The organism is Flagellimonas olearia, from assembly GCF_004150225.1.
Taxonomy (GTDB): domain Bacteria; phylum Bacteroidota; class Bacteroidia; order Flavobacteriales; family Flavobacteriaceae; genus Flagellimonas; species Flagellimonas olearia.
The window spans coordinates 519,043-576,713 of record NZ_ML142907.1; the positions used below are offsets into that span (position 1 = coordinate 519,043).

Below are 57,671 nucleotides of genomic sequence, written 5' to 3' on the forward strand. Positions count from 1 at the left end.
AGAAGTGCACAAGGTTTGGATAACTTTAACTTGCCATCCACAGGAACCTATGGGTTTAACCTAAAACTAACTTTCTAAAAAATACAGTATGAAAAAGTTTTTATATCTATTAACTCTGGTAGCGGCTGTTAGTTCATGTACCGACAATTTCGAGGACCTGAACACCAACCCTTACCAGATATCCAATGAGTCATTGCAACAGGATTTTAACCACGTCGGTGCTTATTATCCTTCAATGCTCGCCCAGATTTTTGGTAATCAGGTTGACCACAACTTGACCAATGCTTCATATGCCCAGCACTTGGCGCAACCCACTGTGTTTGTACAGAATGTGAACAATACCACTTACTACATTACGTGGAACGGGTATTGGAACCGTCAGTACAATAACATCATGGCTCCGGCCAAACAGGTGATTGATATTGCCGAAGCAGATGGCTACACCATGTTCGCAGAATGGGCCAACTTGATCAGGATTATCTCTATGTCAAGGGCAACAACCTTTTACGGGCCTGTAATCTATACGCAATATGGCAACGAAGGTCCTGGAGTCTATGACAGTGAGCCTACATTGTACGCTGCATTTTTCAGCGATTTGGATAGGATCATTGCCGAGTTCAGTGCCAATACGGACTATACTGGTCTTAGTGCCTTTGATGCTACGTATGGTGGTGACGTGTCCCAGTGGGCCAAGTTTGCCAACTCATTACGTTTGCGTTTGGCCATGCGTATCTCCAAAGTAGATCCTGCCTTGGCCAAGACCCAAGGAGAAAAAGCTTTGGCCGATCCAGTAGGATTGATTGAGACTAACGGGGATAACATGAATATTTTCTTGTATGGAAACAAGTTCCACCCTGCACAGATTTGCTTCGAGTGGAATGATACCCGTATGAGTGCCACTATGGAATCCATTTTGGTAGGATATCAAGATCCCAGGATCCATGCGTTCTTCGATCCAGTATCAGATTTATCTTTGGTGGCCGATCACCCAGACTGGCCATACAAAGGTATCCGTAATGGAGCCTTTCTTGTTGCCAAGGATGACCATACTCCATTCTCCACTATCGACATTGACTTTAACGATCCCGCTAAAGTTACCTCGCGTAAATTGTTGAGTGCTGATGAAGTACATTTCATAAAGGCTGAAGCCGCATTGCGTGGTTGGGCCGGTGCCGGTGACGCACAGACCAACTACGAGAATGGAGTGAAAGCCTCCTTTGAGCTTTGGGGTGCCGGTGGTGTAGACGCTTATCTTGCTGATAACGCCAGTTTGCCCATTGATTATGATGATCCAGTTGAGACTGGTGACGTCAACGATTTTGTCAACCAGATCACCAACACCATTGCGTGGGATGAGGCTGCTAGCGATGAAATCAAGTTGGAGAAAATCATTACCCAAAAATGGATTGCTTCTTACACCAATGAAATGGAAGCTTGGGTAGATTTCAGAAGAACTGGATATCCTAAACTGCCACCAGTATACCAAAACAGTAGTAATGCTGACTGGGGTGTTGTTCCTACAGGAGAATTCATCAAAAGGATGCCTTTTATAAACGGTGAACGTCAGAACAACCCCTCAGGTGTTGCGGACGCAACCGCCAAACTTGGTGGTCCGGATGAGATCAATACCCGCCTATGGTGGGATACCGGAGGTCCCAACTTCTAAATAAATGGGAAAACCCAAAAAAAACCTGTGGGATTCCCCACAGGTTTTTTCTTTTTGATACAACCTAATTTCAATTTCAATCCCTCAAAAAATGCGCTTTACGTATATCATTGGTGTGATAGGTGCCCTGGCACTTACCTCATGCCTAAAGGATAACTCTGCCCAATTGTTTTCTAAAATGTCTTCTTCCGATACAGGTATCAAGTTTAAAAACCTGGTCAAGGAAACCGATGATCTCAATATCCTCACCTATGGCTATATCTATAATGGTGGTGGCGTGGCTGTAGGCGATATTAACAACGACGGATTGATGGACCTCTACTTCACCGGAAGTATGGTGGGTAGTAGATTATATCTGAACAAAGGCAACTTTGAGTTCGAGGAAATCGCCGAAAAAGCAGGCGTTTTTGCCGAAGGGCTCTGGAACACCGGAACATCCATGGCCGATGTGAACGGTGACGGATTGGTGGACATTTATGTATGCCGCTCTGCAGCAAAAGATGCTCCAAAAAGAAAAAACCTATTGTTCATCAACAACGGAGACCTCACTTTTACCGAAAAGGCCGCTGATTACGGCTTGGACGACATGGGATACTCCACAGAAGCCAATTTCTTTGACTACGACAAAGATGGCGACCTTGATGTGTTTGTACTCAACCATTCCGTACAACCCTATTCAAGTTTTAGAAACACTTCCAAAGAATTGCGGTCCGAATACATTCCTGAATACGCAGACCGTTTATACCGGAACGACAACGGCAAATTCACCGACATCAGTTCCGAAGCTGGAATCATTTCCAGCGTGCTGGGATTTGGTTTGAGCGTGTCCATAGGCGACATCAACAATGATGATTGGCCAGACATGTACATCTCCAATGACTTTCATGAACACGACTTTTTATATCTAAACAATGGCGACGGTACTTTTACCGAAAGCCTAAAAAAATATATGGGCCATACCTCCTATTTCTCTATGGGTTCAGATGTGGCCGACATCAACGGGGATGGTAAACTGGACATTGTGACCCTTGATATGCTGCCCGAAGGGAACTTTAGGCAAAAAATGGTCTCCGGACCGGACAACTATGACAAATACGAGTTTCTGGTAAAATCCGATTTTCACCACCAGTATATGCGCAATATGTTGCATATAAACAATGGCAACTCGTTCTCCGAAGTAGGACAGCTTTCCGGAATCCATGCCACAGATTGGAGCTGGGCACCCCTACTCACCGACTTTGACAATGATGGCCTTACCGACCTTTTTGTCACCAATGGTCTTAAACGGGACTATACCAATATGGACTTCATGAACTTTGCCGTTCAAAAACGTCTGGAAGAAATGGATTCTGGCGTGGATATGGCCATAAAGGACCTGCTCCAAGAAATACCATCCTCCATTGAGGAAAATTATGCCTACAAGAACCTTGGACATCTCCAATTTGAAAAAGAGACCACAGCCTGGGGCTTGGGAGGAAAATCACTCTCCAGTGGGGCCGCCTATGTTGATTTGGACAATGATGGGGATTACGATCTTGTGGTAAACAATATGGATGAAGAAGCCTTTATCTACCGTAACAATGCGGAAAAAGTCACACAAAACAACCATCTCAAGGTACAATTAAAAGGAAAAGGGAAAAACACCTTGGCCATTGGCTCCAAAGTGATCCTTAAAGCGGACACCTTAAATCTTCAACATGAGCTGTATACCTCAAGAGGGTTCCAATCCTCTGTGGACCCCTCCATAATTTTCGGACTTGGAACCATAGATACCATTGCTGAGCTTAAGGTTATCTGGCCCGATGGTAGCATCACCCAAAAAAATAATCTTGCCGTAAACCAAACGCTGCATTTAGACCAAAATGAGGCAACGGTACAGGAAAATACCGTGGAAGAAATACCAACGCTATTCACAGATATCACACAAGACAGCCTGGTTGCCTTCAACCACAAGGAAAATAAATACATTGACTTTGAAAGGGAAGTACTCCTCCCCCATATGCTCTCCACCCAAGGCCCTAAATTGGCCGTTCAGGACGTCAATGGCGACGGTTTGGAGGACATTTACATTGGTGGCGCAAAAGACCAGGCCGGTGCATTGTTCATTCAGACACCCAACGGCAGCTACCTTTCCAAAAATGAAGCAGTTTTTGAAGGTGACAGCAAGTTTGAGGACATTGGGGCCGTTTTCTTCGATGCCAATGGTGATTCGCTACCCGATCTCTATGTGGTAAGCGGCGGAAATGAATACGATACCCTCCCGGGAAATTATACAGATAGACTTTACATCAATCTAGGCAATGGCCGATTTGAAAACCAAAGCACACTTCTTCCCAAATTGAGCTTTAGTGGCTCATGTGCCGTTGTGGGCGATGTGGATGGAGATGGGGACCAAGACCTCTTTATTGGTGGTCGCTTGGAACCCGGACGATATCCATTGGCGCCCAAAAGTCAGATTCTTTTGAACGATGGAAAAGGAAACTTCTCCGATGGCACCGATGCCATTCTTGGTGAAAATTCCAATTTGGGAATGATCAACGATGCTGTGTTCACGGATTTCAATGCAGATGGCAATTTGGACCTTATTGCAGTTGGGGAGTTCACCCCGGTAATCTTCCTAGCCAACAAAAATGGAAAACTTGTACCGGAAACCCCTGAAGGGCTGCAAAACTCTGATGGCTGGTGGAACAGCATCACTCCCATTGACATCGACAATGATGGCGATATGGACTATGCACTGGGCAATTTTGGTCAAAATTCCCAATTGAAAGCCAGTGATACGGAGCCTGTTACCCTTTATGCGGATGATTTTGACGACAACGGCTCTTTGGACCCCATTCTTTGCTGTTATCTGGGTGGAAAGAACCACCCTGTTTATTCCAAGGACGATATTGGCTCCCAATTGGCCTACCTGAAGAGCAAATATGTCAATTTTGCCGACTATGCCTCCCAGACCGTTTCCGAGGTTTTGGGCGAGGACAACTTGGCCCGGGCACAAAAATTTGAGGCCCACACCTTTAAAACATCCATTTTAAGGAACAATGGCAATGGCTTCAGTTTGGAACCACTGCCCATTGAAGCACAGTTCGCTCCAATTTATGCCATAGTCCCTTTTGATGTGGAAGGTGATGGTGATACCGACCTGATGCTATTTGGTAATTTCTTTGAAACCAGGGTCAAATTCGGCAGGTATGATGCCAACCATGGACTTGTACTCATCAATGACGGGAGCGGTCATTTCACCACAGTGGAACAGTCCAAGACCGGTATGAATATCTCTGGACAGGTGCGGGATGCCAAACTTCTAAATGGTTCAACTCTTCTTGTGGCCCAAAACAATGGCCCGCTATTGCTATATAAAAACAACTCGACAAACTAAAAATGAAACTTTTTCTTTACTCAGGCCTCCTACTCTTTTTTATAAACGGATATTCCCAGGCTACCATTACCGAGGAAACCATGGTACTGGACACCTATGGGTTTGACACGCCAAACCCGGCCCCAATTCTTACGGAAAACCCAAAAATTTACCCCTATTTCAAGTATGAGGGCTATTCCCACACATCCACAAAGAAAAACTGGAATGTGGTGAAGTTGGAAAACGAGTATATCGAAGTTTACATACTGCCCGAGATTGGTGGAAAAGTTTGGGGCGCTGTGGAAAAGAGCACAGGAAACGAGTTTTTATACAAAAATGAAGTGGTAAAATTCAGGAACATTGCCATGCGAGGACCTTGGACCTCGGGCGGTATTGAATTTAACTTCGGTATCATTGGACACCATCCCGCAACAGCCACTCCTGTGGATTACATGACCCGAACCAATAGCGATGGCAGTGTAAGCTGCGTGGTGGGAAATTTAGATCTTCCTTCAAGAACCTATTGGCAGGTAGAGATCAAACTGGAAAAAGACAAGGCCTATTTTGAAACCAATGCATCATGGTACAATGGAACGCCATTAGATCAGTCCTACTACAATTGGATGACCGGTGCAGCCGTAGCCACAAATGACCTAGAGTTCTTTATTCCCGGAAATGGATATTTGGAACACAACGGTACTTGGGAGAAATGGCCCATTGATGATCAGGGAAGAAACCTGGCCCTCTACAAAAACAACGATTTTGGACCTGCAAAATCCTATCATATTGTAGGTGACTACCAAAACTATTTTGGAGGATACTACCACGACAGAAACGTAGGTTTTGGCCATTTGGCTCCTTATGAGCAAATGCCCGGTCAGAAACTATGGCTATGGGCGCTATCGCGTTCCGGAGGCATTTGGGAGGACCTGTTGACTGATTCTGACGGACAATATATCGAATTTCAGGCAGGGCGTTTGTTCAACCAGTACTCTCCCGGGGCTGAAAATCCTATAACACAGGCCAATTTTGACCCGTATGTCATGGATTCTTGGAGCGAACAATGGTTCCCCATCAAACAAATCGGTGGTATGGAAGCCGCTTCAAAATATGGGGTGCTCAACGTGGAACGCAACGGGAATTCGGCCTATTTGGGAATCAATGCGCTTCAAGCCTTTGATGAGCCCTTACAGATCTTGGTAAACGGAAAAGAAGTGTCCGTTGAAAACCTTCGATTACAACCCATGCAGGTTTTTGAAAAGACCATTGCCTGCAAGGATACCGATATCTTGGAAGTCAATCTCGGGAAAGGGAAGCTGTACTACACGTCAAAGAGTAAAACCTTGCTTAAAAGAAGCTTTGAGCAAGATGCCGACCTGAAGATTTCAGAAGTGGAAAAACTATACCATGAAGCTTCGGAAGCCATTAAGTTCAGGGAATATGCCGCAGCCGAAGAACAATTGAAAGCGCTTTTGGCCTTGGACCCCTCCCATCCTGGAGGATTGGCCCTCAGTTCCATTTCGGAATACCGAAAAACCAATTATAGCAAGGCCTTGGACTATGCAAACAAGGGCCTACAGCTGGATATCTATAACCCAACCGCCAATTATTTATCCGGAATAGCCTATTGGGCCCAAAATGATGCCCTAAACGCTTTGGAAGCTTTTGGATGGTCCGCAAGATCCATACAATACCGTTCTGTTTCGTATGCGCAGATGGCGGAAATCCATTTGCACGAAGGCAATCTGCAAACTGCCGAGGACTATGCCAAAAAAGCCTTGGATTACAATCAACATAATCTCAATGCAAGACAAGTTCTCTTGGTTGTACATAGGAAGATGGCCAACACCAACGCCTTCAATCAACAAATCCAAGAAATTTCCAAAATCAGCCCCATCAACCATTTTGCGGCCTTTGAGCAAATACTTCTATCGCAAAAAGACCCAAGCAACGTGCTGGAGGGCATTCAAAACGAATTTCCCAACGAGACGCTGTTGGAACTTGCCCTCTCCTATATCAATTTAGGTCAGCAAGAAGCCGCCACCCAAGTGTTGGGCATAACAAAAGATCTCAAGTCCAAACTTCTCATGGCGTACTTGGACCGAAACAGTACAACCGGCAAGAGTGCCGAACTTTTGGATGGACTTTCCAAACAGTCCCCGAATTTTGTATTTCCGTACAGAAGGGAAACGCTACCCGTTCTGGAATGGGCTGCTTCAGCCAACCCAAATTGGAAGTTCAAATATTATTTGGCGCAAAACTACTTGTCCGTTGGTTTGGATGATAAGGCAAAAAATGCCCTTGAGGAGTGTGGTGAAGCACCAGACAATGATACGTTCTACAGATTTAGGGCAAAAGTGTTCCAAAATGAACCTTATGCCGTTCAGCTAAAGGATTATGAGAAAGCCCTTGAACTCAATAACGGCTATTGGAAAAATTGGGACGATCTTATGCTTTTCTTTTTGAAGCACGACAAAAATGAAGCTGCGGCCAACTTGGGGAAAAAGGTGGTTCAAAAGTTTCCGAAGAACTACAACGTGGGATTAAGCTATGCAAAGGCCCTAGTGGCCACCAATGCATATCCCAAAGCGATTTCAATCCTCAACAATATCCAGATATTGCCTTTTGAACATGCTTCCGAAAGTAAAAGGGTCTATACCCAGGCACATCTGTATCAAGCCAGAAAGTATATGGCCAAAAATCAGTTTTCCAGGGCCATCCCCTTATTGGAGGCGTCAAAAAAATGGCCGGAAAACTTAGGTGTGGGTGCTCCCTACAATCCTGATGACAGAATGGCCAACTACTTATTGGGGCTTTGCCATTCCAACATGGGAAATACCTCAAAAGCCAATGCCGCTTTTAAAGAAGTGGCCGATTATGAAACCGCAAGTGTCCCTAGGCTAAATGATATTTTTTCTGCTTTGGCCATGAAAAAGTTGAACCAACAGGATTCCTTGCAAAAACTTTTGGAAAAAATTAAGTCGGGTGCGGCCAAAAACCAGAATGCCGCCATCGTTTGGGCCTTGTACAACCAAAATACGGACCAGGCCAAAAACCTAATGGTTTCAGAAGGTACGGATGAAAGACTGATAGACATTTTAACGGATTTATAATTTAAAAGAGTATGGTTTTCAAGCACAAAATCAGGAGCATTATTCTTTCCTTGGGCGTTGTTTTTTGTTTGACGCAATGCACGGAACCGGGACGTGATGGAGGACTTTTTCTGCCCGATGGTTTCGCCTCTGTGGTGGTTGTGGACAGTATTCCTGAAAGGGTACGCCACATGGATGTGACCGAAGATGACATCCTTTACGCCAAACTCAGAAACTCCAAAGAAGATGGTGTTGTAGCGGCTTTACAGGATACTGATGGCAATGGCGAAGCGGATATCATCGAAAAATTTGGCGGAAGCAATGGTCCCCAACGTTGGAGCTATGCCACTGCCATGCGAATCTATAATGGTTACATCTACTACAGCTCGGAATTGGTGGTCTATCGACAAAAACTCAAGCCTGGTTCCCTAGTTCCGGAAGGAGAAGTCGAGGTGGTTTTGACCGATGACCATGAGCATGGAAAACACGAGCACATTGCCAAACCAGTGGCCTTTGATAATGAAGGAAACATGTATGTACCCTTTGGAGCACCCTCAAATGCGTGCCAAGACCCAAAGCGTACCCCGGGTGTTCCCGGAATGGATCCCTGCCCGCAATTGGAAGACCATGGGGGTATCTGGAAGTTTGATGCCAACAAGTTGGAGCAGACCCAAAAAGATGGGGTAAAATATGCAACGGGCATTAGAAGTGTGGTAGCCCTTACTTGGAACCCTACCGACGGCGAACTCTATGGGGTAATGCACGGAAGGGACGATCTTTTGCGTTTATGGCCCGACAAATACACCCCATGGGAAAGTGCGCTTTTGCCCTCAGAGGAATTCATGAAAATCACCGAGGGGTCGGACTTTGGGTGGCCGTACTGCTATTATGACCAAATCAAGGGTAAAAAAGTCTTGGCTCCAGAATACGGTGGGGATGGTGAAATTATAGGAAGATGTGACCAGTACGAAGACCCTATCATGGGTTTTCCAGGGCATTGGGCCCCCAACGATGTGGTTTTTTATCAAGGGGATCAATTTCCCGATCGCTATAAAAATGGGGCTTTCATTGCCTTCCATGGATCCACCAATAGGTCTCCTTACCCCCAATCGGGTTATTTTGTAGGCTTTGTCCCTTTCAAAAATGGCAAGCCCAGTGGGGATGTAGAAGTATTTGCCGATGGTTTTGCCGGCGTGGACCCTCTAGTAAGCGTAAGGGATGCGGTATATCGCCCCATGGGAATTGCTTTTGGCCCCGATGGTTCCATGTACATCTCCGATTCTGTAAAAGGAAAGATTTGGAAAATCATCTTTAATGGCGACCGCAACAATTTTGGGGAAGAGCAATTATTGGCCATGGAAGACCGCAAGAAACTCTCCCACATCAGGACCCCCGATAAAATCAAGGACAACCTCATTTCAGGAGGACTGGTGGGAGGCCCAAAGGCATATCAGACCTATTGCAGTGCGTGCCACCAACGAAATGGTAAAGGAGCGCCGGGTAGATTCCCTCCCCTTACCGGTACCGATTGGGTAACCGGAGACAAGGAAAGACTCATCAGTGTAGTGCTTCGGGGTATGGAAGGCAGCCTAAAAGTGGGAGATGAAGTGTACAATGGCATGATGCCCCAACACAGCTTTTTGAGTGACCAAGAAATTGCCGAGGTACTCACCTACATTAGGTCCAATTTTGGTAATGACGCCAGTTCTGTAAGTAAAAATGAAGTGACCAAATTAAGGGAACAACTCCAGGAGAGTGGTGAAAATGGTCCAATACAAGTGCAAACAGATTAACATTTATAAATAAAACCAACTTATGAAAACAAAAATTCTTTGGATAGGGAAATTGTATGCAACATCCTTCATCTTCTTATTTACCATGGTGACCATGGCCCAAGATTATGACATCTTGATTAAAAATGGGCATTTGATCGATGCCAAAAACAACATTGACAAAGTCATGGATGTTGCCATAAAAGATGGCAAAATTGCTGAAGTTTCCAATAGCATATCCAAAAACAAAGCCAAGACCGTAATCGATGCCAAGGGACTTTATGTAAGTGCCGGCTTGATAGACATCCATAGCCATAATTTTTATGGTACCGAATCCAATGCTTATTTGAGCAATGGTTTTTACGCTGTTCCACCAGATGGTTTCACCTTCAGAAGCGGTGTTACCACAGTTGCCGATGCCGGGGGTGCCGGTTGGAGGAACTTCAGACAGTTTAAAGAGCAGGTGATCGATAGATCCAAAACCAGGGTACTGTCGTTTTTGAACATTGTAGGTTCTGGAATGAAAGGTGGCCCTATAGAGCAAAACCTAAGTGATATGGATGCCCGGATGACCGCCATGGTAGCCAGACAGTTTCCCAACGATGTGGTTGGGGTAAAATTGGCACACTTCAGTGGATTTGATTGGACACCCGCAGAAAGGGCTGCAGAGGCAGGAAGACTTGCCGATATCCCGGTTATGATCGACTTTGGTGGAAGTGAGCCCGAATTGTCTTTGGAAACACTCTTCATGGAAAAATTACGTCCTGGAGATATTTTCACCCATGCCTATGGTCACGTAGATGGCCGTACCCCCATTGTGGATGAAAATGGAAAAGTAAGGGACTATGTTTTTGCCGCACAAAAAAGAGGGATCATTTTTGACGTAGGCCATGGTGGTGGAAGTTTTGTTTTCGAGCAAGTTGTTCCAGCCATGGAGCAAGGTCTGAAACCCAATTCCATCAGTACCGACCTTCACACTGGAAGTATGAATGGAGGAATGAAGGATATGGCCAATATCATGTCCAAGTTCCTAAACTTGGGTATGTCGCTAAGCGAAGTTATCGCCGTATCAACTTGGGAACCCGCCAAGATCATTCAACGTACCGATTTAGGACATATTTCTGTAGGGGCTGTAGCCGATGTTACCGTATTAAACCATAAAAAGGGAGAATTCGGATTCATCGACACCAGGAATACCAAAATGGAAGGAGATCAGAAAGTAGAATGCGAACTCACCATCAGGGATGGTAAAGTGGTCTACGACCTCAACGGTCTTTCAAAACCAGCTTGGAGCAAATAGTGAATCCGTATTTCAATAAAAACAAATCCAATAAATAGTAAGAACATTTTTAATATAAACAACCAAAGATTATGAGCAGAAGAAAAGTTTTAAAAACGCTTTCCGCCCTACCCGTTGCGGGCGGATTAATGGGAACCGGATTGTTGTCCGCAAAAACCCTGGAAACAACGGTCACCCAAACCGCGGGCCGGAATTTCTTCAAGGAGTTGGGCGTACGTACATTTATCAATGCTGCAGGTACCTATACCTCCATGACCGGATGTCTAATGAGAAAAGAAGTGACCGATGCCATTAAATATGCAACCACTGAATACGTAAACCTGGACGATCTACAGGACAAGGTTGGTGAACGTATTGCCGAATTGCTCGATTGTGAGTATGCAACCGTTTCCTCCGGGTGCTTTGGAGCCATGACCATTGGATTGGCCGGTGTTATCTGCGGAATGGACAACAAAAAGGTAAGCCAGCTTCCTGACACAACCGGATTGAAGAATGAGGTTATTGTACAAAAAGGACATGCCATTGGATATACCCATGCCCTATTGAACACTGGAGCAAAAATTGTTGAGGTGGATGGTGTCAAGGAATTGGAAAAAGCCATCAATAAAAACACGGCAATGTTTTGGTTCCTTAATGCAAACACCGCTAACGGTAAAATTAAGCACGAGGAATTTGTAGCCCTTTCCCAAAAGCATGGTATTCCTTGTATGATTGATTGCGCTGCTGATGTACCTCCAGTGGAAAACTTGTTCAAGTACACCAAATTGGGCTTTGACTTGGTATGCTTTTCAGGAGGAAAAGGAATCCGTGGACCTCAGAGTGCCGGGCTTCTATTGGGTAAGCGTAAGTACATTGAGGCTGCAAGATTGCACTGCCCACCAAGAGGTACTACCATTGCCAGGGGTATGAAAGTGAACAAGGAGGAAATTTTGGGTATGTTGGTTGCTTTGGAGGTTTACTTGTCCAAAGACCACGAACAAGAATGGAAACTTTGGGAAAGCCAAATCGAATTGATCAGTGAAAGTGCCAAATCCGTTGCAGGTGTTGAGACTGAAATCCATGTACCTCCAGTTGCCAACCATGTACCCAGCTTAAGGGTGACTTGGGATGAGAGCATTGTGAAAATCACAAAAGAGGAAGCCCGTAAACAACTTCGTGAAGGTCACCCATCCATCCAAACCGTTGGAGGTAAGGATGATATAGGTATTACCACTTGGATGATGGACCCAGGACAAGAACGCATTGTTGCACAACGCTTGAAGGAAATATTGGCTAACGCATAAATAAGTCTGATATGAAACGTACAATCGCTTTTCTTGCCGTGGTCTTGATAGGAGCTGTCTCCTGTCAACCCAAACAAGAAAATTCAACCACAGTTGAAAATGAACCCGTAAAAAAAGAGGAAGTGATTGATCCCAGTTATAATCCTGAGGCCAAAATTCAGGAGTTGGGCATAACCTTGAGTGAACCTTCTCCCCCAGTGGCCAATTATGTGAATGCCGTCCGTGTAGGGAACTTGATTTTCCTTGCTGGAAAAGGTCCCCTTAAACCCGATGGCAACAACATCACTGGAAAAGTTGGGGACAATCTTTCCATTGAGGAAGGGTACGAAGCAGCTCGAATTACGGGAATCAACCAACTCTCCGTTCTGAAAGGGGAATTGGGCAACCTCAATAAGGTGAAACGTGTCGTAAAAGTGAAGGGAATGGTGAATGCCGCTCCCGATTTTACGGACCACCCCAAGGTAATCAATGGGTATTCCGATCTAATGGTCGCCGTTTTCGGTGAGCGTGGAAAGCATGCCCGGGCTGCCGTGGGAATGGGTTCTTTGCCTAGCAATATTGCGGTTGAAATTGAAATGATAGTAGAGGTACAAGACTAGATCAACCAACACTATATAAAAGGGAAGGTAGAATTGCTCTTATGGGCAATTCAATCTTCCCTTACTTTTTTCAGCTCTTGGATATACTCCCTTGGTGATTTTCCCGTGTATTTCCTGAACACCGTTGAAAAGTATTGCGAAGAATTAAACCCCAAAGCATAGGCCACCTCGGTCACCGAAGACTCCATGGGCAATATTTCTTTGGCTTTTTCCATACGTTTTCGGTTGATGTACTCTTTTGGGGTATTCCCTGTGTTCAGCTTAAACCATGCCTTAAAATACCCTGTGGACACCTGGATCAGGTCGGCCAGTTCATCCACATACATATTTCGATATAGATTCTTCTCTATAAAATCGTCTATCAGTATAACCCGTTGGGAAACCTCAGTATCCAGTTTCCGTTGGGAAAGGTCCAAAGTGTCCAATAAGAGACGAAGTAACAGGGCCTCCCTTCGAATTTCACCCAAATCCATTGCTTTATGGGTGGACAGGGCAAACAGTTCCACCAACAGCTCCTTGACCTGCTGCGCACCTCTAAAAGGTATATTGGAAGCCTCCTCCAACCTTCGTAAAAGCAAACCACTTTTTGTTTGGGGAAGATGGCATAGCTTTTCCCCTTGCCCGGAAAGTTTCAACTGTATCCAATACAGCTCACCCTTTTCCTCGGGCATCCCACCGGTGTCATGGGCCCTATTGGGAGGGACTATTAAAATGTCACCGCCTTTTAGGTAATGTCTGTGGCCTTCCACGATATACTGTTGCACCCCATCAAGGCAATAACAAATTTCAATCATATCCGCATGGAAATGGGTTTCCAAACCCGGATTTGCCCTTGCATACCTGTAATGCCCAAATTGTTCCACCCTCGGAATGCGGTGCTGATAGGGCAAAAGAACGGTTCGGGTGGATATCTCTTTCATCAAATGTTCAAAAAAGTAAGGTTGTACAAAAATAGTAGCTATTTTGGATTGGAGTTCTGATTTTTGGAAAAACGAAATATCATGGAAAATATCAAAGAAACTTTCAGCGTAGAAGGCTATGTGGCCATCCCTTCACTATTGACAGCCCATGAGGTAGAGGAACTACGAAGCATATACAATCAACTCTTATCCGAAACAGATAAGACCAAAGGGTTGCGCAGTGACTTGGCGGGCAGCACCAATGGCGATGGTAAAAAAGTAGAGCGCATCACCCAAATTATGCGACCCAGTATGATCGAGGAAAAACTAATGGCACATAATGCCTATAAAAAAGCCTCGGAATGGGCCAAGCATTTGCTTGGAGAGGACATGGAACTTGATTTTGATATGTTGATCAATAAAGCACCCCATACTGACACCGAAACACCATGGCACCAAGATGCTGCCTACTGGATTGATTTGCCAGATAAGCGAGCCGCAAGCTGTTGGATTGCATTGGACCATGTGCATGAGGCCAATGGTTGTATGTGGTTTTTGCCAGTTGATGAAAAGGAAGTGCTCCCCCATCAAAGTTTACCTGGAGGTGGAGCCCTTTATTGTGAAGCCGATACCGCGAATGCCAAACCCATTCCTTTGCAGGCCGGTGGATGCACCTTCCATGATGGGCATACCCTGCATTACAGTAAGGGCAACCGTACAGATGGACAACGCAGGGCATTGATTTTGAATTTCAGGCCAAAACAGATGATCCTTTTGGAACGGGAAAAGGGAATGGACCATACGGGCAATCGCGAAAAAAGGAGTTAACAACCAGTACCGCATGATTACCCAAAACAAAGTGACCTTATCATCCATAATGGAAGAGGTCTGATTTACATGTTGTTTGGCTCCACAATTAACTTTGATTCCGTTTTCCAAAAACCTCATTGTTGTCAATGGATAGGTATATTTCTGTAGTCAAAATAAAAAGTAATTGTAAAAAATAATATGCATAGGTGAGTGAAAATTCTGTATTTTTAAAAGAATTTAGAATCCTCAAGCCGCCTAATGCCTCCAAAAAAGTTTCCTTTTTTTAAACAGTTGGATCAAATGGATTGTGGGCCAACCTGCCTACGCATGATATCCAAGTTTTATGGAAAGGAACATCCGATTGATTATCTTCGGCAGAAATCCAATATTACCAAAGCAGGGGTTTCCTTGGGAGGGATTGCCGAAGCTGCAGAGGAAATAGGTTTTCACACCATAGCGGTAAGTCTTGGATATAACGATCTGGAGAGTGAAGCCCCTTTACCCCTCATAGCCCATTGGAGGCAGAGACATTTCATTGTTGTATATAAAATAGACAAGGATAATGTTTACATTGCAGACCCGGCCCACGGGCTATTACAGTATTCAAAAGAGGATTTTGTCGCGGGTTGGATAGGACAAGGCGCCAACATTGATACATCAGATGGATATCTGTTGCTGCTGGAGCCTACACCAAAATTCTATGAAGCCGAAATTACTGAAAAAAAGGACTACGGTTTCAAATTTCTATTTTGGTATTTTAAACCCTACAAGAAATATATTATTCAGCTTTTTATAGGGCTCACCGTAGGTAGTCTATTGCAATTGATCTTTCCTTTTTTGACACAGGCTGTGGTGGATTACGGAATCAACTATCAAAACCTCAACTTTATATATTTAATCCTGATTGCACAGCTCACACTTTTTATCTCCCAAACCAGTGTGGATTTAATTAGGGGGTGGATCTTGCTTCATATGACCAGCCGGATCAACATTAACCTTATTTCAGATTTTCTGATAAAGTTGATGCGATTGCCCATTTCCTTTTTTGATTCCAAGAACACGGGGGACATTATCCAAAGGATCTATGACCACGACAGGGTCCAAAATTTCCTGTCCAGCACTACCCTGAATACACTGTTCTCTGCTTTCAACCTTATCATCTTTGGAATAGTCCTGGCGTATTACAACCTTACCATATTTATCATTTTTATTACGGGGTCTGCCATCTATGTGGGCTGGACGCTCCTGTTCCTGAAAAGACGTGCAGTACTCGACTATAAAAGATTTGACCAGTCTGCAAACAACCAAAGTAGCATATACCAGCTCATTTCAGGGATGCAGGAAATAAAACTCAATGGATCTGAACGGCGAAGAAGATGGGAATGGGAGGCCATACAGGTTAAATTATTCAAAGTATCCATTAAGAGTCTGTCCCTTTCACAAACCCAGAATTCCGGGGGGCAGTTCTTCAATGAGCTCAAGAACATTTTCATAACCTTTGTGGCCGCCAAATCCGTTATTGATGGGGAGCTTACCTTGGGTATGATGCTATCCATACAGTACATCATTGGGCAGCTGAATTTGCCCATCAATAATTTCATCACCTTTATACAAACGGGTCAAGATGCCAAGATCAGTCTGGAAAGGTTGGCCGAGATCCACACTAAAAAGGATGAGGAAGATTCCAAGGAACATTACATCAGTGAACTGCCCAACCATAAGACCATAAAACTCAAGAACCTGAGCTTTAGGTACGGTGGCAAAACATCTCCCATGGTGTTAAAAAACATCAACTTGGAAATTCCCGAGGGCAAGGTAACCGCCATTGTCGGGGCCAGTGGAAGTGGGAAGACCACCTTGATCAAGCTTTTATTGAAGTTTTATGACCCCACTGAAGGAAGTATTTCCATTGGCAATACGAAACTCAAAAACATCAGCACCCATTTTTGGAGAAAAAACTGTGGTACCGTGATGCAGGATGGATTTATATTCGGTGATACCATTTCCCGGAACATTACGGAATCGCAATCAGAAGGTACGGTAGACAAAACCAAACTGTCCCATGCCGCCCACGTGGCCAATATTGATGATTTCATTGAAACCCTTCCTTTGGGGTACCAAGCAAAAATCGGTAGCAGCGGGACCAATATCAGTGGGGGTCAAAAACAACGTGTTTTGATTGCCCGATCGGTTTATAAAGACCCTGATTTCATTTTTTTTGATGAAGCTACCAGTGCTTTGGATGCAAATAATGAAAAGGTCATCATGGAGCGGCTCAAGGGTTTCTATAAAGGTAAAACGGTTGTCGTCGTAGCACACAGGCTAAGCACCGTAAAAAATGCCGATCAAATCGTTGTACTGGACAATGGGGAGGTCATTGAACAAGGAAACCATAAGAAATTGGCAGCTGAAAAAGGAATGTACTATACCTTGGTAAAGAACCAACTGGAATTAGGGAACTAGCAAAAAATGGAAGCAAACAAAAACGGAATGGACAATTGGGACGAACGTTCCGACCAGGTACGGGAAATCTTGGGCAAGGCTCCAAACTGGGTCATTCGCTTTGGGATAACCTTGGTCTTCATTATCATCTTCCTGTTGCTGTTGGGAGCTTCGCTTATAAGCTATAATGACATCATTCCAGCCCAAATCACCGTTACCAGCAAAAATCCCCCTGTATATTTAAAGTCAAAATCCTCAGGTAGATTGACCCAGATTTTTATACAACCCGGACAGAACGTACGTAAAGGGGAACCGTTGGCAGAGATTGAAAACACAGCGACCATTGATGATGTGTACTACCTGAAAAACCACCTGAAAGACTCCAATCTTCCGTTGATCACATTGGATTCCCTAAAATCGTTGTTTCCCTTCCATCTGAAATTGGGCGATGTTCAAATGGCATACGATGATTTTATAGCCCAATATCAAAACTACATTGTATTCAACACTTTGACCCCCATCAAGAAACAACCTGACATCATCCGAAGACAATTGTTGGGGCAACAGCTTGGAAAGGCGCAACAAAACCTGAACAATGCTATAGCTAGTTGGGAACAGAACTATATTATCAAAAGCCCCATTGATGGTACGGCCACCTTTTTTGATATTTGGAGCCAATATCAACATGTATCTGCCGGAGAGACCATCTTTACGATTGTTCCTGACGATCCAGAAGAAATTATTGGCCATGCAACCCTACCTGCCAGAAATTCCGGAAAAGTCAAGACAGGGCAAAAAGTTATGATCAAACTGGATAATTACCCCTTCCAGGAGTGGGGCAGCCTTGAGGGCATGGTCTCCAGTATATCGGAAGTTCCCAAACCAGGGGAACAAGTATTATACACGCTTCAAATTGAAATCAACAGTCTAACCACCTCCTATGGTAAATCCATTGATTTTAAACCGGAGATGCAGGGCAAGGCGGAGGTAATCATCGAAGAATTGACCGTTATGGAGCGCATCTTTTATCAATTGAGAAAGACCTTTGATAGATAGGTGCCGTTTGTTTTCTTTTGAAATTGGCTTCTTATGCCGACTTGGCAACGGCATTGGATTTTTGGTACTTCTTTCGGGCAATCTTTGATTTATAGTAGCGGTACAGAAAATCATAGCAAACCAGTTCGTGCAAGCGATTATTGGACTTGAAAAGCCGATTCATGAACATGTGCAGATAGCTAGCCATGAGGTCATTCAATACGAGTTGAAGGGTTCCGGATTGTTGATGGCCCATAATAGCGACTGCTATGGGCATATTTTTACTTTTTCTGGTTTCAAGTATCTGAAGTATGGGCAAATAATCGGATGCATTCTCCATGGACAACAGCATAAATTGATCTATTTTTTTACTTTCCGCCCGGTACTTGTCATCCAACTGTTTTTTTAGGGCCCTGGACATGCCAAATTCAATCCCAAACCCTGTTTTCAATCGGTCCAAGAGATTCAATTTCTCTTCATCCGAAAATCCAAAGGTCTCCAAAAAAGTATCCATGCCGCGCAAAGCGAACAACCACCTGAGTTCTTCCCCTTCATCGCCTTCAATCACATCCAAGAAATCAGCAATGCAAGTACTATCATGAAAAAAGAGTTGTTCCGATAGCTCCATGGTGTTGCTCCCATAACGTTCCATTTCCCGATGGTAAGTATCTATCTGGACCTTCCAAACCAATTCTTGGCCCACTAGGCTTTTAAAATAAGGGTATATTTTATTTATAACACTTCCAATATGTTCAGTGCCCAAAGCCTTGAACCTAACCCTTAAATGGTTTTTGGGATCGGAATACCGGATAAAGAACCACTGGTCTATAATCTTGTCCTGTAACAGTTGTTGCGCAACGGGACGGATACCATTGACCAAAATGGCATCTGCGGTTTTGGGGCCTGTATAAACTTTATAGTACAACCATTCATCTCCCGGTATCAGGCTTCTATCTATATTTTTCTTGCTCATGTGGAGGTATGGTTTAGGTTTTGTCCGTTATAAAATGATAGAATGACCTGATTGGTAAAGTATGCTCCATTTTTCCTTACAACCCCTTCTTGATGGTGTAGGAACTCACCCAATCTGAAGTTATCACGTTTTGCAACGGTATCCAGCAACATACGAACAGATGTGAGGTTTTCAAGATCCACCAACAATTCATTATCACCATCCAGAAGCTTTACATATTGGGGTATTTGCAATGGTTCCCTGAGCTCCCTAACTTTCTCAAGGAGGGCATTGTTATCCTGCTTGACCTTTATAATTGCCTTCAAATGGCTTTTTTTAAGGTTCCAGGTAGCTTCCAAAAGAATCAAATTATGGTACTCAACCCTGGGAAAGAACTCAAAATCCTCAGCGAACTTATCCAAACTGAACCATACCCCTCCCTTATTATCCTGCTTCTGCATGTCAGACAAAAAATGATAAATGGGAAGAGCTTTGTTACTATAATTATGGGCATTGGTCAAACGGGGCACTACTTCCTTGTTGTACTTTTTGGATCTTAAAAACAGTCTGTTGTTCCTTAGCGACAGCATTAGATCATTTATGGGCAATTGTTGCTCCGTGGGTTTAATGGATCTTGCCAAATATGGGATTTCGTAGGTGCGAAAGTCCGGTCTCATTAAAATATTTCCCACCCGGGATTCCGGTAAATGGACAATCTCGGCCATGATCTTGTGATTGTTGAGCTTCTCCTCAACATCAATGATCTTGCTTGCATGTTCATGAAGTTCTTTGTCCCCATGACAAAAACGTCCCAATAAATTGGCCGCACTGGATCCTCCTCCCCCTTTAAAGCGAATCTTTTCCTCCCCATTGACCTGCACCAGTTCTATCATGCATGAAATGGTATCGGGCAACTCATCCCAATTGGCTTCGTACGCCTCAAAATCCGAATCTTCAAGTACAATGGTATAGACGTTGTTCTTATGGGCTTCAAGTAATTTTTTTTGAAGAAAGACATCTACCTCCGTCCACATCATATTCCGTACCTGCTGGCCTTTTTTTCGAAGATCCACCACAATATCATCCACCAAAGGGTTTACATCACCATGGCCTTGGTCCTGCCTATATCCTATACCAATTTCGGTATCCAAAACCGTTGACAATGGAACTTCCCTCCCTTCAAATCGTTCATTAAAGGCATTTTTGAAATTGGACAGCAGCGTTTCTTCCAAGGGTATTGATATTTTATTCAGAAAAGTGAGCCCCTTCTGGACATCATCAATGATCTTGCTGCTCAGTGTGTTCTTTTCATGTGCAAGCTCCATATCCACTTGAAACAAGTATTTGGGGTCGAACTCCGTTTCCAGCTTTTTGATCACCTCCCCAAGTTCCCAGTACGCCTTGGGATCATTTCCAATAGTTTTGTTGATCCCATCCAGTTGCCTTTGCACATCATCAAGAACCTGTACATAATCTTCCACATTCTCCATTCCATCCAATACAGAACAAATCTGTTTTAAAAACTCAGGTCCGGAAACCGAAGGCTCCAGTTCACTTACGAGCAATTGATTGCTGATCAGTTCCACTATATATCCCTGAGCTTCTTCATAAGTTATGTCATCATCGACCAATACACTTGCCAGTTCTTCCAACCGTGAGCCTTGCCTCGCTTTTTCCAACACTTTGTTCAAGTATTCGTTCTGGTCTACCGCAGCTATTTGGTGATGCCGCTTTGTATTTACATATCGGTATTCCACGTATCGCAATTGGTTCCCTATTTCATAGATGCTGGTGTTGGGGTAAAAAAGCAGTTGTTCCCTTATCTTGCTATTTTTCACCAAGTCTTGGGACAGCGCCACTAAATAGTTCATATCCAATTTGGTGTGCCGCCTGTTCTTATCCAACCCCTCCAACTCCATTTGGGTAGCATCCCCAAATCTTCCCACGGCACAACCTGCAAACAGTCCAAAAGGAGTGCACCGGGAGGCCATTCTTGAAAGGTATTTAAGGATAGTGTATTGTAGTTTTTCAACTTTGTCCCTATCGGTGATTCCCATGTTCAACCACCGGTCGATCTCTTCCCATAAAAATGGGGATGCCAAATACAAGGCCTCCCTAATAATGGGGTCTTTACAAATATCCTTGAATGTCTCATCGGAGATTACACTTTGTGAGGTAAGTTGCTTGTAGGTGTCAAAGGACAGCAATGGTGTCCTAAGCACATAATCGGGGAAAATTTCATATTGACATTCATTTTTCATAGAAACTAACTGATCATTAAACACTCATCCCATTGGGTATCAAACCCTGCCAAGTAGTCTATTAGGGCAAGACCTATTCCGGTTACTCCTTCCAATAATGAAATTTCCCTTGTCCATGAATCTTTCTCCCGCCATTGCTTGTACCCTGCATACCCATCGTCATGAATCGCATTGTTTAAGCCATCTTGTATCCAAAACTCTACGGCCTCTTCGAAATCGGAGTCAAGTGTCTCCTTATGGATTCGCATGAACATCAGGGCAATCCCGTATGAGCCATGACAGAGGGAAGCATCCTTCACCATGGTCGTATCAGGGGTTCTGCGGGTTGCGCAGTGTTTTAAAATGGATATGGCTTCGTCTGCCAACGGCTTATCATTCAATTCCTTTGATGCAAACCACAAACGCATTCCAATACCAAGGTCCCCATAGCACCATCCCAATCTACTGGGTATGCTTTCCTCACCATTTTGCAGTATTAAATTGGGGAAGAGAAAAAATGATCTGTTCTCCTTTTTATGCCCCATAAGGTAATTGATAGCCCCCCGGAGCAGGGTTTCGGTTATTTGCCTGAAGTCTTCATGGGCATGCAGTTTGGTAAGGATGCCTATAACACCAGCTATACCATGCGACAGACTAAGGTCGTACTTGTTATATACCACATCCCTTTGCTGAACGGAAATCCATTTAAGGCCATCCTGTTCTTTTTCAGAGTTCGATTTCAGTAAATCGATGAACTCCAAAAGGTATTCCTTGTAGTTTTCCTTTAATCGTTTGGACCTAGTATTTTTATATCTTGAAACGAAGTACAGGGCATGACCAATGGCACCATGTAAAAAATCATAGTTTTTGGCTTTCATATCGGCGATCATGGCCGAATGAAGAAAATCATCCAAACCTGAAAGCAGTTCATCACTATCGATATCAACAAATCCGTTTCCCTCCAGATGACTCAATACCCACCCTGCTCCACTTATCCCATTACAGAATGAGGGGTGCTCATACCCTTGATTGATTTTTTCCATAATCCTTTCAAGGATTTCCACCCCAATCACAGAATCGTCATTGGTGTTTCTGTATTTGGATAGGTAAAACTGGAACAACGAAACTCCGGATAAACCTGTATGTAGGCCAATGTGACCTTCATCCAAGCTACGTTGCTTGACTATCCGATCAATCTCAAGCAATTTCGACTCCAACTCCTGTTTAAGCATCTGCCCCTGTTTATTTTCCAAAACAATCTCTCGCATTTTCTTATCATCAGCGATTCACACATCTTAATATGTGTATTTTCCTACAAAAAATAATCTAACCTTATACCAATAAAAAACCATCAGATGAAAATCAACTGATGATTCTTTTTTTAAAACCAACCTTCTTATGCTCCTAGCAACAAGAGATTACAATAGAAGTACCAGAAGTACAATCCCCATTGGTAGTGTCTGTTGGACAGCCAAGTGAAGCAGTTTCACAATAATTGGAATTTCCTCCCACAACGGAGTTTGCATTCAAATTGGAGATGGTTTGTTTTTTCAAAAACAGCTTTCCAGAGATTTTTGCTTTTTTCATTTTTAAAAAGGTTTTAAGATTAAATTATTACTGTAATAAGTTATAAAAACTTATATATATAATAGTATTATTCCTACTTATTTAACGTATTATTTTCATTTTGTCAGAAATAGATTATATCTATTTACATAACTTACTATTATTTAATACTATTCTGCAAAAAATATAATGTAGGATAATCTATTTTTATGAAGCTGGAACCTTTATGGGAAAGGGTTTTGAGTGTCTACGGTTTCAGTAGAAAAAAGTCAAGGGATTTAGCCGTAGACCCTTATTTTATTGACATTTACCTCATTCCTATCTAACTTATCAATAAGCATTCATCCCAATTATTATCGGAATCCGTTAAGTAATCCATGATCGCGAGACCAATTCCCGTGATTCCTTCCAACAAGGAAATCTCTTTCTTCCATGAGTCCACATCCCTCCATTGCTTATACCCGGCATACCCATCTTTGTGGAACGCTTTCTGTAACCCATCTTGCATCCAAAACTCCGCGGCCTCTGCAAAATCAGGGTCCAAGGTTTCCTTATAGATTCTCAGGAACATCAGCGCAATCCCATACGAACCATGACATAAGGCCGCATCCTTTACCAGTGTCTCTTCCGGAACCCTTCGGTTTGCACAATGTTTTAAAATTAAAATGGCCTCATGGGCCAAGGCTTGATTATCCAACTCCTTGGAGGCAAACCATAACTGTAATCCTATCCCCAAATCGCCATAACACCATCCCAACCTACTTGGACCGTTTTCCCCACCGTTTGAGGAGACCAAATTTGGAAAAAGGAAAAATGAGTCGTTCTCCTTTCTATACCCCATAACATAGTTTACGGCTCCTTTTAGCATGTTTTCCGTATTGCCTTTGAAATCGTCAAAAGCATGCAATTTGGCCAGAATGGCAATAATGCCTGCTATTCCATGGGAAAGTCCAAGATTGTAGGTATTATGGAACTCTCCCCTGGTCTGTATCGAAATCCATTTAAACCCATTTCCGTCTTTTTCGGAGTTTGCCTTCAACAAATCGATGAACTCAAAAAGGTATGCTCTGTATTTTTTCTTTAACTGTTTGGATTTGGCATTTCTATACCTACCTATAAAGTATAGGGCGTACCCAATGCCCCCATGCAGAAAGTCATAGTTTTTTCTACGCATATCCGAAACCATCATGGAATACAAAAGGTCATCGAATGTGGAAAGCAATTCATCACAGTCAATATCAATAAACCCATTTTCATCCAAATGATTCAATACCCAACCGGCTCCGCCAATACCATTGCAAAAAGTGGGATAATTATATCCCTGATTGATTTTTTTGGTTGCCCGCTGAAGAATTTCAACGCCAATTGTAGAATGGTCATTGGTGTCCTTATACTTGGAATAATAAAATTGAAACAACGAAATCCCTGAAAGCCCCACGAGTGCCCCAACGTGTTCCTCATCAGAATAACCATTCTTGGTCACTTCATCGATTTCACACAATATCTTCTCTAACCTTTCTTTGATCATGTTCTCACAATAGTCTTCAGAACAAAAAGGATCACCCCAAGGATTTCCTTTACATATTGATTATTATGGTTGTTAAGCCCCGAGATGAAGCATAACAAAAAACCATCAGATGAAACCAACTGATGATTTTAAAGTAAATAGCTTACAACAAGTGGTCTAGCAACACGAAATGGCAGCAGAAGTCCCTGAGGTACAATTGGCATTGGTTGTATCCGTAGGACAACCTATGGAACAGCTATTGTCGTTGCTCGTAGGACAAGCCGAAGATGGACAAATTGAGCCTCCACCAGTGATGGAGCTCGAGGTTAAATTGGAAATCGTTTGTTTTTTAATGAACAGTTTCCCGGAAATTTTCTCTTTTTTCATTTTTACATACTTTAAGGTTATACTATTTTGCTATATAAGTTATAAAAACTTATAATTAAGGTAGTATTATTCTTACTTTTTTAACTTTTTATTTTGCAATTGTGAAAAACCCACTACCCAATACCTATGGTTTGATAATGAGATATTTGCAATCATTAAAAAGAGCAGTGAATATTTAAAGTTCCCACCAACATGGATTTTCAGTTTTGATGGAAGTACCCTAATGGAAATGTGACAGCGTCATATACAAAATTGGAGAAACTGAGGTCATCCTTATAATTTCACCTACCAAAGTTGTTCTATAGGGGCCGCAATATTGGCTACAAAAAGGGGCAATATAAAAAAACAAGCCCGATCCATTATTCAGGACCAGGCTTGGCTTATCGGTACTAGAAAACTAAAGTCTAGTGCTGCGCTTCTACGTAACGTCTTTCCACTTCTTTCCAATCAACCACATTCCAAAAAGCATCGATATACTCCGGTCTTTTGTTTTGATAGTTTAGGTAATAGGCATGCTCCCAAACATCCAATCCCAAAATGGGAGTACCTTGGTCCTGGGCCGTATCCATCAATGGATTGTCTTGGTTTGGAGTGGATGTTACTTTCAATGCACCATCTCCATCAACGATCAACCAAGCCCATCCAGAACCAAAACGAGTTGCTGCAGCATTGGCAAAGGCCGTCTTAAACGCTTCCACCGATCCAAATGCACTTTCAATGGCCTCGGAAAGCTTTGCCGGCAATTCGGTGCCAGCTGGTGTCAAAATGGTCCAGAACAGACTGTGGTTGTAGTGACCACCGCCATTGTTTCGGATACCACCGGACAATTTTGAGATCTTTCCAAAAAGACTTTCCAAATCAGAGTCCTCAAGTTTGGCCTCTTCCAATGCAGCGTTAAGTTTGCTCACATAGCCTTGGTGATGCTTGGTATGGTGAATTTCCATGGTTGTTGCATCAATATAGGGTGCCAAAGCGTCATAACTGTACGATAATTCTGGTAATTTGTAACTCATAATATGTAGATTTGAATAAAATGACTTTTAAAAGCAGTACAAAGATATTACATTTGTCAAATAAACCAAATAATCACTTTGTTTATTATGAATAATAATGTTCCAGAAAACGAACGGGCTATTTGGATACTCAAAAACGAGGGTGAAAAAACGTTGAAAGATTTGGCCCAGTCCCTTGGTGTAACTACGGAAGGTGCTCGGTTTCAGCTTTTAAAACTCTCCAATGATGGCTATGTAAAATCTGAAAGCAGGGCCTTGGGACGAGGACGCCCGCAACAATTCTGGTCTTTGACAAAAAAAGGGCATGGCAAATTTCCCGATTCCCATTCGGAGCTGACCTTGAGATTGATCAACACCATCAAGGAGAACTTGGGAGAGGAAACTTTGTCCCAACTCATCAATTCAACAGGAGAGGATAACCTACGGAACTATCGCAAGACCATTATGGAAACGGACCCTTTGGAGTCAAAAGTTAAAAAATTGACCGAATTGCGTGAAAAAGAAGGCTATATGGCCCATTACGAACAAAATCAGGATGGTGATTACCTATTGATAGAAAACCACTGCCCCATTTGTGCCGCTGCTACATTATGCCAAGGTTTTTGTGCCACGGAACTGAATACGTTCCAATCGGTTCTTGGACCTAATGTCAAAGTGGAACGAATAGATCATATTCTTGCCGGGGCCAGGCGCTGCGCCTATTTGATCCAAGATAAAACAAAAAGCTAACGCAAAACCACCATTCGCTCTTCCTATATCTTCCCTGGGCCATGGAAAAGCCTTCCTTAACCATTATAAACCCGCCAAAACCTTCAAATTAAGTCCTTATCGAATTTTAAGGATCAATAAAAGGCCTATCTTGTAGAGACTAAACCTCAACCATTAAGAGCATTGCGAATACACAGCGACTGTAAAGGTCATGTCACATCAGCCTCTTTTAAGATACTAATCCTGATTTTTTGCATTGGGACTTATGTATCTGGTTATACCCAAAATTCGTCCACGACCCACAATAGATTTTCTTTCAACGACCTTACCGTAAACGACGGGCTTTCCCAAAATAGCGTGGTGAGCATAGCCCAAGACACTACCGGGTTTCTTTGGTTTGCCACACAAGACGGGCTCAACCAATATGACGGAAAGGAATTTAAGATTCTCCAAGAGCAGTTCGAAGATGTTACCCGACCTTCCTATAGCAAACTGGGCAAAGTTTACATTGATTCAAAAAATACCCTCTGGGCCATTACCAACCCCGGAACCTTGAAATTTTATGACGAAAAAAAGGGGAGGTTTCAAAAAGTGGAGGCCTTGGACAGTGCAAGCGTTATTTATGAGGACCCCAAGAAGAACCTTTATGTGGGCACTTTTGGAAGAGGGCTCTACAGGATATCACATGATACAGGGGACACCTTATCCATCCTGGACAAAGCGGTCCAAAACCCAAATATTCACGATCTCATAGCATACAAAAATGACCTCTGGATCGCAGCTTCAGGCGGAGTGTTCAAACTGAATCCCAAAGAGCATACCTTGAACGAAATTCCCAGCATACCCGACACCAATTTCAGCTCCTTTGCGCAAAAAGACAATACCATTTATGTAGGAAGTTATGGAAATGGACTCTTTATGGCTTCCAACGATAATGATGGCTTGGAGCAGTTCAACGGGTTTAAAGAAAAAATGTTCCCCAAAGATTTGGTGATTCTGGACCTATTGATCGACCAGCATGGTAAACTTTGGGTGGCCACCTATGGCCAAGGGCTGTACATTATTGATTTCTCTTCCGAACGCATTAGTCATTTTATGGCGAACAAGAACAACCCGAACACCATTCACTATAACGACATACTCTCCTTATTTGAAGATGCTTCCGGAACCGTTTGGTTGGGAACGGATGGGGCGGGTCTCAGTTATTTTGATCAATATTTGGCAAAATTCAACACGCTTACCAATAAACAACTTCCAAGGGACATCCATGTTGATGTTATCCGTGCCATTGCGGAGGAAAATGGGACCATCTGGCTTGGAACATCGGGAAAGGGCTTGACAAAAATTCGGCTGGGCACACAACAGTACAGAACCATCAAGGCAGAAAATTCCAATTTACTGGGAGACCGAATCATGTCCTTACACTATGATGGTACCACCTTGTGGATAGGCCATCAGGACCACGGTCTACAATTGATGGATTCCAACGGAGGCATTGCCACTGCCCAAGGAACACAGAACTTTACCATTTGGAAAATCCTTGACGCCCCGAAAGACCGCCTATGGCTATGCACCCGCAACCATGGCTTGATACTCTACGACAAAGCAAAGGGGAAAACGATTCAATATACCGCGGAAAACTCTGGGCTAAGCTCCAACAACATACGAACCGCGGAAACGGGAAAATCAAACTTCCTTTGGATTGGGACCGAACAAAACGGTCTTTTTCTCTTGGATGTGGCCAGCAACACAATTACTGGGGTCACATCGATTCCCGATAAAATCAAATCCCTCTATTACAGTTCCGATACCCTTTGGATAGGCACCAATGGCAATGGGCTGAAATCCTATGTTCCATCCAATGGAAACATTCAACACTTTACCACCCAAAATGGTCTCCCCAACAATGTCATCTATGGTATCTTGCCAGATGCACAACATAATTTATGGCTGAGTACCAACAAGGGGATTTCCAAATTTTCCGTGACCAATGGAAATCCCGACATTGAAAACTATGAAAACTACGATGGCCTGCAATCCTATGAATTCAATACCGGGGCCTATTTTAAAGCAGACGATGGCACACTGTATTTTGGAGGACTGGAAGGACTCAACTGGTTTAAGCCCGATCAACTGGAAACCAACCCTTTTAAACCCAAAACGGTAATCACCAATGTAAAGATTTTCAATGCCAGCCGTAACCTTACCGAGAATGTCCCCTTAAAGCATACACAAAATACCATCACCTTTACGTTTTCATCCCTGCAATTTTCACAACCCAATTTAAACGAATACAAATACCGTTTGACCGGCTACGACGAGGATTGGGTGTATGCAGGAAACAACAATGAGGTCCGCTATACCAATTTGCCTCCTGGCGAATACAATTTTCAGGTAATGTCTAGCAATTATGATGGCGTTTGGGGCGATATACCCGCTTCCTATGATTTTGAAATAGAACAGCCGTGGCACTTTACCAACATGGCCATTGCCGTATTTACCACATTCATCTTCCAAGGGTGCTTTATCGCCATCGGTATTTTTATGTTGCTGCTGTATTTCAGGTTACGTAAACAGGACTATCTATTGTACGGTGTTTACATTTTGATATTTGCCACCTATTTCTTTTTAAGAATAGACCTTGAACTGGAGTTGCAGCTGTTCTTTGAAAATTATGACACTTCCTATTATTTTTTGGCTCCGTTGGTGTTCTTATTATCAGGGGTTTTTATAGCCTTCGTGGACTCATTTGCAGAGATCAGGGAACATCATGCCAAATTTTCACGGGAACTCAAATGGTTTTCCGTCGCCACCTATTTGGCGGCAATTTCCATATTCTTTTATGTGCTTCTCTCCAAGGATTTTTTACTGGTAAAAAGGCACTTGAACCTGCTCTTGTTGCCTTTGCACCTATATGGGATCTATGCTGTGATCAGGGCCTTCATTGTGGTAAAATCCCCTTTACGATATTATATTCTCTTGGGAAATTTTTTCCTCATCGGGTTTAGCATGGTAGGGTTGAACTTGGGGAATCAGCATTCATTTTCAGGGGGTGTGGAATCCAATAACGTTTTCGGCTTTTACAGCTTCAATATCACCCAGTTGGGTGTTTTCTTGGAACTACTGGTATTCTCCCTGGGATTGGGTCACAAATTTTATCTGGTTGAAATCGAGAAAAACAGATTTCAAAAACTTGATGAACTAAAGACCAAACTCTACACGGATATCTCCCACGAAATTAGGACACCCCTTACCCTAATTTCTGGTCCCATAGAGCATCAACTGGGCCGAACAGGACTTTCCACCGAGGACAGAAAAGAACTTTCCCTCATTAAAAACAATGCCCAAAGGCTTCTGGGGCTGGTCAACCAAATGTTGGATCTCTCCATGATAGATTCCGGCCACTTACAGCTCCATATTGCCAAGGGAGACCTTAGGGGATTGTTGATACAGTTGGTAGAGGCCTTTAGATACATCGCCAAGGAAAAACACATCACCATTACCTACGACTTCAAAAAGATGGACCATGCTTGGTTTGATAGGGACGTGATTGAAAAAATAGTATCCAACTTATTGTCCAATGCCGTAAAATACGCTCCAAAAAACAGTGAGGTCTTGGTCAATGCGGAACGGACGGAGGACAGTTTTGTCTTTTCCATACTGAATTCCACCAGCGGAATGGAAATTGAGGATTTGGGCAAGCTGTTCCAGCGTTTCTACCAGAACAATGAGTCCGCCGAAGGCGTTGGGGTGGGACTGGCCCTAGTCCGGGAGTTGGTCACCCTATCCAAAGGAAGCATCATTGCCAACAATATTGGAGAAGACAAGATTCAATTTACCCTTACCCTGCCCATTACCCAAACGGGTTATGATATGGACACCCCTGATGATTCCTTCGCAGCAGAAGGTGATTCCATAAACTCGGTCCAAACCATACCACAGGTCACCCAAAAACCCTCTTTACTCATTGTTGAGGACGACAAGGATGTCTTAACCTATACCGTTTCCATTTTTAAGGGTGAGTACAAGGTCATGACGGCGGGGAACGGAAAAGAAGGTGTAGAAATGGCCTTGAAAAACCTTCCCGACCTGATCATAAGCGATGTCATGATGCCTGTTCAAAATGGCATAGAACTCTGTGACCAAATAAAGAGCAATGAACTTACCAGCCATATCCCTGTACTGTTGCTTACCGCAAAGGCCAGTGAAGAAAGTCAGCTTAAGGGGCTAAAAACGGGAGCGGATGCCTATGTGACCAAACCTTTCAACCCCAATATTTTAAAAGTTCGGGTAGAAAAGCTTTTGGAGAACAGGGAACGACTTCGGGAACATTACTCCAAAACCTTTAAGGTAAATCCCGGTCTTGTTCCCACCAAAACGGAGGCCGAATTTTTAAAGCGTCTCCAACAGGTGCTGGACGATCACATTACCTCTCCGGAGTTTACCAGCGAAAAATTCTCCGAGTTGATGTACATGAGCCGTTCACAACTGCACAAAAAGCTCAATGCCATTACGGGAATGTCCACAACAGAATTTGTTCGGGCACAACGCATCAACTTGGCCACGGACCTCTTGCGCAAATCCGACGCCCCTATTTCTGAAATTGCCTATCAGGTTGGATTCAACACACCCTCTTATTTTAATAAGTGTTTTAAGGAAATCCAGGGCTGCACTCCTGTTGAGTTTCTTTCCAAGTAGGTCTAAAACAGGCTTTTCTTCCCTTTGGAAACATATGTTACATCATTGAAAACATATGTTACATCCCCGTCTTTTCCCGTAAGATACCTTTACGACAAGTATCATTTTTAGGCATAGGCCACCCCAGGCACCATGAAAGATAAAAAGGGACACGATAAAATTTACCTGAGTATAGACCACCTAAAAAATGGAACATACCAACTGAACATCCTATTGGCAAACAAAGTTGTACAAACCTTGGAAATCCATAAAGAAGGAACCATAACATCAAAAATGTAACGGACGGGTACGCCCCCTCCCATCCCTTACCTCAATTAAACATAAAGAACCATTAATACGATCATTATGAAAAGAAGAGTGAAACTATTGCTGATATGTAGCTTGGCCGTATCGTTTTCCACACAGGCCCAATTTTTGAAAAAGCTGAAGAAAAAAGCCGAAAATGCAGTTGAGCGCACCATCTTGAACCGCACGGACGAAGAAGTATCCAAAGGAACCGATAAGGCCATCGATTCCATTACCCAAGGAAAAAAAGAGGGCAAGACCAGTGGGAAAACCACTAGCGGAAGCACCTCAAAGAATATTGGGGAGACAGAAAAAAACTTGGACCAGAAAAAACAGGACCAAGCCAAGGAAGCCGCCATGCAGAAAAAAATGGCCGGTCTCTTAGGTGGCGGTGGACTCAAGGGAATCCCCGATGTTTATGAATTCTCGTATAGGGCCACCATGAAGATCACTACCCAAAAAGAGGATACCGAAATCCAGTATTGGATGGAACCCGGTCAACGCTATTTTGGCAATTGGCACAAAGAAGGCAAGATGAGCAATATCACGGTGATGGATATGGAAAACCAAGCCATGGTCATGTTTACGGATGATGGGGAACGCAAATCGGCCATGAAAATTCCTTCCAGTAAAAAAATGATGGAAAAACTCACCAAAAAAATGGAGGAAAAGAACCAAAATGCCAAAGAAGACATTAAAATCACTCCCATTGCCGACAAGACCATTTTGGGGTACCGTTGCAAAGGGTATCAGATAACCAGTAAGGACGGTATTTCCAAAGTATGGATCACCAACGAGACCCCCGTAGGATATCTCGGTGGCATAGCCAATGCCGAAAATCTTCCCTCCAGCGTATTACCCCTTGGCGAGAACACCATGTTCATGGAAATGCAATTTGAGTCGGCCAAGAAGCAAAAGGACAACTTTAGCATGGTATGTACCGAACTCAAGGAAGAAGACATGACCATAAAGAAAGAAGAATACGCCACCATGGGCGGGTTTTAATAGGATTGAACCTCTAAAATGTACGACATGAAAAAAATATTGGGATACACCATACTCTTCCTGTTCTTAAGTACAGGAGCAAGGGGACAGGACTTTGACCTTGGGGACATTATGGGCGAAGCACAGGAATTTTTTGGGGAAGCGCAGGATGAGGCCAAACAAGCTTCGGATAACAAAGCTATTGATGACTTCAAGGAGAAATTCAAGGATAAGTTTAAAAAATTAGGTGATTTCTCTGGATATCTTGACAACTTTTCTGCTGAGACCAAATGCGCCTATCTGATATTTAAATATAAAATAGAAATGGATTCCCTGATTTCGAAAACCAACGCTGAGGAGGACTGTAAAAAAAAGTATGATCTATATGGCATGCAACTTATGGCGCTCATGTCCTCCACAAGTATAATGTACTGCACTGAAGATTTGTTCAATAAATTCACCAATGGCGGGGATTTTGAAGAACTTAAACCAATGGTGGCTGACATAACCCAAATACTTCAAGAGGATGCTGAAAAATTCGAGAAATTGGCGGAAAGCAATGATTTTGAGCAAACGTTTCACGCGATTTATAAAGACTATGATTTGAGAATGTTAATGGACGATTCCGGATATAGTTTTGACAAGTTGGATGAGATTTCCAAGCCAATCCTGGCAATATTATTAAGATATTTCCATCCCTTGAGTCTTGTCACTACCACCACCGAAATAAGCAAACAAATGGATAAACTAAAACCTTGTGCCGAGAGCACGCATTAACCTTTTCCCATGAAAATCTATACATCATACTTCATCCCATTATTCTCACTCCTACTAATTTCCTGTGGGAGCAAGGAAGAAAACAAAAAAGAACCGGAAACATCAGTCACTACCGAGCTTGTCAGAATAGTCAAAGACACTCAGGAAAACAGGGAAACATTGATCGATGAAACCCCGCTTACCAAAGAGCAGTTTGCGGCTTGGTTGCCCGAAACGGTGTTGGGGATGCCCTTGACTTCTTCCACCATCAACATGCTTCCCGGAATGGGTTCCTGTGGTGCTACCTACAGTGTACAAAACAGAAGGGTCAGGGTAATGATCATAGATGGCGCTGGCGAAAAGGGAAACAATGCAGTGAGCACCTACCGGATGTCCAGCACCATGGAATATGACGAAAAGGGCTCCTGGGGCAGCACCAAGACCACCACCATCAATGGGATTAAAATAAAGGAATCCAATCTAAAAAATGGCAAGTTCAATCTGTCCATGTTATACGACGACCGATTTGCCGTTGATGTGGAGACCTATGAGGTAGGCCACGAAGAATTGGAACAACTCGTCAAGGAATTGAACTTAGGGCAGCTTCACTGATCTCATCAACCTTATCCGTATGAAAGACCATAGCACACCATTGATTTCCGATGCCTCCCGAAGGGATTTTTTCAAACAACTGGTATTGGGCGGTTCCGGACTGTACCTATCCCCTTTGTTATTTCAAAGCTGTACCAGTGAGGATTTGGGCAGGCCTCCCTTTGGAGTTTGGGAAGACATGATCAAAATGTTGGAACAAAGCCCAGACCACTTGATGGCACGGCGCAAAACCCTTGTGGCCTCCAAAGACCCCAAAGCCATGACGGATTTTGTAAGGGATAGTTTCCAAGCAATACCGTCCTATCGGGATTTTTTATCGCAAATTGCACATTACACCCAATACGGGACAGAGATGGCCTTACGCTGTGGACTGGCCACCCCAAGGGAAAAGGCCGAAATATTGAAAGATATGTTGGTAGAGGCCGGCTTTGAGGCCAAAGTGGTGTGGGAGCACACGAATATTTCGTTGGAGGAAGCCAAAGCCATTGTCTTTAAAAAATACATCCCGGAATTTGATCCCCCCATTTCCAATCGGAAAATGCGAAGATGGCACAAGGCATTGGATATTACAGAAACAGGAGAAAGCTTTGAGGTCATCCCTGATTGCATGGAAAAGTCTGAGGCATTGGCCCATGATCTCTTGGGAAAAATTGACAAAAAATATATCCGGGAAGCGGTCATCAACCAAAAAATTCATAAAAATGGGGTTCCCTCGGTAGTCTTCACCGAAAATGGGGAAGAGAAATATGCCCATGTGTTCGACCCCACAGTGCCCTTCGGTCAGCTGCACCCCACCAACGAAGAGAAAGAGTTCGATAATGCCACTGCACTAAAAAAACCTAAGGAACAAAATATTACCATAAGCCTTTCGTGCAGGAACGTTATGGACAAATGGAACGAGACAACCCTAGTTTCAGGAACTTGGAAACTATCCGAACTCCTTGGAAACCAGCTGCAGGTGCAATTTTTGAACAATATGACATTTGGGAATCAAGCCACAAAAACGGTATCCCAAATATGCAATTTCACCCCATGTCTGGCCCTGCAGGATATCTATAAAGATGTGGCCTATTTGGAAGAGCGTTCCTTTTTAGGTGAACCCATCACCTTGGAAGGCGAAAAAGTGCTGGAACGATACAATCCTGCCGTACTCTCAGAAGAAGATTCCGCAGTAGCTATTGGCAACATTCACTCTTTTGAGGGAAAGGTACTTCCACAAGCCTATCCAAAGGTACGATTGGAACTGGAACCCAAAGATACCGAGGGGAATATCATTGGCGGACTTTCGGCTTCCAATTTTGAGTTGGTGGACAATGGGGAATCACCCATAGGGTGGATGCAACAGAACTCCATTTCCCCCAAAATACTTTTGTTATACGACACCTCCTTGAGCATGCCGGTAGAATATCGGGGTAAAGGCATCAAAGAGTTTTTGGTGCGAACTGAAAATATGATACGGGAAGCCTATCCATCTGCCAAAATAATACTTCAAGAAACAGGTTCAAACGTTTACACTTCCCTGTTGAATGCAAAACAAGTGGATGCCGACCTTATCTTATATGCAACGGACGGGCATAACAGTGATGAGTACGATGAGTCCTATCAATCCATTTATGATGCAGGCCCTCCAGCCATTTTGCTCAATGTATTTTCGGTAGACACATTCTACAAGCCCTTAAGGGAAAATATGGACTTTGTTGAGATTGCTGCTGATGACCAGGAAAAGACCATAGCGGAAATCAAAAATTTTGTGGGTCAATTAAAGTTTCCCACCTATGTACTTACCTACAATTCCTTTGATGAAAATGAAAGTCACAAGCTCATGGTAAAGGTCAAGGGAACGGAACACCAAATTGAACTACCCTTCACCTTTCCAAAAAACAAAAATATCCTGGGAAACCGGATGATTGGGCTCTACCTGACCATAAAAGGAACTGGTTTGAGTCCTATAAAAAGGGTTTTGGCCGGATATGAACCGGATCTTGACAAGCACGGGAATGCGTTAGGCCCAAACCGACAAATGATAGACGAAGTCCACCAAATGTTATTGGGCGGTGCGGTCATGTCCTTTGAACGGGAAGCCCCTACCCTTTCGCTTCAACTTACCGAATATTTAAAGACCCTGATGAGTAATCGGGAATGGTTTGAGGCTTTTCAAGATAATGAAACTGACATGGCATTGGAAGCATTGGGAAAGGGGACCTTAAGTTATCCGTCAATTTTGCTGACCATGATGCAGCCCTTGCAAGATCAAGTCACGGAAAATGCAATAACCTATCCCAGTGGGTTCAGAACTTGCCTCATCAAGTGCATTCCTGGCTATTACAGCAAAACCACCAGGATGTCCTTTGATTATATGCCTACCTCCGAATACCTTTCCATAACATACAGTGGCTTGAACACTTTTGAGGAAACCGTTAAAAAAACGGCCCAATTGGCCATTCTGGAAGCACATATGTTCAACGATAGTGCCTATTCCCAATTGCATAACAAACCATTGCTTTTGAATAAGGATAGGGGAAACCATGAAGCGTTTGTCAAAAAAGCGTTGAAAGAAGATTTCCCCTATTTCTACCCTTTGGTGTATGGTGGTTCCGAGTTGAAATTTATGGATACCTCATTACAAACAAGGTCCTTTTGGAAGATAGACCCCTTGAGGGGTGAGCTCTATGGTATTCTCCCCGACCAGACCGGAGGCGGCAGCAGTAGCACCGAAGAGCAATTGCGCAATCTCGAAACCGTGATGAAAGAGTACAATAAAATACTGACAGCCATAAAGGTGGGAATGGCCATTCCCGGAATTGGCTCGGCCCCACTTTCCATAGTGGCGGCCTACAGTTTCACCTTGGTGCGGCTTTATGCCATAGCCTCGGAAGCCATCATCTTGATGTCAACGGAAAAAATGGATGAACAACTTTCGGCTGCCATGCAACAACTCGCTTGCAATGTTTTAAAGGCGATTACGGTTTCCAGGGTAAAAGGGCCTTTGTCCAAAGGCAATAGTGGGATTGAATTTCTAATAGCGGCCATGGGAAGCAATGCTCCCATCTGCTAACCAAACCTACCCATCTCCAAAGCCGTTTCAATGTCGTTGGCCAATTCTTCCACCACCTTTATATTGTCCAACTTTCCAGATGGAAAAGAAAACAACCCTTCACGATTCAACACCGCCAAATACATCTGTCTATGCTGAAAAGACAAAAATATGGGGCGATCAAACTTTTCTTTGGGCGCTGTCACTCCACTAACTTGGCTACGAAGTTGGGTCACTTTTAGGAGTATTTCTTTTTCGTGTGCCATGTACTTATTGAGCATGGCCACAAGGTTCGGGATTAAATCGAACCGCTTCTTCAGATAGATTTCAATACTGCCAAAGGCTTGTGCCACTTGGTTCTTCCTAGCAATGATTTGGTTGTTGGCGATGATGCCAATAAGGCCAATAAGCGCCACAACGGAACCAATGATTATAATTTTCATACCCATGTTTTATTCGTTTTTGTATTCCTCACCATTGAATTTCAACCTCGAGGTTTCGGTTGAAGTCGTTTCTTTTGAGAGGCACTCCCCGCTTTCATCTTCTTCGTTTATGGTCTCAGTAATCTTGCTTTTTACCAAAAAATCAAACCAACCGTTGGTCTGCTCGGCTGATGGGATGAGCAACTTCTCAGTGCGAAGAAATTGCCCCAAACAATCGGTATCCCATTCGCCACCGTACTCCATGACACTATAATTGCTCAGAATTTTTTGCAGGGATTGGCCCGATTCCACAAAAAGGGATAGGGTCTCATTCTCATACGGATTGGCATGGGACATCCCATAATAGTATACCCGTATGCCAAAGGCCCTCTTAGCTTCAGTGACATGATAGGGGGCTGTATCGATTTTTATCTCTTTAAGCACTATGGCATCAGAGACCCATTGATTGGTTTTGGCACTTTCAAAGAATCTATGTGTTATTTCCCCTGTATGGGCATTGGCAATCACAATATGACTGTTGAGTTCAAAATAGTGCTCTCCCTCATCAACGATTTCGGGAATGACCACAATCTCACCACCAGGGTATTGAGGCATGGCCTTAGTGGTGACCAAATTCATGTTAACGGCCAATGGGTGAAGTTGGAGTTCATCTAAAATGGACAAAACCAAAGTGTACTCCGCAAGGGTTTCACTTAATGTTCTAGAATCCATCGCTTCTATTATTCCATCTCCATGGATGCTGTACTCCTTTTGCTTAATCTCCTTTTTCTCGGCCCAAAAAATATGGTTCACCGTAAGCTTGTCCGCGCTTATCCTAGATTCCACTCTGGACATGCCTTCAGCTATTTCGTCGTAAGCCACCAATTGATGGTCAATGATGTTGCCTTCCAAGTCATAGTTGATCAATGTGGATTCCATTTCGTGATCCCCTTTTCTGTAGGTCACTACCACGGTATGAAAGCTTGGGGACAATTCCAGTCGGTATAAGTCCATTGCCCGATAATTGGAGCCTTCATCATGGAAATCAGGATATACTCCTTCTATGCCCAGCGCCTTGGCATTAATCTCGCTTATATCGTCCTCATCGATAAAACGGTCAAAATTTGTGGTGTCGATATGAGGTATTTGTTTGGTCTTTATTAAGGCCACTGCCTCTTTAAAACCAAGGGTTGTTTCCCCATGGTCGACTACCGGTTCCAAATGAACTGCTTTTTCTTCCGGTTCGGCAACCTCCGGTTCCGTATTCTCTTTTGGTTTTTGATTACAGGAGACCATCAAGGCCACTGATAGCGCATATACTAATTTCATTGCTTTTAAATTAGATTTATGGTTTTTTCCAACAGATAGTGTAACGTTGTCACCAAGATCAGTATGACCAATAGGGCGATTATCCGTATCCCAAGTTTGTTCTTGCTCAAAGCCCATTTTCTGTTGATGAGGAAGACATCAAAAATTATAAATAGGATAGCTACAATACCCCCAATGATCAACCCAATACGAACCAACCCAAAAAGGTATATTTTACCAAGGAAAAAATTCCATGTGTTTGTGGGTTCCGGTGGCGGGCCCAGCACAGCATACATATAGCCAATCCCAAGGAGAAGTGCAGCCATGGTCCATAGCGCATATTCCCAAATAGTTTTGGCCCACTTTTTCCGTGACATGGTTGTTTCCTTGTTCATTTTTTGGACCGGGTATTGGATTTGACAGGGACCATATCCCACAAAATCTCTGTTTTGGACACCTCCCCTTTGTCAAAATAAATTAGTTCACCGCAATACTGTCCAGAACCATTTTCACAGGGATTCCAATGGAACTCTGCCAACCGATAATTGCTATACATGGACAATTCTTCCACGACAAAACCACTGGGATCTTCCTCATTTTCCAAAAAATAGGCCGTACCTGCATCTGCAAATAGGTTGATACCCCAGCTCTTGCTGTATTGATAAAAACGCAAGGAATAATTGGAAGCAGCTTTTAAAGTGGAGACACTCTCATTGCTTTTATTCACCTGCTCAATGACATATTCCTTAATGGCAGTATTCAGCTCCTTTTTGTCCTTGATCGGGTATTTAACTAGATACAAATCAGGATATACCTTGGATGGTATGAAATGCATCTTTTTAAAAAAGACATTGTTGACACCCATGATCAAGAGTACTATACCACACAGTGAAAGGCTTACCATGGCATGCCCTTTACTTTTGAACATAAACCGGAGCAATTTGTAGCCCAGAAAAACCAATGCAACCAGCAAAAGAACCAACATGGTGGTGATCAATATCTCCATTTCAAAGTTTTTGGTTGCGTAGTGTTGACATCAGCGCTATTGGTCATCGTAATGCCTTTTAATTTCACTTAGGATTGCGTAAATGATCTTGTCATTTTTCTCTATTTCCCTTCTTTTCCAAAAGGTATACTTCCAATATTGGCCATGGGAGTTTTGGCTATCCGCTTTAAAATAAATATCCTCAAAGAAAGCCTCTTTGTTATTCTGATCTGCAATTTCTTCGTAGGCGGATAGACACTCATCAACTTGTTTTTCAAAGACCTTTTGGTACAGACTTTTGGGAATATTTTTTAAGAGATGGGTCTTATACCGATCAAATGCCCGTTGTAAATTGCTTGGGTTTCGATATCGGTTTAAAAAACCAAGGTTGAGCCTGTTGGCCAGCGAGCTGCGTTCAGAAAAGAGATTGTCCAAAAAGGTATGGTCCAAGGCAAGGTTATCATAGTCAATACTGGCACCGATCACGGCATTTATAAAGCCCTGTTCCCCAAAATCATCGACCACCACATCCAATATCGTATTCAAGCACAGGGCATCAAGTTCATCAGAGGCCTGAAATTTTTGCATGCACGGGTTGATGACGGCATACTCGGGTTTGCTTAAATCAATGGATTGATAAATGATGGTATTGCCGTAAATTAATTCTTCCCTGGCAGATTCGTCCGCAATCATCTCATTTTCCAAAAGAACCTCATTTAAATGCTCGTCTTCTTGCACCTGCTCCATCAACTTGAGTGATTCATGTGAAAAATAATAGGCTGCTCCTACCAAGCCAAGGCCCGTAATAACCAAGATGATGACTGCTTTCTTCATTTCAATCTTTATAATGATCTTGGATTTCCTTTAAAATGGCATAGACCTCGGAGGCATTGTTTTCCGCAAATCGTCGGTCCCAAAAGCTAAAGGGCCATGAATACTCGAAAGAGCTAGTATACTCCACTGATGGAAAATCCAAGAAAACCTCATCCGAAACATCGTACATTCCATAAAACTCTTCATAGTTCAACGTTGAGGTAATGGTGTCATGTATTTCTATCAAGTCATCCACCATCCGTTTGCAGAGTTCATCATATTTGCTTTTGGAAAAAAACGTAAAGACGTATGCCTTATTCTGTTTCCAGAGATCGGTAATATTTTCCGCAGACCGATCTACCGTCTTTGCTTTTTGGGAGATGTAGAGCAATTGGCAAGCACGTTCAAAAAAAGAATAGTTTCCTGCATCCCCCAAATCACCATAATCCTCATCCAAATCAGGGTGTTCGTAAACGGCGGGCACAACATAGAGTGCGCTATAGTTTGATCTTTGGTATGTTTTGGTACTCACATCATAGTCAAATGCGATGGTAAAAATGGTATTCCAGTAGTTTTCACTGTACTCTTCATTTTCCATATGGCGCATTATCTCATCCCTTATGGTGTTTTGATACGAAAATTGATCCCTGCCATTCAGCCCTATTTCCAATAAGAAAACTTCATAGCCGCTCAAAGCATTACGATAATCTTGGAAATACTTAAACCCAGCGTATTTGTTTTCAGGACTACTATTATTTTCAACAATCTCTACAACGCTTTGCTCATGCAGGCCGTACCTTTCCATTCTTTTTTGATAGGCAGCATATTCCATGTACGCATAAACCAATGCGGCCGTAACAAAAAGTCCGTTCGCCAATAACACTATCATGGTAACGGCTTTCTTTTTGGACGTGGCCAAAACCACCCCTATCAAAGCACAGAATAGTACCGATGCCATTACTATTTTCAGGGCGAGCGTCATTTCCGTATAGTTTTCAATTATATCGATCTATTATTCAACTTATACGCTATCTTATCTATTTACTGAACTGGGTCATCTTCGCCCCAAAATCATTCACGAACCTATTGTCCAACTCGTCTGCCCTAATGGCCAGCTGCGTAATGTTTTCCAACACACTATCCGCAGTTTTGGAGTACAGATCGCTTATGTGCACACGGTATGAAAGGAAAATCTGGTTATCGGAAATGGACAGTCGGTGTTCGCCCGTATCCGCGGTCAAGATATACTCGTATACTTCGGCCAGGTTTGTACGGGGCAGGTCGTTCAAAGGAGAGGTGGCGAACAGGTAATTGTTATCATAGACAAACATTCTTATTTCTGCACTTCCCTGATGAAAAAACCAGCGTTCCCTTCCCGATCGTGCCAAAACGGGGTTCAGTCCCAGACCAAGAATGGCTTCTTCGACCGTTAGGCTAAAATCGGACAATGGCCTTTCTTCAAACAACCCCTCATCCATATCGTTCCCACAATTGGGACAATAATGCGTCTTTTCAACCATAAGGCCATTGCAACTGGGACACCCAATGGTAAGTCCATCGAACAGTTCGCCAACGATCATAAGCTCTTCATGGAGTGTTTCCATGGGTATGGCAAAACCCATATTGTCCGCATCGGAAAACTTGGAGGTCACGATTCCCATAAGTTCCCCTTTTTCATTGACCACTGGGCCACCACTATTTCCTGGATTGATGGCAGCATCGGTCTGTATAAAATTACTTCCCCCTATCATCTGCCGTGGGTTGGAAACAATACCTTCGGTTACCGTGAAGGGCATACCAAAAGGATACCCCAACACCAATACCTTGTCTCGTGTGGAGGCCTCTGTTTGATGCCTTGTCACAACCGATTGGGAAGGTTTTGGAAGTGTTTCCGCCTTTAAAAAGGCAATATCCTTTCCGGGATTTACATAGACCACCTGTGCCAAATATCTATTCTTATCCCCATCCTCCACGCTTACCGAAAGACTACCGGACACCACATGAAAATTGGTCACGATCACATCATCTTGCAAACTATAAAAACCGGTTCCGGAACCATTGGCGGTGTTGATCCTATAAACTGAATTTTCAATATATTGAATTGCGTCCATTGCTTACTTGGTATTTAAATTGGCCATCATTTGCTGTATTGCCGCCATGGATTGTTGCATTTGCGCACCCATGATCTTTGATAGGTCCATTCCAAATTCATCACCAAAAATGGAGTCCTCCATAACGGATTCCATTCCTTTCAATAAAATGGGAGCTGCTTGGTTGTATTCCAGCCCGCTGGCCTCACTCAAGGCATCGGTTATGGGTTTGCTGATGTCAGAATTCAACAAGTTGTAGTAGAACAGACTATAAAAACAGGATTGCATTAGGTTACAGGCATCCTCAAATCGGGAATTGGCCATCATCTCTTGTACCTCCCCATAGCTATCCTCCCAGTTTTCCCTGATACTCTCTTTTTTACTGCCGTATTTATAGGGAATAAAGGTTTCTATTTGGTATAGATCTTCCGAGAATTTATCCTTTGGATAGTTTTTCAACTTTTCCAAGCTCGCCTTACCATGGAGCAATCGGTCCTGAAAAGGAATCCTTCGGTCGTAAAGGCCATCCACTGCCTTTTCCACCAAGGTACGCAGATAACCTTGGGGCTCTATGTGGAACTCTATTTTTTTGAGTGTGGTGTTCAGGGTATACCACGCATTGTTTCCATGACGTTTTTCCATGTAACGGTCCAGACGTTGTATGCCTTCTTCAAGGATTTCCTGACAGTTGGCATAGGCTTCCTGTTTTACTTCCTCTGAAAAAGGCATTGTCTTTGGTGCTTGCAGATGGGCAGCATCAAATTTTTCGATGAACTCATCATCAAAGCTATCTGCATGATAACAGATTTCCCGAAAGACCCCGTAGATTTTGTACGGTTCACATAGGTCGATGGGGCATGAGAACGTAAAATAGACCAGATTATCCTCCAAAGCCACATTGGCCAAGTTGAGCGGATACATGCGTAACTCCGCCAACCGTCGCATTAAGGGCACTTTCTTGGCATTTGAAATATTTAAAAAAGGACATCTCACCTGCAGTCCATCCGATGTTTGGGTAATGGAGAGCACCACGGAACCATGCGGTATCTCATACGTATTTCCCGTTTTTTTGTTTTCAAAATGGTTGCCGACATATTCCAACAAGGTGGGCACCACCTTATCGTATTGTCTATTATTGAAAAATGCCACCGCTTCATCCCATTTTTCATCTTGTCTTGTGGATGATTTTTTGGCATTTATGGGTGGAAAATATGCGCTGCTTTTATCCATTTTTGTTTTGTAATTAATTGGATTACATCCTTAACTTTAAGCTGCTAAATTTTTAATTTCACCCTCTAATTCTTCAAATGCTTGTTGTTGGGGTTTTACTAAGATGGCCTGCTTTATTACTCCGGCAATCACTTCTAAGATGTTTCTACGCGCCTTTACACTTTTTCCGAAATAGGCATTCATTAATTTATTGGGAATGATATGATTTATTTTCACCGTGTTTTCATTCACAAAAAATAGTTTTACGGCGTGCATGCCACTTTTTTTAAGCACAATACATTGCGCCATTTGCCCGCTGGTGTCCGTACGATGTTCCCAAGTGTCATATTCTTTTGAGCATTCGTAACTAGAACTTTTTAAAAGTTCATAAAGTGCATCCAAATTGGTATAGTTGGGCTTAAGCCGAATTAGATTTTCCATAGTTTTCAATGTTTTTGGCTATAATTTAAAAGCCACAGATGGTCATGACCATCTGTGGCACTAATTTTTAAAAATCCGTAAAAGCTCTTATAGCCCTAACACCCAAAAAATCATTATCCTTTGGAATATTAAAGCCTTGATTAATATTCCACCAAATCGCATCATTAATATCAACTTCAGTTGAACTCCAATAGGAATTTGATATAACGTCTCCTCCATTTGATGTTATAGCGTTACCAACTATTGATACGTTTGAGTAAAGCTCATTCAATTCGTCTGCACTTGGCAAAAACCAGTCATCAAATCCGTTTTCATTTAAATTAGAAGCTATTTCTGCAGCACTTCCAGAAGCACATGAAGAGGCCATTATTATATCTGTATTTGTCTGTCCGGTACCTATAGCTGTTCCTGTTGCTCCAGTGGCAATTCCTAAACAACCCCATGGAACATTTGTTGCTTGTACATTTAGAGAGACAACCAATCCACTACTATTATTACTAGCAGGGTCTATCCAAAAAATGATACCCCCATATTTAAATTCCCCAATCTCGTTTAAGTCATTAAGCGCCACGAACGCATTGGCGGAAACAGTTTGGGTACCGTTGCTTACTGAAATGGTGGCCAACATATTGGGGTTGGTCTCAAAATCGAAAAGCGTTTCGTCCGCCACTGATAATTCTCCTGTATTTTGATTTATGTTAAAAGCTCCTGCAGGGTTTTGGAACGTAATGGTGTACGTTAAATTAGAACCACTTGCCTGTAAAACTCCAATAACATCCCCGTTAGATGGGTTTTCATCAATAGTCAAGTTGGTATTTGTAGCAGATACTTCATCCACATCATTTAAATTAATTGTGGCTGTAGCACTAATGGATTCCGTACCATCGGTAACAGAAATATCAGCTGTGATTACGGGGTTGGTTTCAAAGTCGAACAGATTGGGGTCAAGGACCGTCAACTCTCCCGTACCAGTATTTATGGCCATGGCACCCACTGGGCTTTGTGCAGTAATGGAATAACTGAGAGTGCCATTGCCATTGGCTTGAATGTTTCCTAAAACCTGGCCATCGTTTGGATTTTCATCGACAGTAACTGTAAAATCCTGAATGGTAATTTCAAGGACATCGTTTAGGTTTACCGTAACCGATACTGGGTTTTGGGCATCTACAATAGAAACGGTCGCTGTAAGTAAAGGATTGGTTTCAAAATCGAACAGCGAAGCGTCCGACACCGTAATTTCGCCCGTATTTGCATCTATGTTCATAGCTCCTTGGGGAGATTGGGTAGTTATAGCAAAACCCGAAGTGCTTCCTGTGACCTGTAAAGTACCTAGGACTTGTCCATCAACAGGATTTTCATCTATGGATACTTCGAGGCTTTGGGCCGAAACCTCGCTTACATTGTTCAGATTGACCGTAACAGTTACCGTATTTTCCGCATTTTCCGCAGTGACCGTAGCTGTCAAAGTAGAGTTTGCCTCGAAATCGAACAAAGAGGCATCGTCAACGGTCACCTCACCGGAAGTGGGATCAATACTCAATGCACCCGAGGGCGTTTGGGAGGTAATACTGAAACCTTGGCCTGCACTCCCATCGGTTCCTATGGTTCCAATCACTTGTCCATCTGTGGGATTCTCGTCAATGGTGACTTCCAAGTCTTGTAGGCCGACCTCAATATTTGAACCTGCATTATCGTCATTACTACAACCAATGGTTATAAGTAGGACAGATAAAATAAATAAATAGGATTGTTTAATTTTTTTGTTCATGATTTTGGGTTTGATGTTTATGATATTCATTTCTTTACTAATTCAAGTGGGCAAGCACTCCATTTAACCCATAGCTAAATGTAAAAGTGGTTCCCCCGTTTTCAGGCTTGAGCATTACCACATATTCCATTTTCTCCCTATTGCCGTTTTTGGGCATCTTTATGAAGGCCATGTGCAATGAAGGGTTTTCAATGCCTTTTTCTGTAGTTAGCTGTTCCTTGGATTTTTCCACGAGTTCCCCCAATTGACCTAGATTGACCATATCACCCAATTGAAACATAAAATCGGCCGCCTTGGTACCCTCTGGTATTTCCAAGGTTATTTCAGAAGTTTGGTTCCAGTTGCCCAATGAGTAGGTCCACTGCCCCATTTTTAAAGATTCGGGGGCATCGGTAACCGTAACACCCACAATATTGCCTATGGTTTCATTGTAGGTGATCGTTAGATCCGTATAATGAGCCCCGTCCCCAAACCTGCTTTTCAGGATATTTTCAATAGCCCCAAAGCCTTGGGCATTGGCCTCTTGCTTATTGGTTCCCCCACAGGCAACCAGTAGGACCACAATAAAACAAATAAGGCTGTTTTTCAGTTTTTTCATGATGTACGCTTGATGTTTCAATCCTCGTTGTCCCTCCCGAACAGAAAAAACAAAACACCTCCCACGAGTATCAGTAGAATCCTAATGACCCATCCCGCGGTACTGCCCCAGATGTCTATCCAGGACAAAAGCCTAATGTTATAGTTGAAAATTGACAACACCATGGATATAATTCCCATTGCTGCCAGCACAAGTCCTCCTTGGCCTAATTTTACTTTGATATTTTCCATACTAATTGTGGTTTGTTCCATTTCCAGCTTAGGACAGCCCTGGGAAAGAAGGTGTTTTCTGTAGGTAGTTCCAAGTAAGAAATGGTTTTCGCAGGTTAAAGCTGCGCCAAAATAATTTCTCGGGAAATGGGGAATGTATATTCGGGAACCCTCAATAAATATTTGTGGGGTCCAAATCGGAATTCGTTTTGCAACGAACCGTAAATGCTATGGAATCTAGGTTTAGAAAGTAAGAGCCTAACGATGGTTGTAATTAAGAAAAGAAGTCAAGAAACCCTCTTTTTTTCGAATGGAAACAGGTATTTTTTTTCCATTTTTCAAAAAGATAATCCCCGATTTATCATACTTGTCAATGAATTTTAAGTTTACCATGAACGACTGATGAGGTCTTGTAAAGGACACTTTTTCAAGCTGTTGTTCATATTCCTTTAAGGGTTTTGAGGCCACATATTTTTTCCCATTGTCCAGGTGGAACGTGGTATAACCTTTATCGGATTCACAGTACAGTAGCTCTTGCAAATTTATTACCTGAAAACTATCGCTCAGGGACAGCACCAAAGTAGAGTCGTTTTTGTGCCAAACTTGTTTTACCGTCTTTATCTGCTTTTTTTGTTCGGTTACGGGCAGTCTTTTGACTTTTTCCAAGGCCAATTGCAGTTCTTCAACATCCACAGGTTTCAACAAATAGTCAACGGCCCCAATCTTTAACGCCCGCAAAGCGTATTCTTCATATGCGGTGATGAAGATCACTTTGAAATCCAAATGTTCGGTCTGGTCCAAAAAATCAAAACCGGAACCGTCACTAAGGTTGATGTCCAAAAAGATTAGGTTCGGCTTACATGCATTGGTCACCACTACCGCTTCTTTGACAGACCCGCATTCCCCTATGACCTCCACATCGGTTTCAATGGATTTCAACAAATTGAGCAGTCCTTTTCTAATGTATTCTTTGTCTTCTACCAACAGTGCTTTCATGCGGCCTCAAGTTTTTTATAGGGTATCACCAATGTCACGACCGTACCCCTTTCGTGGTACCTTGCCCGGTCTTCAATGGTAACCGACCCGTTCATTTTAAAATCTTTCGACAATATTTTTAGACGCTCCGAGGTTATGGCCGTTGCCAATGATTTCTTTCCGTTCCCTTTGTTTTCTTTATGGGAATCAATGCCAATCCCGTTGTCGGTTATCGTACAGATCAACGCTCCGTTTACATATTTGATAAGGGTTGCCAATTCCCTATCACCCTCAAGATTGGTAAACGCATGTTCAATGGCATTTTCAATGAAAGGCTGAATGAGCATGGGGGGGATTTCAAACAAAGAAGTGTCTAGGGCTTCATCAATTTCAATGGTATAATTGTATGAATCACTTTCCAGGTTATGAAGCTCAAGATAGTTTTCCAAAGCCCTGATCTCTTGCGAAAGCAACACCATTTTATCCCGTGAATTTTCCAATGTTATCCGTAAAAGCCTAGAAAATCTTGACAAATAGCGAACTGACTTTTTCTCTTCCTTATTGAGTATCATACCTTGTAGGACGGACAACGAGTTGAAGATAAAATGTGGTGTCATTTGTGATCGCAACAATTTTTGCTCCGTGACAATATTCTGGTTTTTGATCTTGATGGTATGGAATTTCTGATAGAAGACCATGGACCCCAACAAAATCGACACCAATAGAATACCAATAACCGCCCAAAGGTAATTTTGTCGAGATCTGACCAGGTCTTGGGATGTTGTCATCACCGTTTTGGTCAGCTCCAGCTCCCGGATACTGGCAGAATCCAAGGCCTGCCTGTACTTGTATTCATATTCCAACTGGGCAACCTTTTCCACATTCTCTTTATTAAAAAGGCTATCGTTCAATGATTTGAATCGCTGGTGGCTTTCAAGAGCATCCTTGTAATTTCCTGTATTTTTGTAAATTTCGAAAAGCAGTTCCTGCGCCATACTTTGGTATAATAAAAGACCATGGTCTTCGGCCAACTTCTTGCTTTTTAAAGCATTGGTAAGTGCTTTATTATAGTCATGTTGATTTGCATTTACCTTCGCTAACCCCCAGTAAGAAATACATAAACCTTTTTGGTTTTGGATCTCCAAGCTTATCTTTCTTGATTGTTCATAATATTCATAAGCTTTCGTATAATTTTTTGTCTCCAAATAAATATACCCAATATTGTTCAAGACAAAAGATTCACCTCGTTTATCATTGACCTCTTTGTAAAGTTTTTGGCTTTTTTCCAAATATTCATAGGCCAGTTCAAGATTGTTCTTTTCTTTATAGGCCAAACCGATATTGCTAAGGGTCTTTGAGGTTATTCCTTTATTGGCGCTTCCCGAAAGTGTCAGGATTTCTTCGAACAGTTCTATGGCCTTGTCATATTTTTTCAGTGCCACATAGATATTGCCCATATTGCCCAATGTTGACAGTACACGCCTTGTATTTGAATTTTTTTTTGCAATTGCAAGAGTTTGGTTGCAATAATCAAGGGCCACAGGATAGTTTCCTTGGTTGGAATACGTAACAGAAATACCATTTAAACAGGATGAAATTCCTGATGGGTTCCCAATTTCTTCATTTAATTTTAATGCCCTGAATAGGTATGACCTTGCTTCATTATAATTGTCCATTTCTATGTAAGACCACCCCATCTCATATTGGACCTGGGCTATTTCTAGCTTGTTGTTGATCGTTTCAAAAATTTCAAGCGATCTTTTGAAATAGGCGACTGCTTCATTTTGATCACCATTATAGTACATGTAAATACCCATGTTCTTGTAACATGCAGCAATACCTTGGTTCCAAGCAATATGTTCATATAATTCAAGAGCCTTGGTATAATTTGAAAAGCCTCGTTCATAATTTGATTCATAGGCCTCTAGCAAACCTCTTATATAAAAATTCTTGGCTTTACCTTTGGTATAGTCAAGAGAATCTGCAAGTCGCTCTGATTCTGCCAAATATCCTTCCGCTATGGCGCGATCTTTTTCCAAATACCCATCAACCAAATGATGTAGGAGATCCACCCTAACAATATCTCTTGTTTTATGATTTTCCAGTTCAACTTTAAGGCTATCAATTTTGGGGCTTTGGGCTTGCATGTTTCCAATAGATAAGAAGAAAAAGAACCAGCCAAAGAGCTTCAGGTAAAGTAACCTCCGTGTTGTTACACCTGCTTCGTTCATGGATAAGGATAGACAAACCATAGCAATCAACACATTACCCTGAAAACTGGTTTGTACATTCATATTTACGCCACTAATTGGACCGAAAGGACAAAATACGGCATTTAAATTTCGTTCGAAAGGTTATATGGGTAGTTTTCTTTACAATGAACTACTGCAAATGTGCATCTGTGAGGTTAGGATAAATATTTGCAGACCCTGAACACATATTCGACAATCATTGCCATTCCCATTTGGTCTTCCTTTCGAATAATTGGTCACTACGTGGGTTTCAACTCCGTAATGGTCGTATGACAGGAATACCAAGAAGTTTATAGGAAAGGTGGCTCCAATAGTATCAAAGGATTCCATAAAAAAACACTGAAAATCACAAGATTAACAGTGTTTTGGTTTTACTTGAAAAAGTTAAGTCGGGATGACTGGATTCACTCCGTGCATCCAAGTTTTGTTATGCTGCAAATTAAAGCAAGACTTTAATTTTATTTAAAGAAAAAAGTTCCATTAAGAAAATAAACTTTCTACAGGAACTTTTCACTTTAACTTGTCGGGATGACTGGATTCGAACCAGCGACCACACGCACCCCATGCGTGTACGCTACCAGACTGCGCCACATCCCGAAAACGGATTGCAAAAATATAAATTTTACTGATATTACCTCGCCAATTCCCGAAATTAAAAAAGGAAAAAACAAGCCTTTGGAAATACTGTAAATCCCATAAGTACAATTTACAGGTTTACCACACTGAAAACAAGACCGGATCAAGACTTATCTGTACAAGGTGAAATGCCCCACAAATCGTTGTTTCTCCCGGTCATTGGCATTGACCACGTACCAATAGTCACCCGTGGGCAAGGGTTTACCCTCGTAGTTTCCATCCCATTTCTTCACTTGGTCCAAATGGGCCACTACCCTACCGTAGCGATCATAGATAATGACTTCAATGTTGGGGAAAAACTCACGATTCCCGGGATACCAGTAATCATTCAGGTTATCGCCATCCGGGGTAAAGAAATCCGGCATTTCCGGCATTCCCTCAAAGTCGAATGGCATTACCAAGTTTGCTACACATCCTCGTTCATCACGAACCATAATGTTGACATTGGCATCTACACTGATGTTAAAAGTGTTGGTTTCACCATACGATTCCCCTTGGAAGAAATATTCGTATCCGCCATAACCGCCCGTTGCCATGGCAGTCACCTCATTGGGACCTGTCTTAATTGCCTCCAAGGTCAGAGGTTCGTAGGCTTCAACTTCAAACTCTACAAAGGTTACACATCCATTTTGGTGATAAATGAATACAGTGTGCTCCCCTGCGGGAAGGTCGCCAAAAGTACGCTGCTCGGTAGCCAAAGCAACATCATCAACATCAAGGGAGAACAGCAATTGTGGCAGTAAAGAATTATCCGCTATGGAAATCCGTGCCGTACTATTGGGGAAAATCCCATCACAACCATACTCTATAATCGGTTCGGCCATGATCTCTATTCCTATACCTATATTCGCAACAACAGTGGTCTGACAGCCATTGGCGTCCCTAACAAAAATCACATAGGTCTCCCCTCCTTGGAGATGGTCGAAAAACAGACTGTCATTCTGGACAAAATCGGCATCATCGGCAGAATTCACGCTGGTAAAATACGGTGCAGTGCCCCCCGTTACATTCAAGGTCAAGGTACCATCGTCGTCCCCCAGACATACTTCCGGAGTGGTAGAGGCCACACTTGCCACCAATTCGGCCGGTTGGGTAATTTCCACCGTTCTGGTAATGGTACAGCCCAAGTCGTCCTGAATAATAATATCGTAGGTTCTTGGAGACAAATCGTTGAACGTTTTCCGATTCGGATTGCTGGGGTCATCCCCCTCAAAGAACTCACTCAATGTATCGGAAATGGAGTACCGAATAGCTCCCGTACCACCACTGGCCTCGATAATGATCTGTCCGTTGGCATCGCCGGCGCAGACCACGGGTACCGCTTCAAGATACTCTAATACCAAAGGTGGTTTGGGGTCTATTACTATGGGGTCGGATATGGCCTCACATCCGCCACTTTCTGCATATACATAATAGGTTCCGGGGTTCAACTCCCTAAAGATCCCTGAACTTTGTGCCGGACGTACCATGGTGGCAGGGGTCACTGGCAAGGTGTTGGAGTTTACCAAAGTATACATATAACTACCAATCCCCCCAAAGGCTTCGGAACGGATAATTCCGGTTGCCTCTCCTGCGCAATTGATGGTAGCGTTGGTCAAATCCAGTGCAATCACCAAAGGTGCAGCGGGGTCCAAGGAAATTTGGTTGGATTTTTCAAACGGACATCCGTTTGAATTCTGCACATCGTATTGGAATGGACCTGGGTCCACCGTAATGTCCTCGGCAATCACAACGCTGGTCATACCGGCACCAAAGGCCACAAATGGGTCCGATGTACCTGCCCTGCGGTAGAAATATTCCACCCCGGGCTCTGGATTGGTCACCGTGAGTTCCATTCTACCCAAATCCCCACATCCGGGTGGTTGCAGCTCCACAAGCTCGGCCACTATAATTTCTGGGTCATCAATGGTAATAAGGTCCGTAGTAAAACTACAGTTCCATCCATCAAAAATGGTAATTCTGTAGTCCCCGGCCGAAAGGTTGGCAAACGTTGGTGTGGTCTGCAATCCGCTATTGGTACCATCCGTAATCCTATTCAACTGATAGAGGTAATTTCCGGGGCCTTGTCCCCCAGACACCAAATCAGCTTGTATTATGGCATTGTTGTCATTGTTACAGGCCAGCCCCTGCACGATTTCTATGTTTGCGGTAATTCCAACGGGTGGTGGCAAAAAGATGTCCCGACCAGCCTCACAACCTCTTACATCCTTAACATTTACGGTATAGGTGTCGGTGGATAGATTTTCAAAAACAGGGTTGGTGTTGGGATAATCCACCAAAACAGTCCCATCTGACGCTACCAATTGATATTGGTACGTACCCCAACCGCCATCCCCGGTCGCCGTAATCTCACCCAAACCGGGAACATTACAGGTTACTGGTGAAGTTTCTATAGCATCAACAGTAAGTGCCCTGTCCGGGGAACGGACCGTAGTCACATTACTGATCACATCACAGAACGGGGAATCCAGAGCTTCAATACGTACCACCAAGTTTCCAGCAGGCACATTCGGAATCAACTCTGGTGAGTTGATGGGTGCATTGGTATCAAAACTACCGGTAACCCCTGTAGAAGTCTCTACTCCAGAGTTATCCCTCGTGAACACCTCGTAATTGTACTGTCCGCTATAGTTGTTGATTTCCAGGCTGATGACCCCATCGCTTCCATTAAAACACATCACTGGTTGCACTTCGGCAATCACCGCCTCAATGGTATTGTATTCCGGCATGTTGACCGTGGCCGTTAGATAGGTACATCCTCCACTACCCACATCGGTCACCGCAAAAATGTAGTCCCCTGGGGTGGCAATGTCCCAGGTAACACGGTCTGAACCCCCTGAACTTCTTGCAGGTTCAGAACCCAAAGGAAGAATTTCCACTTCATAGTTTCCAGGACCCTCATTGATGATGATATCAATGGTTCCCGGATTGACCCCTGTGCCCGAAGCGTCACAGGTAATCTGATTTATATTGTAGCTAAACGTGATGTCCGTGGGGCTGTTGATGGTAACCGATGATGTGTCCTCACAGCCATTCTGGTCCCTAACGGTGAGGGTTATGGTCTGGTTGGTACCATTGTCAATCACCTCAAAAGTATTACCCGTCTGAAAATTGGTGCCATCAAACTGGGGGGTACCATCATTCATGCTATACGTATATGGTCCGGTTCCCGTACTGGTCCCAGTGCCATCGCCATTGGTATCCGTAAAGATCGTGATGGTGGCCGTACTGAACTGGTTGCTTGATGGATTACAGCTGAATTCGGTATGGATGGCATTGGATTGCAGCAAAGAGGGCTCATCAATGATGATGTTGCCCGATCTATCGGTACAACCTCTATCCGATACCACCTCAACCTGGTAGGTATTGGGTTGAAGGTCATCAAATACGGGTGAACCTTGAGGTCCGGCAATCACAGTTGAACTCGATCCCAAATACAGCACGTAGTTTAAAGGAGTGTCCGTATCACTTCCCGGTTGCAACTCCACCGAAATGGTACCATTATCGGCTCCATTACAGGTAACATCACTACTTGGCGTGGCCGTGATCACCGGAGAGTTTACGGTACTCACATTGACTATGGCTTCATCGGAACAAAGAGGAGTGGTATTGGAGCTCAAATCGGTCACCAAAATATTGTAATCTCCGGGCAAAACACTGTTGAACACATTGGTATATTGTGGCGAACCGATATTGGCCAAAGTTCCCGCGTCCCGCAATTGATACTCAAAATTACCACTACCACCCGTAGTGTTCACGGTAATGACCCCATCCCCGGCATTACAAGTGGGGAATGAAGTGGCATCGGCGGAGATGGCAAAGAAATCGAACACCTCTGCCGTAACCGTATTGGTACAGCCATTGCCGTCCCGTACGGTAATCAAATAGGTTCCAGGGTTGGGCACGGTAAAAGTAGTTCCAGTCTGGAATCCACTTCCTATGTCATATTGAAATGTATTCTCCGGTTCAGGTCCAGAAGTCAACGGGGACACCATATGAATCTGATACCCACTGGTGGCCGTACATTGGTTGACCACATCTATGACTGGAGTAGGCACCCCAGCTTCTTGGGTAACGGTTAATGTGGTAAATGCGGTACACCCACTGGCATCCTGCACATAAAAATCGTAATCTGAAGGGTAAGGTCCCGCTATCTCAAAAGTAGTTTCCGGGGAAAAGACGGTGGGTTCTGCCGCTCCTGTGGGCACATAGGCATAATTGAACGGCCCGGTACCCCCAAAACCTCGAACCGTGACCAAAGCACCCGCATTACAGGTCGCCTCCACAAAGTTATCGATGGCAATGGAAGGGGAACTAAAGCCAATAAAGACCAAGGTACTTCCACTACATCCTGTATCGGTATCATTGACGATAATCTGATAGTTACCAGGTGTCAGTCCTGTAAACGTATTTGTGAAGGGGAGTGATTCATTGGTAAAGGATGTTGGTCCTGACAGTGTAGCTCCCGTATCTGTATTTTGCAGGGCAACCGTAAAGTTCGCAGGATTGTTTGGCAATCCAGAAACCTCATAGGTAATGGTTCCGCTTCCCGATACATCGCAAGAGGCCGAAGTGGTCGTTGCCGTGACCGCAACAGTACTTGGTGTGGTAATAGGTTCTATTTCCTCAATATAAATACATCCCAAGGCATCCATCACTTCCACAAAATAGGTAACCCCAAAAGTTACTTCTGCTGAGAAATCGTGAATATCCACCCCATTGACATTGGCCGGCACAAAGGCACCTCCGCCAACAAGTCTAAATTGGTATGGTGCCGTACCTCCAACCGCCTGTACCCTGTAGGACAGAAAAGGATCGGTACAGTTTAGTGGAGCAGCGTCCAAAGGAATCAGATCCAAGCTGTTTTGGTCAAGGACCACCTCATCACGGTCCTCACAACCCTGTGCATCCGTGGTAACGATGGTATAATTCCCAGCCGGAAGGTTGGGGAAATTTACCGTAGTACTTGCCGTACTCATGGAAGAGGCCACCAAATTCCCGGCCACATCCAATAGGACATAATCAAACGGGGCAACTCCATTGTTGATCGTTGTGGAAATGGACCCGTTCACGGATCCTGATGAACACACCGGGTCTGTAGGGGTCACTGTGGCATCCAAAGGAGAACTGGCCCCAATGGTGACATCATAGGCTGGACTTACACAGCCCCTACTATCTCGAATGACAAATCCACCATGGGTTCCCGGGCCATATCCCGAGAAAATATTTTGTGTGCTAAAAGTAGCCCCATTATCATTACTGAACTCATATGGGGGAATCCCTTGGCTCGTATCCGGAATGAGCTCTACAATGCCACTGGTATTGTCACCACATTGGGTATCCGTACCCACTACCGAACCTGCGATGGTCTCCGGTGGAGAGATGGTCACTATATTGGTTTCGTTGGTACAGCCTTGGGCATCCGTAATCAAAAACTGGAATGTGGTATCCGAAATGATAGATCCATCATTGGAAATATTGTACACAAATGAGTTTCCTGTGATGTTGTTATTGTCCGAAGTATACGGGGCTCCATTGATACTTACTTCATAAATATCATAGTTTCCTCCCGAAGTATATCCATTGCTGATGTTCACCTGAATTTGGGCAGGTGGTCCGGCACAATCCAACTCCTGGATGGTGGTGGCATTGGCGATTACCTGGGGCTCAATGGTCGCTGTGACTGTATCCCTACAATCGTTGCTGTCCATAACCTCGATGGTGTAGGTGCCCGGGGTAAGCCCAGAAAAACTATTGCTTCCGCCCCATGTCCCTCCATTGATTCGATATTGATAGGGGGCAACGCCCAAGGTGGCATTCACCACCAAAGTGGCCGCGGTAAAATTATCGTAACAAAAATCTGAAGCAGCCGTATCCAAAGTCAAGGTGGGTGCTTCCAATTGGGTCAAGGTAAAGCTATCCGTCACCGTACAGCCATTGGCATCGGTTACGCTTACCTGATAGGTACCGTCTTGGGAAAGATTGGAGAAAGTGCTTCCATTTTTTGGACCTCTGGTGGACCCATCAGGCTGGGTAAGGGTATAACGATTACCACCCCATCCCCCAACGGTATTGATTCGAACAGCTCCGATGTTTCCATTTTGACAGCTCATATCGGTAACATCCAAACTGGAAATGGCAAAGGCTGTTGAAGGTTCCTCTATAACCAAAGTGGCGGTATCGGTACAGTTGGTCTCTTCATCGGTCACGGAAATGACATAACTACCCGCCGCCAACCCTGTGACCGGTATAATACTTCCATTCTGACCGGTAAAAACCGTTCCGCCATCAATACTATAACTATAAGTGGTGTTGAAACCATCTACCAAGAACCGACCTTCCCCATCGGAATCCCCAACACAGGTGACCACTTTGGTCTGTTGGGCGGTTACTCCAATGGAACTGATATCGGTAATGGCATAGTTCTCGTCATAGGAACACCCTTCATTATCGGTCACCCTAAAGGTGTAGGTACCCAATCCCAGTCCGGTAAAGGTGTCATTGTTCCCATTATTGACCACACTCGCAGCCGGGGCAATAATCTCATATGTATACGGTCCAGTTCCCCCGGTAACCGTAAGTTGTAGGGAAGCCGTAGTGGTGATACAATCCAAACTGGAAATGGCAAAATCCAGATTGGTGGGTTTGTCCAAAGCATTGAAAACAATATCCGGCAGTGTTTGAACGCATCCATTGGCATCCCGTACCAATGGGGTATAGGTTCCCACTCCCAAATTAGGAAAAACTGGGTTTGTACTGAACCCGGCCCCTACGCTGTATTCATAAGGTGCTGTTCCTCCAGAAACCCCGGAAATGGTAATTTGTCCCCCATTTTCATTGGAGCAGGTAGGAACCGTGTTTGGTGTAGCCGTTGCCACAATGGTCGAAGGCGTTCCAATGGTAGCCACTTGTGGTGTTGTGGTACAGGTAAAGGAGTCCTGCTCATATCGCAAAACCACATCGTAGT

The 57,671-nt window shown here is 43.4% G+C and carries 41 protein-coding genes and 1 tRNA gene (2 of these 42 only partly in view); 18 read left to right on the forward strand and 24 right to left on the reverse strand.

Going from position 1 to position 57,671, the window contains the following annotated elements:
• From DN53_RS02385 to DN53_RS02420, 8 genes are all read left to right on the forward strand, one after another.
• Positions 1-78: the final stretch of a SusC/RagA family TonB-linked outer membrane protein gene (locus DN53_RS02385; protein ID WP_207211063.1), read on the forward strand. 3,153 nt of this gene lie to the left of the window's left edge; the window shows 78 of its 3,231 coding nt (coding positions 3,154-3,231); the start codon falls outside the window, past its left edge; the stop codon is at positions 76-78.
• Between the two features lie 10 nt (positions 79-88).
• Positions 89-1,666, forward strand: a complete 1,578-nt coding sequence (locus DN53_RS02390) for a SusD/RagB family nutrient-binding outer membrane lipoprotein (protein ID WP_129652814.1) — start codon at positions 89-91, stop codon at positions 1,664-1,666.
• A gap of 91 nt (positions 1,667-1,757) precedes the next feature.
• On the forward strand, positions 1,758-5,045 hold the full coding sequence (locus DN53_RS02395; protein ID WP_129652815.1) for a VCBS repeat-containing protein: 3,288 nt from the start codon (positions 1,758-1,760) through the stop codon (positions 5,043-5,045).
• A 2-nt stretch (positions 5,046-5,047) separates the two neighbouring features.
• On the forward strand, positions 5,048-8,137 hold the full coding sequence (locus DN53_RS02400; RefSeq protein WP_129652816.1) for a DUF5107 domain-containing protein: 3,090 nt from the start codon (positions 5,048-5,050) through the stop codon (positions 8,135-8,137).
• Between the two features lie 11 nt (positions 8,138-8,148).
• Positions 8,149-9,909, forward strand: coding sequence for a PQQ-dependent sugar dehydrogenase (locus tag DN53_RS02405; RefSeq protein ID WP_129652817.1), 1,761 nt, complete (start codon positions 8,149-8,151; stop codon positions 9,907-9,909).
• Between the two features lie 22 nt (positions 9,910-9,931).
• Positions 9,932-11,188, forward strand: coding sequence for an amidohydrolase/deacetylase family metallohydrolase (locus DN53_RS02410; protein WP_129652818.1), 1,257 nt, complete (start codon positions 9,932-9,934; stop codon positions 11,186-11,188).
• A 71-nt stretch (positions 11,189-11,259) separates the two neighbouring features.
• On the forward strand, positions 11,260-12,471 hold the full coding sequence (locus tag DN53_RS02415) for an aminotransferase class V-fold PLP-dependent enzyme (RefSeq protein ID WP_242502048.1): 1,212 nt from the start codon (positions 11,260-11,262) through the stop codon (positions 12,469-12,471).
• 11 nt (positions 12,472-12,482) lie between these two features.
• Complete coding sequence (locus DN53_RS02420; RefSeq protein WP_129652819.1) at positions 12,483-13,070, forward strand: RidA family protein; 588 nt, start codon at positions 12,483-12,485, stop codon at positions 13,068-13,070.
• A gap of 50 nt (positions 13,071-13,120) precedes the next feature.
• On the opposite strand, the gene DN53_RS02425 is transcribed toward DN53_RS02420, so the two are convergent.
• The gene (locus DN53_RS02425; protein WP_129652820.1) at positions 13,121-13,990 is read right to left on the reverse strand and encodes a helix-turn-helix domain-containing protein; all 870 of its coding nucleotides are present in this window, start codon (positions 13,988-13,990) and stop codon (positions 13,121-13,123) included.
• A gap of 81 nt (positions 13,991-14,071) precedes the next feature.
• On the opposite strand from DN53_RS02425, the gene DN53_RS02430 reads away from it, so the two are divergent.
• From DN53_RS02430 to DN53_RS02440, 3 genes are all read left to right on the forward strand, one after another.
• Positions 14,072-14,797 carry a phytanoyl-CoA dioxygenase family protein gene (locus DN53_RS02430; protein ID WP_129652821.1) on the forward strand — a complete coding sequence of 242 codons (726 nt, stop codon included), beginning with the start codon at positions 14,072-14,074 and terminating at the stop codon, positions 14,795-14,797.
• Between the two features lie 240 nt (positions 14,798-15,037).
• Positions 15,038-17,242 carry a peptidase domain-containing ABC transporter gene (locus tag DN53_RS02435; RefSeq protein WP_129652822.1) on the forward strand — a complete coding sequence of 735 codons (2,205 nt, stop codon included), beginning with the start codon at positions 15,038-15,040 and terminating at the stop codon, positions 17,240-17,242.
• A 6-nt stretch (positions 17,243-17,248) separates the two neighbouring features.
• Complete coding sequence (locus DN53_RS02440; protein WP_129652823.1) at positions 17,249-18,277, forward strand: HlyD family secretion protein; 1,029 nt, start codon at positions 17,249-17,251, stop codon at positions 18,275-18,277.
• A 31-nt stretch (positions 18,278-18,308) separates the two neighbouring features.
• Here DN53_RS02440 and DN53_RS02445 read toward each other — a convergent pair whose 3' ends face one another.
• The 7 genes from DN53_RS02445 to DN53_RS02475 form a co-directional block, all read right to left on the reverse strand.
• The gene (locus tag DN53_RS02445; protein WP_129652824.1) at positions 18,309-19,229 is read right to left on the reverse strand and encodes a thiopeptide-type bacteriocin biosynthesis protein; all 921 of its coding nucleotides are present in this window, start codon (positions 19,227-19,229) and stop codon (positions 18,309-18,311) included.
• Positions 19,226-21,469 (reverse strand): lantibiotic dehydratase family protein, encoded by a 2,244-nt coding sequence (locus DN53_RS02450; protein WP_129652825.1) that lies wholly within the window; start codon positions 21,467-21,469, stop codon positions 19,226-19,228. The genes DN53_RS02445 and DN53_RS02450 overlap by 4 nt, the downstream gene beginning before the upstream one ends.
• A gap of 5 nt (positions 21,470-21,474) precedes the next feature.
• On the reverse strand, positions 21,475-22,680 hold the full coding sequence (locus DN53_RS02455) for a lanthionine synthetase C family protein (RefSeq protein WP_165357229.1): 1,206 nt from the start codon (positions 22,678-22,680) through the stop codon (positions 21,475-21,477).
• 172 nt (positions 22,681-22,852) lie between these two features.
• The gene (locus DN53_RS02460; protein WP_129652827.1) at positions 22,853-23,035 is read right to left on the reverse strand and encodes a class I lanthipeptide; all 183 of its coding nucleotides are present in this window, start codon (positions 23,033-23,035) and stop codon (positions 22,853-22,855) included.
• Between the two features lie 301 nt (positions 23,036-23,336).
• On the reverse strand, positions 23,337-24,542 hold the full coding sequence (locus DN53_RS02465) for a lanthionine synthetase C family protein (protein WP_129652828.1): 1,206 nt from the start codon (positions 24,540-24,542) through the stop codon (positions 23,337-23,339).
• A gap of 156 nt (positions 24,543-24,698) precedes the next feature.
• Positions 24,699-24,908: a class I lanthipeptide gene (locus DN53_RS02470; RefSeq protein ID WP_129652829.1), complete on the reverse strand. Its 210-nt coding sequence runs from the start codon at positions 24,906-24,908 to the stop codon at positions 24,699-24,701.
• 404 nt (positions 24,909-25,312) lie between these two features.
• Complete coding sequence (locus DN53_RS02475) at positions 25,313-25,921, reverse strand: superoxide dismutase (RefSeq protein WP_242502050.1); 609 nt, start codon at positions 25,919-25,921, stop codon at positions 25,313-25,315.
• A gap of 87 nt (positions 25,922-26,008) precedes the next feature.
• Between DN53_RS02475 and DN53_RS02480 the strand changes: the two genes are divergently transcribed.
• From DN53_RS02480 to DN53_RS02505, 7 genes are all read left to right on the forward strand, one after another.
• Positions 26,009-26,650, forward strand: a complete 642-nt coding sequence (locus DN53_RS02480) for a helix-turn-helix transcriptional regulator (protein WP_129652831.1) — start codon at positions 26,009-26,011, stop codon at positions 26,648-26,650.
• A 162-nt stretch (positions 26,651-26,812) separates the two neighbouring features.
• Positions 26,813-31,327: a two-component regulator propeller domain-containing protein gene (locus DN53_RS02485; protein ID WP_129652832.1), complete on the forward strand. Its 4,515-nt coding sequence runs from the start codon at positions 26,813-26,815 to the stop codon at positions 31,325-31,327.
• A 132-nt stretch (positions 31,328-31,459) separates the two neighbouring features.
• Positions 31,460-31,606, forward strand: a complete 147-nt coding sequence (locus DN53_RS17850) for a hypothetical protein (protein WP_165357233.1) — start codon at positions 31,460-31,462, stop codon at positions 31,604-31,606.
• A 66-nt stretch (positions 31,607-31,672) separates the two neighbouring features.
• A complete protein-coding gene (locus DN53_RS02490; RefSeq protein ID WP_129652833.1) occupies positions 31,673-32,617 on the forward strand; it encodes a DUF4412 domain-containing protein in 945 nt (314 codons plus the stop codon).
• 27 nt (positions 32,618-32,644) lie between these two features.
• On the forward strand, positions 32,645-33,373 hold the full coding sequence (locus tag DN53_RS02495) for a hypothetical protein (RefSeq protein ID WP_129652834.1): 729 nt from the start codon (positions 32,645-32,647) through the stop codon (positions 33,371-33,373).
• 9 nt (positions 33,374-33,382) lie between these two features.
• Positions 33,383-33,964: a hypothetical protein gene (locus tag DN53_RS02500; RefSeq protein ID WP_129652835.1), complete on the forward strand. Its 582-nt coding sequence runs from the start codon at positions 33,383-33,385 to the stop codon at positions 33,962-33,964.
• A 19-nt stretch (positions 33,965-33,983) separates the two neighbouring features.
• Positions 33,984-37,019 carry a hypothetical protein gene (locus DN53_RS02505; protein ID WP_129652836.1) on the forward strand — a complete coding sequence of 1,012 codons (3,036 nt, stop codon included), beginning with the start codon at positions 33,984-33,986 and terminating at the stop codon, positions 37,017-37,019.
• Here the strand turns inward: DN53_RS02505 and DN53_RS02510 are convergent.
• The 16 genes from DN53_RS02510 to DN53_RS02585 form a co-directional block, all read right to left on the reverse strand.
• On the reverse strand, positions 37,016-37,441 hold the full coding sequence (locus DN53_RS02510; RefSeq protein ID WP_165357235.1) for a LemA family protein: 426 nt from the start codon (positions 37,439-37,441) through the stop codon (positions 37,016-37,018). The two genes, DN53_RS02505 and DN53_RS02510, sit on opposite strands and share 4 nt — an antisense overlap.
• A gap of 9 nt (positions 37,442-37,450) precedes the next feature.
• Positions 37,451-38,749 (reverse strand): PA3715 family protein, encoded by a 1,299-nt coding sequence (locus DN53_RS02515; protein WP_129652838.1) that lies wholly within the window; start codon positions 38,747-38,749, stop codon positions 37,451-37,453.
• A 5-nt stretch (positions 38,750-38,754) separates the two neighbouring features.
• Positions 38,755-39,123, reverse strand: a complete 369-nt coding sequence (locus DN53_RS02520) for a hypothetical protein (protein WP_129652839.1) — start codon at positions 39,121-39,123, stop codon at positions 38,755-38,757.
• A complete protein-coding gene (locus tag DN53_RS02525; RefSeq protein ID WP_129652840.1) occupies positions 39,120-39,734 on the reverse strand; it encodes a hypothetical protein in 615 nt (204 codons plus the stop codon). Before DN53_RS02525 ends, DN53_RS02520 begins: the two co-directional genes overlap by 4 nt.
• Positions 39,735-39,770: 36 nt before the next feature.
• Positions 39,771-40,547: a hypothetical protein gene (locus tag DN53_RS02530; protein WP_129652841.1), complete on the reverse strand. Its 777-nt coding sequence runs from the start codon at positions 40,545-40,547 to the stop codon at positions 39,771-39,773.
• Position 40,548: 1 nt separating this feature from the next.
• The gene (locus DN53_RS02535) at positions 40,549-41,508 is read right to left on the reverse strand and encodes a hypothetical protein (protein ID WP_129652842.1); all 960 of its coding nucleotides are present in this window, start codon (positions 41,506-41,508) and stop codon (positions 40,549-40,551) included.
• A 55-nt stretch (positions 41,509-41,563) separates the two neighbouring features.
• Positions 41,564-42,637, reverse strand: a complete 1,074-nt coding sequence (locus DN53_RS02540; protein ID WP_129652843.1) for a trypsin-like peptidase domain-containing protein — start codon at positions 42,635-42,637, stop codon at positions 41,564-41,566.
• Positions 42,638-42,640: 3 nt separating this feature from the next.
• Positions 42,641-43,846, reverse strand: coding sequence for a type III secretion system chaperone family protein (locus DN53_RS02545; RefSeq protein ID WP_129652844.1), 1,206 nt, complete (start codon positions 43,844-43,846; stop codon positions 42,641-42,643).
• 36 nt (positions 43,847-43,882) lie between these two features.
• On the reverse strand, positions 43,883-44,266 hold the full coding sequence (locus tag DN53_RS02550) for a hypothetical protein (protein WP_129652845.1): 384 nt from the start codon (positions 44,264-44,266) through the stop codon (positions 43,883-43,885).
• Between the two features lie 67 nt (positions 44,267-44,333).
• Complete coding sequence (locus DN53_RS02555; RefSeq protein WP_165357237.1) at positions 44,334-46,034, reverse strand: hypothetical protein; 1,701 nt, start codon at positions 46,032-46,034, stop codon at positions 44,334-44,336.
• Between the two features lie 37 nt (positions 46,035-46,071).
• Positions 46,072-46,632, reverse strand: a complete 561-nt coding sequence (locus DN53_RS02560; protein WP_129652847.1) for a hypothetical protein — start codon at positions 46,630-46,632, stop codon at positions 46,072-46,074.
• A gap of 17 nt (positions 46,633-46,649) precedes the next feature.
• Positions 46,650-46,862: a hypothetical protein gene (locus tag DN53_RS02565; RefSeq protein ID WP_129652848.1), complete on the reverse strand. Its 213-nt coding sequence runs from the start codon at positions 46,860-46,862 to the stop codon at positions 46,650-46,652.
• A 237-nt stretch (positions 46,863-47,099) separates the two neighbouring features.
• Positions 47,100-47,837 carry a LytR/AlgR family response regulator transcription factor gene (locus DN53_RS02570; protein ID WP_129652849.1) on the reverse strand — a complete coding sequence of 246 codons (738 nt, stop codon included), beginning with the start codon at positions 47,835-47,837 and terminating at the stop codon, positions 47,100-47,102.
• The gene (locus DN53_RS02575; RefSeq protein WP_207211064.1) at positions 47,834-49,963 is read right to left on the reverse strand and encodes a tetratricopeptide repeat-containing sensor histidine kinase; all 2,130 of its coding nucleotides are present in this window, start codon (positions 49,961-49,963) and stop codon (positions 47,834-47,836) included. The genes DN53_RS02570 and DN53_RS02575 overlap by 4 nt, the downstream gene beginning before the upstream one ends.
• A 628-nt stretch (positions 49,964-50,591) precedes the next feature.
• Positions 50,592-50,665 (reverse strand) — tRNA-Pro (locus DN53_RS02580).
• A 149-nt stretch (positions 50,666-50,814) separates the two neighbouring features.
• On the reverse strand, positions 50,815-57,671 hold the 3' portion of the coding sequence (locus DN53_RS02585; RefSeq protein WP_129652851.1) for a T9SS type B sorting domain-containing protein. It continues 1,459 nt past the right edge of the window; the window shows 6,857 of its 8,316 coding nt (coding positions 1,460-8,316); the start codon falls outside the window, past its right edge; the stop codon is at positions 50,815-50,817.

Bases quoted from the DNA above. Each gene is read 5' to 3' on its own strand.
- DN53_RS02390 (WP_129652814.1), top strand. From the start codon at position 89: ATGAAAAAGTTTTTATATCTATTAACTCTGGTAGCGGCTGTTAGTTCA.
- DN53_RS02395 (WP_129652815.1), top strand. From the start codon at position 1,758: ATGCGCTTTACGTATATCATTGGTGTGATAGGTGCCCTGGCACTTACC.
- DN53_RS02400 (WP_129652816.1), top strand. From the start codon at position 5,048: ATGAAACTTTTTCTTTACTCAGGCCTCCTACTCTTTTTTATAAACGGA.
- DN53_RS02405 (WP_129652817.1), top strand. From the start codon at position 8,149: ATGGTTTTCAAGCACAAAATCAGGAGCATTATTCTTTCCTTGGGCGTT.
- DN53_RS02410 (WP_129652818.1), top strand. From the start codon at position 9,932: ATGAAAACAAAAATTCTTTGGATAGGGAAATTGTATGCAACATCCTTC.
- DN53_RS02415 (WP_242502048.1), top strand. From the start codon at position 11,260: ATGAGCAGAAGAAAAGTTTTAAAAACGCTTTCCGCCCTACCCGTTGCG.
- DN53_RS02420 (WP_129652819.1), top strand. From the start codon at position 12,483: ATGAAACGTACAATCGCTTTTCTTGCCGTGGTCTTGATAGGAGCTGTC.
- DN53_RS02425 (WP_129652820.1), bottom strand. From the start codon at position 13,990: ATGAAAGAGATATCCACCCGAACCGTTCTTTTGCCCTATCAGCACCGC.
- DN53_RS02430 (WP_129652821.1), top strand. From the start codon at position 14,072: ATGGAAAATATCAAAGAAACTTTCAGCGTAGAAGGCTATGTGGCCATC.
- DN53_RS02435 (WP_129652822.1), top strand. From the start codon at position 15,038: ATGCCTCCAAAAAAGTTTCCTTTTTTTAAACAGTTGGATCAAATGGAT.
- DN53_RS02440 (WP_129652823.1), top strand. From the start codon at position 17,249: ATGGAAGCAAACAAAAACGGAATGGACAATTGGGACGAACGTTCCGAC.
- DN53_RS02445 (WP_129652824.1), bottom strand. From the start codon at position 19,229: ATGAGCAAGAAAAATATAGATAGAAGCCTGATACCGGGAGATGAATGG.
- DN53_RS02450 (WP_129652825.1), bottom strand. From the start codon at position 21,469: ATGAAAAATGAATGTCAATATGAAATTTTCCCCGATTATGTGCTTAGG.
- DN53_RS02455 (WP_165357229.1), bottom strand. From the start codon at position 22,680: ATGCTTAAACAGGAGTTGGAGTCGAAATTGCTTGAGATTGATCGGATA.
- DN53_RS02460 (WP_129652827.1), bottom strand. From the start codon at position 23,035: ATGAAAAAAGCAAAAATCTCTGGAAAGCTGTTTTTGAAAAAACAAACC.
- DN53_RS02465 (WP_129652828.1), bottom strand. From the start codon at position 24,542: ATGATCAAAGAAAGGTTAGAGAAGATATTGTGTGAAATCGATGAAGTG.
- DN53_RS02470 (WP_129652829.1), bottom strand. From the start codon at position 24,908: ATGAAAAAAGAGAAAATTTCCGGGAAACTGTTCATTAAAAAACAAACG.
- DN53_RS02475 (WP_242502050.1), bottom strand. From the start codon at position 25,921: ATGAGTTACAAATTACCAGAATTATCGTACAGTTATGACGCTTTGGCA.
- DN53_RS02480 (WP_129652831.1), top strand. From the start codon at position 26,009: ATGAATAATAATGTTCCAGAAAACGAACGGGCTATTTGGATACTCAAA.
- DN53_RS17850 (WP_165357233.1), top strand. From the start codon at position 31,460: ATGAAAGATAAAAAGGGACACGATAAAATTTACCTGAGTATAGACCAC.
- DN53_RS02490 (WP_129652833.1), top strand. From the start codon at position 31,673: ATGAAAAGAAGAGTGAAACTATTGCTGATATGTAGCTTGGCCGTATCG.
- DN53_RS02495 (WP_129652834.1), top strand. From the start codon at position 32,645: ATGAAAAAAATATTGGGATACACCATACTCTTCCTGTTCTTAAGTACA.
- DN53_RS02500 (WP_129652835.1), top strand. From the start codon at position 33,383: ATGAAAATCTATACATCATACTTCATCCCATTATTCTCACTCCTACTA.
- DN53_RS02505 (WP_129652836.1), top strand. From the start codon at position 33,984: ATGAAAGACCATAGCACACCATTGATTTCCGATGCCTCCCGAAGGGAT.
- DN53_RS02510 (WP_165357235.1), bottom strand. From the start codon at position 37,441: ATGAAAATTATAATCATTGGTTCCGTTGTGGCGCTTATTGGCCTTATT.
- DN53_RS02515 (WP_129652838.1), bottom strand. From the start codon at position 38,749: ATGAAATTAGTATATGCGCTATCAGTGGCCTTGATGGTCTCCTGTAAT.
- DN53_RS02520 (WP_129652839.1), bottom strand. From the start codon at position 39,123: ATGAACAAGGAAACAACCATGTCACGGAAAAAGTGGGCCAAAACTATT.
- DN53_RS02525 (WP_129652840.1), bottom strand. From the start codon at position 39,734: ATGGAGATATTGATCACCACCATGTTGGTTCTTTTGCTGGTTGCATTG.
- DN53_RS02530 (WP_129652841.1), bottom strand. From the start codon at position 40,547: ATGAAGAAAGCAGTCATCATCTTGGTTATTACGGGCCTTGGCTTGGTA.
- DN53_RS02535 (WP_129652842.1), bottom strand. From the start codon at position 41,508: ATGACGCTCGCCCTGAAAATAGTAATGGCATCGGTACTATTCTGTGCT.
- DN53_RS02540 (WP_129652843.1), bottom strand. From the start codon at position 42,637: ATGGACGCAATTCAATATATTGAAAATTCAGTTTATAGGATCAACACC.
- DN53_RS02545 (WP_129652844.1), bottom strand. From the start codon at position 43,846: ATGGATAAAAGCAGCGCATATTTTCCACCCATAAATGCCAAAAAATCA.
- DN53_RS02550 (WP_129652845.1), bottom strand. From the start codon at position 44,266: ATGGAAAATCTAATTCGGCTTAAGCCCAACTATACCAATTTGGATGCA.
- DN53_RS02555 (WP_165357237.1), bottom strand. From the start codon at position 46,034: ATGAACAAAAAAATTAAACAATCCTATTTATTTATTTTATCTGTCCTA.
- DN53_RS02560 (WP_129652847.1), bottom strand. From the start codon at position 46,632: ATGAAAAAACTGAAAAACAGCCTTATTTGTTTTATTGTGGTCCTACTG.
- DN53_RS02565 (WP_129652848.1), bottom strand. From the start codon at position 46,862: ATGGAAAATATCAAAGTAAAATTAGGCCAAGGAGGACTTGTGCTGGCA.
- DN53_RS02570 (WP_129652849.1), bottom strand. From the start codon at position 47,837: ATGAAAGCACTGTTGGTAGAAGACAAAGAATACATTAGAAAAGGACTG.
- DN53_RS02575 (WP_207211064.1), bottom strand. From the start codon at position 49,963: ATGCAAGCCCAAAGCCCCAAAATTGATAGCCTTAAAGTTGAACTGGAA.